Annotated in this window: 55 protein-coding genes (2 of these 55 cut by a window edge); 22 read left to right on the plus strand and 33 right to left on the minus strand. The window is 71.3% G+C overall.

From position 1 onward, the window contains the following. The 6 genes from AH6_RS13180 to AH6_RS13205 all read right to left on the minus strand — a co-directional run. Positions 1-208 carry the start of a respiratory nitrate reductase subunit gamma gene (locus AH6_RS13180; RefSeq protein WP_245679297.1) on the minus strand. Its footprint begins 320 nt before the window's first position, so 208 of the gene's 528 nt are visible here — the first part of the coding sequence; the start codon lies at positions 206-208; its stop codon lies beyond the left edge, outside the window. A gap of 161 nt (positions 209-369) precedes the next feature. Next, entirely contained in the window at positions 370-1,623 is a 1,254-nt protein-coding gene (locus AH6_RS13185) for an SGNH/GDSL hydrolase family protein (protein ID WP_067479024.1), read from the minus strand. Positions 1,624-1,768: 145 nt separating this feature from the next. Beyond that, positions 1,769-2,263 (minus strand): carboxymuconolactone decarboxylase family protein, encoded by a 495-nt coding sequence (locus AH6_RS13190; protein WP_067479026.1) that lies wholly within the window; start codon positions 2,261-2,263, stop codon positions 1,769-1,771. A gap of 168 nt (positions 2,264-2,431) precedes the next feature. Next, positions 2,432-3,319, minus strand: coding sequence for an RNA polymerase sigma factor SigJ (gene sigJ, locus AH6_RS13195; protein WP_067479028.1), 888 nt, complete (start codon positions 3,317-3,319; stop codon positions 2,432-2,434). Positions 3,320-3,623: 304 nt separating this feature from the next. Further along, positions 3,624-5,666 (minus strand): serine/threonine-protein kinase, encoded by a 2,043-nt coding sequence (locus AH6_RS46590; RefSeq protein ID WP_067479030.1) that lies wholly within the window; start codon positions 5,664-5,666, stop codon positions 3,624-3,626. A gap of 24 nt (positions 5,667-5,690) precedes the next feature. Next, on the minus strand, positions 5,691-6,167 hold the full coding sequence (locus tag AH6_RS13205; protein WP_067479032.1) for a DUF6194 family protein: 477 nt from the start codon (positions 6,165-6,167) through the stop codon (positions 5,691-5,693). Between the two features lie 63 nt (positions 6,168-6,230). Here AH6_RS13205 and AH6_RS13210 point away from each other — a divergent pair, with 63 nt between their 5' ends. Continuing rightward, complete coding sequence (locus AH6_RS13210) at positions 6,231-6,953, plus strand: MerR family transcriptional regulator (RefSeq protein WP_157431439.1); 723 nt, start codon at positions 6,231-6,233, stop codon at positions 6,951-6,953. Between the two features lie 122 nt (positions 6,954-7,075). Next, positions 7,076-7,501, plus strand: coding sequence for a hypothetical protein (locus AH6_RS13215; protein ID WP_157431440.1), 426 nt, complete (start codon positions 7,076-7,078; stop codon positions 7,499-7,501). 4 nt (positions 7,502-7,505) lie between these two features. On the opposite strand, the gene AH6_RS13220 is transcribed toward AH6_RS13215, so the two are convergent. Beyond that, positions 7,506-8,822, minus strand: coding sequence for a YcaO-like family protein (locus AH6_RS13220; RefSeq protein ID WP_083982727.1), 1,317 nt, complete (start codon positions 8,820-8,822; stop codon positions 7,506-7,508). Positions 8,823-9,432: 610 nt separating this feature from the next. Here AH6_RS13220 and AH6_RS13225 point away from each other — a divergent pair. Beyond that, entirely contained in the window at positions 9,433-9,816 is a 384-nt protein-coding gene (locus AH6_RS13225) for a hypothetical protein (protein ID WP_067479036.1), read from the plus strand. 7 nt (positions 9,817-9,823) lie between these two features. Here AH6_RS13225 and AH6_RS13230 read toward each other — a convergent pair whose 3' ends face one another. Beyond that, entirely contained in the window at positions 9,824-11,059 is a 1,236-nt protein-coding gene (locus AH6_RS13230) for an acetyl-CoA hydrolase/transferase family protein (RefSeq protein WP_067479038.1), read from the minus strand. A 108-nt stretch (positions 11,060-11,167) separates the two neighbouring features. Then, entirely contained in the window at positions 11,168-11,944 is a 777-nt protein-coding gene (locus tag AH6_RS13235; protein WP_083982729.1) for a DUF6544 family protein, read from the minus strand. Between the two features lie 194 nt (positions 11,945-12,138). Between AH6_RS13235 and AH6_RS13240 the strand changes: the two genes are divergently transcribed. Then, complete coding sequence (locus tag AH6_RS13240; protein ID WP_067479040.1) at positions 12,139-12,681, plus strand: hypothetical protein; 543 nt, start codon at positions 12,139-12,141, stop codon at positions 12,679-12,681. 82 nt (positions 12,682-12,763) lie between these two features. Here the strand turns inward: AH6_RS13240 and AH6_RS13245 are convergent, their stop codons facing one another. Next, positions 12,764-13,048: an STAS domain-containing protein gene (locus AH6_RS13245; RefSeq protein ID WP_067479042.1), complete on the minus strand. Its 285-nt coding sequence runs from the start codon at positions 13,046-13,048 to the stop codon at positions 12,764-12,766. After that, complete coding sequence (locus AH6_RS13250; protein WP_067479044.1) at positions 13,048-17,214, minus strand: SpoIIE family protein phosphatase; 4,167 nt, start codon at positions 17,212-17,214, stop codon at positions 13,048-13,050. The genes AH6_RS13245 and AH6_RS13250 overlap by 1 nt, the downstream gene beginning before the upstream one ends. Positions 17,215-17,428: 214 nt before the next feature. On the opposite strand from AH6_RS13250, the gene AH6_RS13255 reads away from it, so the two are divergent. Beyond that, entirely contained in the window at positions 17,429-18,769 is a 1,341-nt protein-coding gene (locus tag AH6_RS13255) for a PP2C family protein-serine/threonine phosphatase (protein ID WP_067479046.1), read from the plus strand. Further along, complete coding sequence (locus AH6_RS13260) at positions 18,766-19,131, plus strand: STAS domain-containing protein (RefSeq protein ID WP_067479048.1); 366 nt, start codon at positions 18,766-18,768, stop codon at positions 19,129-19,131. The genes AH6_RS13255 and AH6_RS13260 overlap by 4 nt, the downstream gene beginning before the upstream one ends. Positions 19,132-19,151: 20 nt before the next feature. Here the strand turns inward: AH6_RS13260 and AH6_RS13265 are convergent, their stop codons facing one another. Beyond that, positions 19,152-19,472 carry a hypothetical protein gene (locus AH6_RS13265; protein WP_067479050.1) on the minus strand — a complete coding sequence of 107 codons (321 nt, stop codon included), beginning with the start codon at positions 19,470-19,472 and terminating at the stop codon, positions 19,152-19,154. A gap of 231 nt (positions 19,473-19,703) precedes the next feature. Beyond that, positions 19,704-20,210 (minus strand): RICIN domain-containing protein, encoded by a 507-nt coding sequence (locus AH6_RS13270; protein ID WP_169807843.1) that lies wholly within the window; start codon positions 20,208-20,210, stop codon positions 19,704-19,706. A gap of 364 nt (positions 20,211-20,574) precedes the next feature. On the opposite strand from AH6_RS13270, the gene AH6_RS13275 reads away from it, so the two are divergent. Continuing rightward, positions 20,575-21,786, plus strand: a complete 1,212-nt coding sequence (locus AH6_RS13275; protein WP_067479053.1) for a right-handed parallel beta-helix repeat-containing protein — start codon at positions 20,575-20,577, stop codon at positions 21,784-21,786. A gap of 4 nt (positions 21,787-21,790) precedes the next feature. Here the strand turns inward: AH6_RS13275 and AH6_RS45290 are convergent, their stop codons facing one another. Beyond that, entirely contained in the window at positions 21,791-23,101 is a 1,311-nt protein-coding gene (locus tag AH6_RS45290; RefSeq protein ID WP_067479055.1) for an isochorismatase family protein, read from the minus strand. Positions 23,102-23,240: 139 nt separating this feature from the next. Continuing rightward, a complete protein-coding gene (locus tag AH6_RS13285; protein ID WP_067479057.1) occupies positions 23,241-23,828 on the minus strand; it encodes a TetR/AcrR family transcriptional regulator in 588 nt (195 codons plus the stop codon). A gap of 119 nt (positions 23,829-23,947) precedes the next feature. Here AH6_RS13285 and AH6_RS13290 point away from each other — a divergent pair, with 119 nt between their 5' ends. Together AH6_RS13290 and AH6_RS13295 are read left to right on the plus strand one after the other, a co-directional pair. Then, positions 23,948-25,384, plus strand: a complete 1,437-nt coding sequence (locus tag AH6_RS13290) for a DHA2 family efflux MFS transporter permease subunit (RefSeq protein ID WP_067479059.1) — start codon at positions 23,948-23,950, stop codon at positions 25,382-25,384. Between the two features lie 28 nt (positions 25,385-25,412). Continuing rightward, entirely contained in the window at positions 25,413-26,507 is a 1,095-nt protein-coding gene (locus tag AH6_RS13295) for a Gfo/Idh/MocA family protein (RefSeq protein WP_067479061.1), read from the plus strand. A gap of 70 nt (positions 26,508-26,577) precedes the next feature. Here the strand turns inward: AH6_RS13295 and AH6_RS13300 are convergent, their stop codons facing one another. Together AH6_RS13300 and AH6_RS13305 are read right to left on the minus strand one after the other, a co-directional pair. Further along, a complete protein-coding gene (locus tag AH6_RS13300; protein ID WP_067479063.1) occupies positions 26,578-27,681 on the minus strand; it encodes a cytochrome P450 in 1,104 nt (367 codons plus the stop codon). Further along, positions 27,674-29,095: an ABC1 kinase family protein gene (locus AH6_RS13305; RefSeq protein WP_067479065.1), complete on the minus strand. Its 1,422-nt coding sequence runs from the start codon at positions 29,093-29,095 to the stop codon at positions 27,674-27,676. Before AH6_RS13305 ends, AH6_RS13300 begins: the two co-directional genes overlap by 8 nt. A gap of 51 nt (positions 29,096-29,146) precedes the next feature. On the opposite strand from AH6_RS13305, the gene AH6_RS13310 reads away from it, so the two are divergent. Then, the gene (locus AH6_RS13310) at positions 29,147-29,758 is read left to right on the plus strand and encodes a TetR/AcrR family transcriptional regulator (RefSeq protein WP_067479066.1); all 612 of its coding nucleotides are present in this window, start codon (positions 29,147-29,149) and stop codon (positions 29,756-29,758) included. Here the strand turns inward: AH6_RS13310 and AH6_RS13315 are convergent. Beyond that, a complete protein-coding gene (locus AH6_RS13315; protein ID WP_067479068.1) occupies positions 29,741-30,355 on the minus strand; it encodes a TetR/AcrR family transcriptional regulator in 615 nt (204 codons plus the stop codon). The two genes, AH6_RS13310 and AH6_RS13315, sit on opposite strands and share 18 nt — an antisense overlap. Before the next feature lie 117 nt (positions 30,356-30,472). Here AH6_RS13315 and AH6_RS13320 point away from each other — a divergent pair, with 117 nt between their 5' ends. The 3 genes from AH6_RS13320 (at position 30,473) to AH6_RS13330 (ending at position 32,342) form a co-directional block, all read left to right on the plus strand. Continuing rightward, positions 30,473-31,120, plus strand: a complete 648-nt coding sequence (locus AH6_RS13320) for a peroxiredoxin-like family protein (protein WP_067479070.1) — start codon at positions 30,473-30,475, stop codon at positions 31,118-31,120. A gap of 74 nt (positions 31,121-31,194) precedes the next feature. Then, positions 31,195-31,725, plus strand: a complete 531-nt coding sequence (locus AH6_RS13325) for an NUDIX hydrolase (RefSeq protein ID WP_083982733.1) — start codon at positions 31,195-31,197, stop codon at positions 31,723-31,725. Positions 31,726-31,907: 182 nt separating this feature from the next. Continuing rightward, positions 31,908-32,342 carry a hypothetical protein gene (locus AH6_RS13330; RefSeq protein ID WP_067479072.1) on the plus strand — a complete coding sequence of 145 codons (435 nt, stop codon included), beginning with the start codon at positions 31,908-31,910 and terminating at the stop codon, positions 32,340-32,342. 81 nt (positions 32,343-32,423) lie between these two features. Here AH6_RS13330 and AH6_RS43685 read toward each other — a convergent pair whose 3' ends face one another. Together AH6_RS43685 and AH6_RS13335 are read right to left on the minus strand one after the other, a co-directional pair. Beyond that, positions 32,424-33,050, minus strand: coding sequence for a hypothetical protein (locus tag AH6_RS43685; RefSeq protein ID WP_157431442.1), 627 nt, complete (start codon positions 33,048-33,050; stop codon positions 32,424-32,426). A gap of 284 nt (positions 33,051-33,334) precedes the next feature. Continuing rightward, positions 33,335-33,970: an ATP-binding protein gene (locus tag AH6_RS13335; protein ID WP_067479074.1), complete on the minus strand. Its 636-nt coding sequence runs from the start codon at positions 33,968-33,970 to the stop codon at positions 33,335-33,337. Between the two features lie 1,078 nt (positions 33,971-35,048). Between AH6_RS13335 and AH6_RS13340 the strand changes: the two genes are divergently transcribed. Both AH6_RS13340 and AH6_RS13345 read left to right on the plus strand, forming a co-directional pair. Further along, positions 35,049-35,891, plus strand: coding sequence for a helix-turn-helix domain-containing protein (locus AH6_RS13340; RefSeq protein WP_067479076.1), 843 nt, complete (start codon positions 35,049-35,051; stop codon positions 35,889-35,891). Continuing rightward, entirely contained in the window at positions 35,888-36,073 is a 186-nt protein-coding gene (locus AH6_RS13345) for a DUF397 domain-containing protein (protein ID WP_067479077.1), read from the plus strand. Before AH6_RS13340 ends, AH6_RS13345 begins: the two co-directional genes overlap by 4 nt. A 139-nt stretch (positions 36,074-36,212) precedes the next feature. On the opposite strand, the gene AH6_RS13350 is transcribed toward AH6_RS13345, so the two are convergent. The 3 genes from AH6_RS13350 to AH6_RS13360 are packed head-to-tail and all read right to left on the minus strand — an operon-like array spanning position 36,213 to position 39,072. Then, on the minus strand, positions 36,213-36,929 hold the full coding sequence (locus tag AH6_RS13350; RefSeq protein ID WP_067479079.1) for a dienelactone hydrolase family protein: 717 nt from the start codon (positions 36,927-36,929) through the stop codon (positions 36,213-36,215). A 31-nt stretch (positions 36,930-36,960) separates the two neighbouring features. Next, entirely contained in the window at positions 36,961-38,061 is a 1,101-nt protein-coding gene (locus tag AH6_RS13355; protein ID WP_067479081.1) for a zinc-dependent alcohol dehydrogenase, read from the minus strand. Between the two features lie 27 nt (positions 38,062-38,088). Beyond that, on the minus strand, positions 38,089-39,072 hold the full coding sequence (locus AH6_RS13360) for a hypothetical protein (RefSeq protein ID WP_067479083.1): 984 nt from the start codon (positions 39,070-39,072) through the stop codon (positions 38,089-38,091). A 112-nt stretch (positions 39,073-39,184) separates the two neighbouring features. Between AH6_RS13360 and AH6_RS13365 the strand changes: the two genes are divergently transcribed. From AH6_RS13365 to AH6_RS13375, 3 genes are all read left to right on the plus strand, one after another. Continuing rightward, on the plus strand, positions 39,185-39,880 hold the full coding sequence (locus AH6_RS13365) for a GntR family transcriptional regulator (RefSeq protein ID WP_067479085.1): 696 nt from the start codon (positions 39,185-39,187) through the stop codon (positions 39,878-39,880). Between the two features lie 106 nt (positions 39,881-39,986). Next, positions 39,987-40,940, plus strand: coding sequence for a TAXI family TRAP transporter solute-binding subunit (locus AH6_RS13370; RefSeq protein ID WP_067479186.1), 954 nt, complete (start codon positions 39,987-39,989; stop codon positions 40,938-40,940). Next, positions 40,937-41,614 (plus strand): class II aldolase/adducin family protein, encoded by a 678-nt coding sequence (locus tag AH6_RS13375; RefSeq protein WP_218005799.1) that lies wholly within the window; start codon positions 40,937-40,939, stop codon positions 41,612-41,614. Before AH6_RS13370 ends, AH6_RS13375 begins: the two co-directional genes overlap by 4 nt. Before the next feature lies 1 nt (position 41,615). On the opposite strand, the gene AH6_RS13380 is transcribed toward AH6_RS13375, so the two are convergent. Beyond that, positions 41,616-42,329, minus strand: coding sequence for a FadR/GntR family transcriptional regulator (locus AH6_RS13380; RefSeq protein ID WP_245679298.1), 714 nt, complete (start codon positions 42,327-42,329; stop codon positions 41,616-41,618). Between the two features lie 117 nt (positions 42,330-42,446). On the opposite strand from AH6_RS13380, the gene AH6_RS13385 reads away from it, so the two are divergent. From AH6_RS13385 to AH6_RS13400, 4 genes are all read left to right on the plus strand, one after another. Further along, positions 42,447-43,292, plus strand: a complete 846-nt coding sequence (locus AH6_RS13385; protein ID WP_067479087.1) for a fumarylacetoacetate hydrolase family protein — start codon at positions 42,447-42,449, stop codon at positions 43,290-43,292. A gap of 18 nt (positions 43,293-43,310) precedes the next feature. Beyond that, complete coding sequence (locus AH6_RS13390; RefSeq protein ID WP_067479089.1) at positions 43,311-44,231, plus strand: VOC family protein; 921 nt, start codon at positions 43,311-43,313, stop codon at positions 44,229-44,231. Further along, entirely contained in the window at positions 44,228-45,742 is a 1,515-nt protein-coding gene (locus AH6_RS13395) for an FAD-dependent monooxygenase (RefSeq protein WP_067479090.1), read from the plus strand. Before AH6_RS13390 ends, AH6_RS13395 begins: the two co-directional genes overlap by 4 nt. A gap of 199 nt (positions 45,743-45,941) precedes the next feature. Then, entirely contained in the window at positions 45,942-47,162 is a 1,221-nt protein-coding gene (locus tag AH6_RS13400) for an MFS transporter (RefSeq protein ID WP_067479092.1), read from the plus strand. 57 nt (positions 47,163-47,219) lie between these two features. Here AH6_RS13400 and AH6_RS13405 read toward each other — a convergent pair whose 3' ends face one another. The 9 genes in view from AH6_RS13405 to AH6_RS13445 are tightly spaced (at most 19 nt apart) and all read right to left on the minus strand, a layout consistent with a single transcriptional unit that may run on beyond the window. Further along, a complete protein-coding gene (locus tag AH6_RS13405) occupies positions 47,220-48,320 on the minus strand; it encodes an alcohol dehydrogenase catalytic domain-containing protein (RefSeq protein ID WP_067479094.1) in 1,101 nt (366 codons plus the stop codon). A 19-nt stretch (positions 48,321-48,339) separates the two neighbouring features. After that, the gene (locus tag AH6_RS13410) at positions 48,340-49,047 is read right to left on the minus strand and encodes a dienelactone hydrolase family protein (protein ID WP_067479096.1); all 708 of its coding nucleotides are present in this window, start codon (positions 49,045-49,047) and stop codon (positions 48,340-48,342) included. Then, positions 49,044-50,015, minus strand: coding sequence for a TAXI family TRAP transporter solute-binding subunit (locus AH6_RS13415; protein WP_067479098.1), 972 nt, complete (start codon positions 50,013-50,015; stop codon positions 49,044-49,046). Before AH6_RS13415 ends, AH6_RS13410 begins: the two co-directional genes overlap by 4 nt. Next, the gene (locus tag AH6_RS13420; protein ID WP_067479101.1) at positions 50,012-51,583 is read right to left on the minus strand and encodes a bifunctional 3-(3-hydroxy-phenyl)propionate/3-hydroxycinnamic acid hydroxylase; all 1,572 of its coding nucleotides are present in this window, start codon (positions 51,581-51,583) and stop codon (positions 50,012-50,014) included. The genes AH6_RS13415 and AH6_RS13420 overlap by 4 nt, the downstream gene beginning before the upstream one ends. A gap of 1 nt (position 51,584) precedes the next feature. Beyond that, a complete protein-coding gene (locus AH6_RS13425; protein WP_067479102.1) occupies positions 51,585-52,265 on the minus strand; it encodes a class II aldolase/adducin family protein in 681 nt (226 codons plus the stop codon). Continuing rightward, a complete protein-coding gene (locus tag AH6_RS13430) occupies positions 52,262-53,338 on the minus strand; it encodes an alcohol dehydrogenase catalytic domain-containing protein (RefSeq protein WP_067479104.1) in 1,077 nt (358 codons plus the stop codon). Before AH6_RS13430 ends, AH6_RS13425 begins: the two co-directional genes overlap by 4 nt. Then, positions 53,335-54,315 (minus strand): hypothetical protein, encoded by a 981-nt coding sequence (locus AH6_RS13435; protein ID WP_067479106.1) that lies wholly within the window; start codon positions 54,313-54,315, stop codon positions 53,335-53,337. The genes AH6_RS13430 and AH6_RS13435 overlap by 4 nt, the downstream gene beginning before the upstream one ends. Next, positions 54,315-55,277: a TAXI family TRAP transporter solute-binding subunit gene (locus tag AH6_RS13440; RefSeq protein WP_067479108.1), complete on the minus strand. Its 963-nt coding sequence runs from the start codon at positions 55,275-55,277 to the stop codon at positions 54,315-54,317. The genes AH6_RS13435 and AH6_RS13440 overlap by 1 nt, the downstream gene beginning before the upstream one ends. After that, positions 55,274-55,678: the final stretch of a fumarylacetoacetate hydrolase family protein gene (locus tag AH6_RS13445; protein ID WP_067479110.1), read on the minus strand. It continues 423 nt past the right edge of the window; the window shows 405 of its 828 coding nt (coding positions 424-828); its start codon lies beyond the right edge, outside the window — the gene reads right to left on this strand; the stop codon is at positions 55,274-55,276. The genes AH6_RS13440 and AH6_RS13445 overlap by 4 nt, the downstream gene beginning before the upstream one ends.

The following is a 55,678-nucleotide window of genomic DNA, read 5'->3' on the forward strand; positions in this document are numbered from 1 at the left end:
CCAGGGTCAGCACCGCGTACATCAGCTTGTCGTTGCGGGTCGTGGCTGAGAACACCGGGCCGACCGTGCGCCGCCGGTAGATCAGGATCGCCAGCCCGACCAGCGTGCACGCCCCGGCGACGACGTGGTACGCGTGCTCGCTGACCCCGGCCGCCTCCGTCCAGCGGGCGGCAGCGTCGCCGCGACCGCCTCGATCAGCGGCGTCCACGGCGACCCCACCTCGGCGAGCGCGACCATGATCTGCGCCTCCGCCACCACCCTCGCGGAGGAAGATCAGCACCGGGTAGGGACCTTGGTCCCACGAAAGAGCGCCGTTGGACGCGGCGGACGCCGGACCTTCACCACCATGCCCCCGCTTGCGAGCCGCCTCTACCGGAGGGCGGACAGGTCGATCGCGTCGGCCATGGCCCGGTAACCGGCGGGGCCGGGGTGGAGATGGTCGCCCATGTGCAGGCCGTCGGGGATGCGGCCGGTCCCGGCGGGGTCGAGCGCGCGGTCGAAGTCGGCGACGGCGTCGTACTCGCCGCTGCCGCGGATCCACCGGTTGACCTGGCGGCGGATCCTCTCGCCGTCGGCGGTCCACCCGGCCGATCCCCGGTAGGGGGTGAGGGTGCCGCCGACGACCTCGACGTGGCGGGCGCGGGCGGCGCGGATCAGCTTGCGGTAACCGTCGATCAGCCGCCGCGCGGTGACCGGCGGGTCGGCGCGGTCGACGCCGCACATCCGGTCGTCGCGGAGCTGGATGTCGTTGACGCCGATCAGGACGATCACGGTGCCGGGGCGGGGCTGGTCCAGGACGTCCCGGGCGAACCGGGAGACGCCGGAGTCGCCGCCGCAGGCCGAGTCGGCCAGCAGCTTGTTGGAGCCGATCCCGGCGTTCAGCACCGGGTGGGGACGGCCGGCGGCCAGCAGGCGCCGGGCGAGCGCGTCGGGGTAGCGGTCGTCGCCGCCGATGCTCGCGCCGAACCCGTCGGTGATCGAATCACCGAAGGCGACGACGGCGCGGGGCTGCGGGCGTCCGCCGGAGGTCTCGACGCCCTCCAGGTAGTACCAGGAGCCGAAGCCGGGCTCGATCCTGTCGGTGTAGGCGGTGGCGGCCGGGTCGCGGCGGTGGTCCCCGGCGGCGCGGTAGGCGGTGGTCATCGACACCTGGTGGTAGGTGGCCGGGCCGGTGGCGTCGCGGAAGTACAGCGTGATCGTGAGCTGTTCGCGGGGTCGGGTGGGCAGGGCGACGGGGTCGCTGACGGTCCGTCCCCGCGCGGGGACGGTGGTGGACGGCGAGCCGTGGAAGCGCAGCGGGCGGATCGTGCCCGGCCGCACGGCCGCGCCGGTGGCGGTGCGGCCGACGCTGGCACCGGCGAGGCGCAGGGGCGTGGTGCCGTAGGCGTTGGACAGCCGGATCCGGAGCCGGGCACCCCCGGCGTTGACGCGGACGACCTGCCGGACCGACTGGTTCTCGAAGCCCTGTTCGGCCCAGGTGGCGAACCAGGGGGACCCGGACGGCCGCATGGCCGCCGCCGTCCACGCGCCGTGCCAGGTGGTGCGGGTGTCGGCGGTCGCGGGTGTCCCCGCTGTCAGGGACGCCGCGGTGGCGGCGGTCACGAGCACGGTCTTGGGAAGCATGGGCGAGTGTTCCTTCCTCGGTCAGGTGGCAGGGAGAAGGGCGGCCGGTTCGGATGCGAGATCGGTGCGGGCCGTCGGCGCGAAGTGGCGGGCCCCGGGACGGGGTTCGGAGACGGCACCCGTCCCGGGGCCCGGCTGGGCGGGGCTACTCGGCCGGGGCCGTACGCCACTGCTCGGCGGGCGAGACGCCCGGCAGCGGCCTGCCGATCAGCGCGAGCGGGATGAAGAAGTTGACCTGCCCGATCACCATGGCGAGCGTGGCCAGCGCCGTGGCGTCGTAGTGCTCGGCCGCCCGCGCGTACAGTCCGTCGGAGACGCCCGCCCCGTGCGAGAGCACGGCCTCCACCAGCTCCAGCGCCACCCGCTCGGCGGCGGTGAAGTAGGGGGCGTCCCGCCAGGACGCCACAGCGGTGATCTTCTCCTCCGGCACCCCGGCGCGGCGCAGGTTGCCGGTGTGCAGCACCGTCAGGTAGGTGTTCCCGACGAGCTGCCCGGCCCGCAGGTGGACCAGGCCGACCGTGCTCCGCGGCACCGCCCCGTTGCCAGCGATCTTGAACAGGGCGGCGCCGACGTCGCCGAGCTCGGGGACCAGCCGCTGGGGGTCGGAGAAGCGGGAGACGGGGGCGTCGAAGTCGTTCATGGAAAGTGTCCTTCCGGCGGTACGGGCCGCCTGTTCGGCCCGTTCACCGCACTGACGACCCGGACCGGACGAAGGTGACCGGCCGCCCCGAACTTCTTCGGAGAGCACACGTCGGCCCCCTTGCCGATGACCGGGGAGCCATCGGGAAGGGGGCCGGAAACAGGAGAATCAGCCTTCGGCGGAGCCGAGGTCGAGCCGGGCCAGGCGTTCGGGATCGGACAGGATGTCGATGGCGGCGATCCGGCCGTCGGCGACGGTGAAGCTCATGACCGAGAACAGCTCCCCGTCGATGGTGTTGACCAGCCCGGCCAGGCCGTTGACCAGCGCGGGGTGCGTCGCGGCGGCGGTGGCCATGCGCCGGAAGGTGGCGGCCTGCCCGGCCACGGCGGCGGCGCCGCGGACGACCCGCAGGCCCCCGGTGAGGACGCCGCCGTCCGCGCGCAGCACCACGTCCGGGTCGAGGAGGGCCAGCAACCCGTCGAAGTCGCCCCCGCGCGCGGCGGCCAGGAAGGCGTCCACCACCCGGCGCTGGCCGGCGCGGTCCGGGTCCGGCGGCGGGCTCGCGCCACGGACCCGCTGCCGCGCCCGGCTGGCCAGCTTCTTGGCCGTCGCGGGCGTGCGGTCGACGATCGGCGCGATCTCCTCGAACGGCAACCCGAACATGTCGTGCAGCACGAATGCCAGCCGCTCCGCCGGACCGAGCGACTCCAGCACCACCAGCAACGCCAATCCGACCGAGTCGGCCAGCAGCGCCTGCCGCTCGGGGTCCGCCTCGCCCTCCCGGCTGACCACCGGATCGGGCAGCCGCGCCTCCAGCGACTCCTCGCCCCGGCGCTTGCGCGCGCGGAGCATGTCCAGGCAGACGCGCCCGACGACGGTGGTCAGCCAGCCGCCGAGGTTGTCGATCCGCTGCTCCTCGGACCGGGCCAGCCGCAACCACGCTTCCTGGACGGCGTCGTCGGCCTCGGCCAGCGACCCGAGCATGCGGTAGGCGACCGCCTTGAGGTGCGGCCGGTGCTCCTCGAACCGGCCGGCCAGGAACTCGGATGGATCCATGGTCAAACACCCTTCGCAGACGACATCGCAACCATGACGCACCGACCTCCACGAAGGTGACCGCAGCCAAGATCGACCTACTCGCCACGATCGGCGGTCCGGTCGGGTCTTCGGGACCTCCATGTAGCGGAGTGGAACTGTCTCGGCGCGTTGCTCAAGGCTCACGGCGCGGATCAGGCTCTTCACCCATCACTTGCCAACGTTCGACAGACGCCACGGCTGGTCCACCACGGCGGTGGGCAGGCTGTCGCCGAGCGGTCCGGAGGCGCACCTGCCAGCGCTCATGCCGGTCTGAACGGCCCGTCTATGGCGGGGTTGGGCTCGTCAGGTACTTGATGGTGTCGAGGATGTCGGTCCTGATGCGGTCGTCGCCCCAGACGGTCTCGGCATAGCTGCCCAGGGTGCGAAGGCGGGCGTCGCGGTCCGCGAGGTCGCGCAGGGCCGGGATGGCCTCGACGGCGCGCATCTCCATCAGGACCGGGAGCGGGTCTCTGTCGCCGTGCGGTGCGGTGATGGCGGCCAGCAGCGGATCGAGGAGTTCGTCGCGGGGCACGCCGTGCAGCCAGAGGGCACGTGCGGCGCCCACGCGAGCCCACTTGTTGGAGAGCGCCGCGCGCAAGACCGGGACGAGATCGGCGCCCGACTCCGGAGCCATGTCCCCGGCCAGGCGGACGGCCGATCGGACCGGAACGTCCCCGGCGAGGAGCACGGCCTCCAGCGTGCGCAGGACGGGTTCGGTCTCGCCGCCGGCCCGCCAGATCACGCGGGCCGCCGCGACCTGGACGTCCCGCTCCGGATACGTCGGAGCCGCGTCCCCCGTCAGGTGCCGGGCGAGCAGCGGGACCAGGGGCGCCGCATCCCGGCCCGCGTCGGCGACCAGGTCCAGCTCCCGCGCGATCCGGCTCTGCGAGGAACCGGCCAGCGCCGCCCCGGCCGCGACGAGGGGCGCGGTGTCGCCGGTGAGCCGCCAGACCGCGTGTGCCGGACGAATCCCGGTCTCAGGGCGCTGAGCTGCGACCCGCCGCAGGGCCGGGACGGCGGGGAGCGCCGCCGGGCCGATCGCGGCCAGCGCTGACGGGACGGCCCGCGGTGCCGCCTCCAGGGCCGCCGTGAGCTCGGGTACCGCGGCCGCCGCGTCCGGGCCCCAGGCTCCCAGCAGGACGGCCAGGGTGATCACGGGGTTCCCGGTCGAACCCGCCGCGATCTGCGCGGTGAGGCGGTGGCGGACCGCATCGAGCAGTTCTGGAGCGAAGGGCGGGACGTATTCGGTCAGCAGCCTCGCGGGCACCGGGTCGATCCCCGCCGCCCACGCCGTCCTCACCGGTTCCTGCCAGCGCGGATCTCCCAGCCGGATCAGCGTGCTCAGCGCGGTGTCGGCCGCGCGCTGGTCGCTCCCGCGCGCGATGCGGGCGAGCCGGCCGGCGACTCCGGCCGCAGGCGCACCGGCGTGCGCGGCGGCCTCCACAGCCGCCGAGACGACGGCCGGGTCGGCGTCTTCCAGCAGGGCGCTCAGGCGGGGCAGCGACCCGACGGCCGCCGATCTGCTGTGCCGGAATCGGTCGGCCATGCCCTCGGCGGCCCGGATCCGCGCCGTGGGAGATGCGGCGGCCATCAGATCCGTCAACGCGGCGGCCGTCTCCCCGTTGACGCTTTCCAGGATCTCGCTGAGCGGGTCGGCGGACCACGGGCCCCGCCACTTCGTGTCGGCGCCGAGCGCCGCCGCCACCGGTCCGGCGCACTCCGATGGCAGGTCCGACCCCGCTCTGGCGAGGGCGAGCGCCGCGGCGGCGGCCATAGGAAAGGGCTCGGCCATTGCCCTCCGTGCCAACTGGGCGGACGTCTCGGCATCGCACAGCGCCAAGCCCATCAGCAAAGAGGCGCGGACGTCCGGAACCTCCTCCACCGACCATCGCCGCGTCAGCGCCTTTGCGGCGCCGGGCCCGCACCGGGCCACCGCGTAGGCGGCGTACTCGCGTACCTCGGGATCGGGGTCGTCCAGGAGCGCCACCAGCGTGTCACGGTGCCCGGTGACCGCCGCTGCCACGGCTGGCTGCTCGCGGCCGTCGCTGCGCTCGGGGTCGCAGAGATCCCCGAGCGCCTGCAACAGGATCTCCCGCCGATGCGTCCGCGGATCGGCGGCCAGCCGGACGACGAACGGCACGGCGACCACGGTCACCGTATACACCGTCCCCTGGTGCCATACCGAGGAGAAGAACTCGTCCAGTCCCTCGTCGGCCACTTCGAGATCGTCCGATGCCATGGCCCGCAGAATGTCCGGAACCTCCTCGGCGGCTCCGTACGCCCCCTGATAGGCAGTCCAGTCGATCTCGTCCAGTCCGTCCAGCATCGCGCCAGCCTAGAGGCCGGAGGCTCAGCTCGGCGTCGTCTCGGCGCGTCGTTCGTGGCGCGAGCGTGCGAGGCCGTAGGCCGTGGTGAGCAGATCCCGGACCGCCGTCTCCGTGCGCGGGCCCGGGTTCACCACGGCGAGCCAGCCCAGGGTGCCGTAGACGGGGTGTGCGATGACGGTGTCCGCCGTGCTCGGGTCGGTGTCGCCGGTGGCGGGTTCGCGTGGCTCGTGGCCGGTCCAGTTGAGGAAGGCGTCCTTTCCGGCGGCGATGTTCACGCGGAAGGTCTTGGGCCGGTCCAGCCGTGATTCCTCGTCGCCGGGATAGTTCTTGGTCACGATCGTCGCGAAGGGCTGGCCCGTCGTCGGGACGACGCCGTCGGGCGCGTAGTAGAAGAACGTGTCGCCCCAGCTCAGCTCCGGTGAACCGTCCCCGGGGCCGGGGGTGACGATCAGGATGCCGTCGCGGCCGTCGAGGAGGGCGGTGATCTCTTCGATGTTCATGTGTTCTAGCGTTTCATTCATGTGCTTGTGGAGACTTCAGCCCGGATACTTAGGGGTCGCGGCGTGAAAAGTCGCAAGTCACCTGCCCTGCGAACGGTCGACGTCGCCCGCCGGACCGGCTATTCGGTCCAGCAGGTGCGCAACCTCGAACACGACGGCGTGCTTCCCCCGGCCGAGCGCACACCCTCGGGTTACCGGGTCTACGCCGAACCGCACGTGCTCTCCGCCCTGGCCTACCGCGCCCTCGCGGCGGCCACCGGCCCCGTCGAAGCCAAAAGGATCATGCGTGCGGCGCATGGCCCGACCCCGGACCTGCTCGCCCTCCTGGACGCCGCGCACGCCCAGCTCGACGCTGAACGCCGGGAACTCGCGCTGGCCAAGCAGGCCGCGCAGGCGATCGCCGCCGAGCCGATCGAGGACGTCCGCCCGTCGGACTCCATGGGCATCTCCGAACTCGCCGACGCCCTCGACGTGCGGACCTCCACCCTGCGCCACTGGGACGCCGAAGGGCTCGTCGTGCCCGGCCGAGCCTCGACGGGCGGAACGCGCAGGTACTCGCCCGACGACGTCCGCGACGCCCGGATCGTCCACCAGCTACGCCTGGCCGGTTACCGCATCCCCTCGCTCCATGCCCTGATGCCGGAGTTGCGCCGCGCACGCCGTTGGGACGAGCTGACGACCGCCCTGGCCGCCCGCGACGCGAGCGTCAACGCCCGCTCCCTGGCCCTCCTCGAAGGCGCCGCCGCCCTCAGCGCCCTGCTCGCGGCGACGGCACCCCCGGCTTGAGACCTGCGACGTCGATGGTTCGTTCTTCAAGCAGTGGCTGCTTCACGCCATGCGCTTGAGGGCTCGCCGACCGTGACGAAGGTTGGGATCTCAGACACTCCGTCTCTGGAAAGGACGACATCGTGTCTTCGACATCTCATCCGTCCGCGCGCGGTCCCGCCTCCCGTACGCAGCAGGCCGTCCGCGTCGCCGGGGTGCTCGGTGCGGCGGCGCTCCTTCATCTGTCGGCCTTCCAGCCCGTGGCCACCGCCGACGCGTCCTCGGCCCGGCCCGCGAAAGGCACCACCTACTGGACCGTGCCCTACGGGCGGCTCTCGGCAGGTGTCTGGGAGGACAAGGTCACCATCACCTTCACCAAGATCAGCGGACCGGCGCTGCACGTCGCCGTCGGCTACCTCGACAAGTCCGGTGACCGCCGGTCGCCCGTCTTCCCCGCCGGCTCGGGCCCCTACGACTATTCCTGGGGCCGCCGCTGGGACGAGACCGGCTGCGTCACCGCGTACCTGGTGCTCCCCACAGAACGCATCGAGCACGAGGCGTGCCCGTAGCGGTTCAGCGGGCCGCGAGGCGTCGCGCTCGTGGCCCGGGGATGACCGCGTTGCCGCTCGTGATGCCGAAGAAACGGTCCAGCCCCGGCACGGCCACGGCGATGGTGCTCACGCCGTTGGAAGCGGTGTGCAGCGCGTGGACGTAAGGGGTGTGCCCCTGCTCGGCGAGCACCGAGACGAGATGCCGGGCGTGCTGCTCGGGAGTGGCAGGCGCGGAAGTCGCGACGAAGGCGGTGGTGGTCGCGCCGGGCAGGTGGTCGGTGAGATCGACGGTGGCGGCGGCCAGCAGGCGGGGATGGCCGTGCAGATGCGACAGGTCGCGAGGCACCGGCCGCAGCTGGTCATCCAGCGCGGTGGCCTGCAGGAGCTCGGCCAACGCGCGACGGGCGGCGTGGTGTGACGATAGGGAAGCGCCCATGCCCAGCAGGGACAGAACGTCCTTCGGCGCGCGGCCGTCCAGGGCCCGGCGGTGCCAAGGAGCAGCCGTGGTCCGGGCCAGGTAGGCCGGAACGCCCAGGTCGGTGGTCATGTCGATCAGGTGCACCGGCCCGGCCAAGCGCTCCCGGGCGTACCGGTGGAGCGCGGCCAGGTCGTCCGGCAGCGTGGCGGGATCGACCAGCCTCAACGGCGGTGGCGCGGCGGTCAGGAAGGTGGCGGCCAGCAGGACTGACAGCGCGTCCCGTTCGACGGCCTCGGCCAGCGCGTGGACGAGGGCCTCGGCGCGGGTGGCTCCAATGGCGGTCCCGTTATTGGAGCTGTAACGGGCGGCCGACGTGTAGTCGCAGGTGTCGCCGACCTGGCGGCGCAGCTCGGCCAGGTCGGGATCCAAGTAGCCGGGGCATTGCAGGTACACCGGGACGTCCAGCGTGCCAGGGCCGGTCACCGCCGTGTGCACGCGGCAGGCGACCTCGCCACCGGGCTCCAGCGCCGCCAGGGCCGGGTCACCGGCCAGCGGGCCGTCCAAGAGGTCGGCCACGCGCCGCAGCACGAGGTGGTCGCCGTCCAGCCGGGCGGCACCGGAATGATGGTGTTCCAGCGCCTCGAAGAGCGCGCCGACCCGGGCGTCGGCGGCGGGCCCCTTGCCGTTGCCTCCTCCGTCCGGCGCGGGACGGCCGTCGGCGCCGTACAACATGCAGCGCCACACGTCGCCCAGATCGGTGAGCCGAGCGGTCAGCCCCGCCTCGGCGACGGCCTGCCCGCCGAGTTCCCACGCCATGGCGAGGCTGAACTCGCGTTCTCCCGCCTGCGGACGTGCCGCCGCGCCGGACGGGGTTCCGCTCGGTGCCATGGTGCCGCCGGGAATCGGATCCGAATCTGTCATCGCTGCGCCTCCAGCCCCGGAGAGGGCCCTAGCGTTAAGGGGCGGCGACCGGGTGAGGAGCGGAGGGGGCTCCTCACCCGGTCATGAACGCGTCGCGGGGCGGATCAGTCGTCCCGCTGCTGCTCGCCGGTGTCCTCCAGCCGGTCGAGCAGGACCTCCTCGGCCGGTGTCACCCCCGCGTCGGTGGGGGACTGCACCTGAGCGCCGATCATGTATCCCATGCTCGTCTCCTCCCTCTCCCGCCCGGACGGGCGGTCAGTCGTCCTGCCGGCCGTCGCCGGTCTCGGGCCGGTCGAGTCGTGCTTCGACGGCCTCGGCCGGCGACGGTGTCTCGTCGCTGGGCCAGACGACCATATGTCCGGTCCATCCCATGGTGACCTTCCTTTCGGGTTGCTGACCTGCGGAAAGGCGTCCGGTGGCACGGCCGCCACCTCCACGCTCGGCCACCGGAGGGAACGCGGCAAGCCCGTGGCGCGCAGGTGCCAGTGCTTGAAACCCGGACCACGATGCCTCCCCAGGTAGGGACAAAGGTCCCTGGTGTCCCGGGCGCCGGTCGGGCAGGGTGGGACGCCCTGGCTGCCGACGACCGGTGGGAACGATGAGGATCTTGGTGACCGAGAAGACGCCCGGTGACGCGCACACCCTGGGGGCGATCCTGGCCACCGAGGGCCACGACGTGGACTTCTGCCATCCGCCAGGCGACGCGTCCTGGCCGTGCGCCGGGCTGACCGCCCGAAACCGGTGCCCGCTGCTGGCGAGCAAGGTGGACGTCGTGGTGGACGTGCGCATCGACGGCGGCGCGTTCACCACCCAGGAGATGGGCGCGATCTGCGCCATGCACCACGGGACGCCGCTGCTCGTCGCCGGTCCGGTCCCGCCCGGCTCCCCGCTGGCCGACGGGGCGCTGTTCGCGTGCCGTCCCGACTCCGTGACGGCGGCCTGCGCCGGGATGGCGTCCGCGAGCGACGGCAGATCACCCGCCGACGCGCGCTAGACGAAGTTCAGCGCAAAGGAAAACCGAGCAGGCGGCCCTGCTCGCGCAGCTCGTCCCGCGCGTCCGGATGCGCCACCCCGTCCACGATCTGCTGCGCCTGGTCGGCGGCGTCGCGCCCCCAGATCGCGGCGGTGCCCTGCTCGCTGACGATGAAGCTGTGCTGGAAGGACGTCACCGGACCGGCCAGCCGGGGGATCACGGTCGACACGTCGGCCCGGGGGTGCCACGACGGCAACGCGATGATCGCCCGGCCGCCGGGGGAGTGCAGCGCCCCGACGACGAAGTCGGTCTGCCCGCCGAACCCCGAGTAGATCCCGCCCCGCACCCGGCTGGCGTTGGCCTGCGCGAACAGGTCCACCTGGAGCGCGGAGTTCACCGACACCAGGCGGGGACGGCGGGCGATGAGGCCCGGGTCGTTGGTCTTCTCGGTGCGCAACATGCGGACCCGCTCGTTGCGGTCGGCCCAGTCGTAGAGCTCCTGGCCGCCGAAGGCGAACGAGGCGGTGACCGGGACGTCCGGGGCGAGCGCGCCCGCCTTCTCCAGCCCCAGCACCCCGTCGCTGAACATCTCCGACCACACCGCCAGGCCGCGCCGGTCCTGGAGCGAGGCCAGCACCGCGTCGGGCACCCCGCCGATCCCCAGTTGCAGCGTCGCCTGCTCGGGCACCAGGTCCGCCACCCGGCGACCGATCTCGTGGGAGACCGCCGTGGGCTCGCGCGGCGCCGGGACGGGCAGCGGCTCGTCGTGCTCGATGGCGTGGTCGATGTCCTCCACCGCCATCACCGCGTCGCCGTAGGTGTAGGGCATGTGCCGGTTGAACTGGGCGATCACCAGCCCGCCGCGCGCCCGCACCGCCTCGATCGCGGCGGGCAGGATGTTGACCTCGATGCCCAGCGAGACCGTGCCGTCCACCGGCCGCGAGGTCTGCACCACCACCACGTCCGGCGGCAGCGCGTCCTTCAGCAGCAGCGGTACCAGCGACAGCCGCGACGGGAAGTACCGCAGGTTCCCGTGCCCGCGCATGGCGGGCCCGACGAACGGTGTCTCCAGCACCACGCCGGGCCGGTCGGGAAGCTCGCCCTGGGCGTTCAGCATGAACAGCCGGTACTCGGCGAGCGCGGCGTCCAGGATCTCCAGGGCCCGCCGGGGCGTGGCGAAGTTCCCTCCCGCCACCACCCTCGGGCAGCCGGGCAGCCCGGCCAGCACGGCGGACAGGCGGGACTCGGAAGTGATGCGCGGCAAGGTCGCTCCGGGAAGATCGTGATCGTCTGATCGGACGATACCCCTCCCCTCGGAAAGCACGCCGTCCCCGATCGAGAACCCGGTCACAGGGCCGGACGGGACGACGCGTCAGCGGTAGGCGACCTCGTCGAGGGCGAAGCGGATGAACTCCCCGTCCTTCCACCGATCCATCCCGTACCACCAGCCCGCAGCGGCCTCCGCAGGGATGGTGAAACCCCCGAACGTGGCCTCGCGCCGCACCCGCATCCCGAAGACGTGCTCACCGAAGCCGCCCTTGCCCGGCGCGCCCCAACGAGGCAGCGTCACCGATTCGAGGGCCCCGTCGGCGGCCACCGTCAAGGTGACGGCGTAGACCCGGCCGCCGACCGTCACCCGCGCCAGCGCCCGCGCGTCGTCGATCGCCTCCCACGCCACCTGCGGGGACAGCGCGAACGCGGGCACCATCACGAACTCGGCGGCCATCCGGCCCGCCGCGCTGAACGTGATGTCGGGACCGCCCCCGGACATCACCGGGACGCCGCCGAGCAGCCGCCACCGCATCTCGCCCCGCCCGTCCTGGTAGCGGTCGAACCCGCTGACCGGCAGGCCGAACGGATGCGCCGTCGCGGCCCAGACGAACCCCGTGGACGGCTTCAGCAGCTGCGTCGCCCGGAAGTCCCACCACGCGCCCAGCCGGATACGGCCGTGCATCGCCAGGTGCACCGAGGTCAGCAGGGGAGTGCCCGGCCGGACGGCGTGCAGGAGCCAGCGGCGCGCCGGTGCGGGAAGGTGCGCCGCCATGGCGGGCGTGAAGAGGCGGACGGGTCCGCTGAGCGCGTCCAGCCGGGTCCGGTCCTGGGCGGCCGGGCCGGTCAGGTGCGGTGTCGCGTACGCGGTCGGTGCCATCGGAACGCTCCCTGGAATCGGCGGGGACACGCCTCCAGTCGATCACCCGGACGGCGTCCGGTCCCGGGCCGGGCGTCCCTGGGCTTGCGGACCAAGGTCCCCCGGACCCGCCGCCCTTCGTACCTACAGCGCCCGCCTCCGTGGCGGTTGAGTCATAGGTGTCAGCCCCGAACGGCACACCGAGGTGAACCCCCATGGCCGTCACCACCCGCCGCAACCGCACCCCCGCCGAGCAGCCCACCGGTACGTCGGCCACCGCCGCCGCCCACGTGTGGGCGGTCGCCCGCATCGCCCTGGCGTGGATCTTCCTGTGGGCGTTCCTGGACAAGACCTTCGGGCTGGGCCACGAGACCCCCGCCGCCAAGGCGTGGACCGACGGCGGCAGCCCCACGATGGGCTTCCTGAAGAACAGCCCCGAAGGCCCCTTCGCCGGGCTCTACCATGACCTGGCCGGCCAGACCTGGGCCGACTGGCTGTTCATGATCGGCCTGGCGGGCATCGGCGCCGCCCTGCTGCTGGGCGTCGCCATGCGCGCCGCCGCCGTCGCCGGTGGCCTGCTGCTGGTCCTGATGTGGACCGCCGTCCTGCCGCCCGCCAACAACCCCTTCCTGGACGACCACCTCGTCTACACCATCGTCCTGGTGGGCCTGGCCCTGGTCGGCGCGGGCGACACCCTGGGCCTGGGCCGCTGGTGGGGCAACACCGCCCTGGTCCGCAAGCTGCCCATCCTGAAGTGAACCCGACGCGACGGTGACCCCGACGCGACGAGGGGCGTCCCACCTGGGACGCCCCTCGTCGCGTCCACTCGGACCACGCGGACTACTCGTGGACGGTGGCGAGTTCGGCGAGACCTGAGATGGTCAGCACGGGCATCAGCAGGGGGCCCGCGATGAGCTCCAGGCGCTCGGCGTGCGGGAACAGCACGCTCAGGCCCGCGCTGTCGAGGTACTCGACGCCGGTGAGGTCGAGGACGAGGGGACCGGGCGTGCCGTCGAGCGCGGCGGCCAGGTCGCCGGTGTTGCTCATGTCGATCTCGCCGACCGCGGTCAGCAGGGCCGTGCCGTCCGGCCGCCGGCCAGGCGTGAGGGTCAGGGGCGTGGTCATCAGGCGATCCTCGTGTGCATGTCGACGGTGGTGCCGGACGGGCCGGGGGTGACGGTGACCTGCTGCATCAGGGCGCGCATCAGACCCATGCCGCGGCCGCGGTGGGTGTTGAGTTCGGGTTGCGGGGTCTTCCAGCGCCCGGAGTCGACGATCCGCACGTGCAGGTTGTCGACGAAGGCCTCGGCGCGGAAGTAGACGGCGTCGCCGGGGGCGTCGCGGTGGCCGTGCTCGATCGCGTTGGCGCAGGCCTCGCCCGCCGCGACCAGGATGTTCTGGACGGTGCCCGGCGGCAGGTCGCACTGGTCGAGCCAGCCGCGCAGGGCCTTGCGGACGGGCGCGAGCTGCGCCGACTCGGCCGGGAACGACATCTCCAGCGGGGCCGGGTGGCGGTACAGCAGCAGGGCGACGTCGTCGTCATAGCCGTCGGCGGGCGCGAGCCGCGCCATCACGTCGGTGGCGAGGTCGTCGACCGCCGTGTTCCGGCCGTGCTGCAGGGCCTCGCCCGCCTGGTCGATGCCCGCGCTGAGCGGGCGGCGGCGGCGTTCCACGAGCCCGTCGGTGTACAGCAGCAGGGTGGAGCGGGCCGGGATGGTGCAGGTGCCCTCGGGGCGCGGCCTGCCGGGGCGGACGGCCAGGGGCAGGGAGCGTCCCTCGTCCAGCAGGCGGGTGCTGCCTTCGGGGTGGACGAGGATGCCGGGCGGGTGACCGGCGCTGGAGTAGGTCAGCTCCCCGGTCTCGGGGTTGAGGACGCCGCAGAAGACGGTGGTGCAGGCCGCGCCGGGGACCCCGGCGGCGAACTGGTCCAAGGCCATCAGCGCCTGGGCGGGGCTGGCGTCCTGGAGCAGCAGGGCCCGGCAGGCGCTGCGGAGTTGCCCCATGACGCTGGCGGCTTCGAGGCCGCGGCCGACGCAGTCGCCGACGACGATCCCGATCCGGCCGTCGGGCAGGGTGACGGTGTCGTACCAGTCGCCGCCGACCTCCAACGGCTGGGTCGCGGGCTCGTACCGGACGGCGAACCCCTCGGGCAGGTGGGAGGGACCGAGGATGGCGCGCTGGAGGGCGATGGCGGTCTCGCGCTGCTGGTCGATCTGGTGGGCGCGGGCCAGCCCCTGGGCGAGGTGGCCGCCCAGCAGGGACAGCAACAACTGGTCCTCGCCGCTGAAGGGACGCCGCTCGCCCAGGTCGATCCACAGCGCGAGCGGGCCCTCGGGGTGCTCCAGCAGGACACCGGCCCCGTCCGGTGCGGCGACGGGGGTGAGCGCGGGCTGCCCGCGCAGACCCTCCAGCGTCTCGCGGTGCCCGGCGGGCAGGTCCCGCCAGGTGAGCGGCGCGTCGGTGGCGGTGACGGCGGGTTCGTCGCCGTGGCCGAAGACGGCGGCCCTGACGCCCCTGGCCCGCCACAACTTCTTCAGCTCGGCCAGCGCGCCGTCCAGCGCCTCGGGCAGGCTGGCGGCCCGGGACAGGCACGCGCCCAGGGCGGCGAGCGCGCTCTCGCGCTGGATGGCGTAGTGCTCGGACGTCACGTCGCGGAAGGTGCCGACGATCACGGTGCGGCCGGTGTCGGGGTCCCGCACCTGGTTGAAGGTGGCGCTGATCCACAACCGGTGCCCGTCCCGGTGGGTGACGGGGATGGTGTAGCTGCCCCGGCTCCGGTCGAGCAGTCCGGAGAAGGCGTCGGCGAACTGGCGGTGGGCGTCGGGATCGGCGGCGGCGTCCGGCCACCAGGGGTGGACCGGCTGGTAGGGCAGGTCCTCCGGGCCGTAGCCGAGGATGGTGGTGAACGCCGCGTTGATCTCGATGACCGCGCCGCCCTCGTCGCAGACGAAGAACCCCTCCTGGAGGGAGTCGACCAGCGCGGTGCGCCAGCGGGCGTGGTGACCGCGCAGCCGCGCCAGCTCGATGTTCGCGCGCACGCGCGCGAGGAGTTCGGCCGCCGCGAACGGCTTGACGAGGTAGTCGTCGGCACCGGCCTGGAGGCCCTCGATGGACGCCTCCTGCCCGGCTCGGGCGGACAGCAGCAGCACCGGCACCGCCGCGGTCCGGGGGTCGGTCCGCAGCGCGCTCACCAGGGCCAGCCCGTCCAGGCCGGGCATCATGACGTCGCTGACCACCAGGTCGGGCGAGTCGGCGCGGACGGCGTCGAGGGCCTGCTGCCCGTCGTTGACCGTCTGGACCTGGTAGCCCGCGCTGCGCAGCAGGCGGGCGAGGTAGTCGCGCATGTCGGCGTTGTCGTCGGCGACGAGCACCCGCGCCGAGAGGCCGGGGGAGGGCGCCAGGCCGTCGGGAGCCGGGTCCGCGCCCGCCCCGATCCCGGCGGGCGCAGGGTCGGCCTGCTCGCCCGGCAACCAGCGCAAAGCCTCCTGCACGAAGGGGTCGGCGGTGGCGGGCGACACGTCCGCAGCCGGTTCCGCGCGGACGGCGTCGGCGGGCAGGTGGGCGGAGCCGAACGGCAGGCGGACGGTGAAGCGGGTGCCCTCGCCCTCGGCGGAGGTGGCGGTGATGGTGCCGCCGTGCAGGCCGACCAGCTCCTTCACCAGGGCCAGGCCGATGCCGCTGCCCTCGTTGGAGCGGGAGCGGGCGTTCTCGATGCGGTGGAACCGCTCGAACAGCCGGGGCATCTCCTCGGCGGCGACGCCGATGCCGGTGTCCTCGACCGTCACCACGGCCTCGCCGCCCTCGGCGCGCGTGGTGACGCGGATCGAACCCTCGAAGGTGAACTTCAGGGCGTTGCTGAGGAGGTTGAGCAGCACCTTCTCCCACATGCCCCGGTCGATGTGGACCGGTTCGGGCAGCGGCGCGCAGTCGACCTGGAAGTCCAGGCCCGCCTTGTCCATGGCGGAGCGGAAGACGCTGGCCAGCTCGCCGGTGACGGCGGCGAGGTCGACCGGCTCGTAACCGGCCTGCATCCGGCCCGCCTCGATGCGGGAGAAGTCCAGCAGGGTGTTGACCAGCTTGCCCAGCCGCAGCCCGTTGCGGTGGATGACCTCCAGTTCCTCGCGCACGCGCGGGTCGGCGTCGGCGAGCCGGCTCCGCAGCTCCTGCACCGGCCCCATGATGAGGGTGAGCGGGGTGCGGAACTCGTGGCTGACGTTGGAGAAGAACGTCGTCTTCGCCCGGTCCAGCTCCGCCAGCTCCTCGGCCCGGCGCTGCTGCGCCTCGTAGCTGCGCGCGCTGGCGATGCCGGTGGCCACGTGCCCGGCGACCAGCTCCACGAAGCCGCGGTAACCCTCGTCCAGGGCGCGATAGCGGTTCAGGCCGACCGCCATGAACCCGTACGGGACGCCGCCCTTCTGGAGCAGCGGCACCACCAGCGCCTGCACGGGCGGCTGCTGCCACGCGCCCGTCGGCAGATCCGCGAACGGCGGGCCGTCCAGCGGGATCAGCACGGACTCCTCGCGGGCGGGGACCGCCATCGGCCACGGCTGCTCGGAACCGGCCGGGAGACTCTCCGGCGCGGCCGGACCGGCGAGGGCACCGGTGGCGGCGGCGAGGCGCGCGCCACCGTCGTCCTGGAACAGGTAGGTCAGGGTGAACGGCAGGTCGTGCGGGTTGTGGCCGAGCTGCTCGTTGCTGAAGTCGAGCATCTCCTGCTCGGTGCGCACCACGCTGGGGTCGGAGCCGAGGTCGCGCAGGGTCGCCATCCGGCGCTCGCCGATGACCCGCTCGGTGTCCTCGCTGACCACGCACAACATGCCGACCACGTGCCCGTCGTCGTCGCGCAGGGGGCTGTAGGAGAAGGTGTGGTAACTCTCCTCGGGATAGCCCGAACGCTCCAGGAACAGCAGCAGGGCCTCGTCCCAGGTGGCCTGCCCCGTGGACAGCACGGCGTCGATGCGGGGGCCGATGTCGCCCCAGATCTCCGCCCACACCTCGCTGGCGGGCCGTCCCAGCGCCCACGGGTACTTCTGGCCCAGGGTGTCGCGGCGGTAGGCGTCGTTGCAGAAGAACGTCAGCTCCGGGCCCCAGGCCATCCACATCGAGAACTTCGACGACAGCAGGATGCTCACGGCCGTCTGGAGGCTCTGCGGCCAGGTCCCGGGCGCGCCGAGCGGGGTCGCCGCCCAGTCCACGCGGGCCAGGTCCGCGCCGACCGTCGCGTCGGCGGTGAACACGTCGGCTCCGGTGGCCGGTGGCAGGGCGGGCCCGCCATCCTCCGAACGCGTCACTGGACACCCCTTCGTTCACCTCGGACCCACCGTGGAGCGCCGCCTGCCCGGCCACTCCGCGATGCCGCCCGGCGGCACGCGCGGTGGACCGCCCGACCGGGCGCGGCGCGGGGCCGCCCCGAGGTCGCAACAGGGATCATCGGCGCATTCCGTAGGATAATCCAGCCAGACCCCCGGGCTGGCGGCACGGCAGGTGAAGGTGGGCGGGAGAGACATGACGGTGGCCGAGCGTCCCTTTCACCGGGACGCGGAACCGGCGGCGACGGCCGAGGAGCGGCGGCTCGCCGCGGTGCGCCGCTACCAGCTCCTGGACACCCCGCCCGACGGCACCTTCGACAGGATCGCGTCGCTGGCCGCCCGCATCCTCGGCGCGCCCATGGCCACGGTGTCGATCGTCGACGGCGACCGCGTGTGGTTCAAGGCCGCCCACGGGCTGCCGGGCGTCGAGCAGACCGGCCGCGAGCCGGGCCTGTGCGCCACCGCCGCCCTCCAGGACGAGCCGTACGTCGTCACCGACGCCCGCGCCGACCCGCGCGCCGCCGGCCACCCCTTCGTCCACGGCGACCCGGGCGTGCGCTTCTACGCCGCCGCGCCCATCACCACCGCCGACGGGCACGGCCTGGGCACCGTCAACGTCCTCGACACCCGCCCCCGCCGCCGCCCCACCGACGACCAGCTCCAGGCGCTGCGGGACCTGGCCGCGCTCGTCATGGACGAACTCGAAGCGCGCCTGTCCGCCCTGCGCGCCGTGGCCGCCGAACGCCGGCGGCGCGCCGACGCCGAACGCCTGGCCCGCACCCTGCAACGGACCCTGCTGCCCCCGGCCCTGCCCAGCGTGCCCGGCCTGCAAGCGGCAGCCGCCTACCACACCGCCTCCTCCGACGAGGTCGGCGGCGACTTCTACGACCTGTTCCCCCTCGACGACGGCCGCTGGGCGTTCTTCCTCGGCGACGTGTGCGGCAAGGGCGCCGACGCCGCCGCCCTGACCTCCCTGACCCGTTACACTCTGCGTGCCGCCGCCATCTACGATCCGGACCCCCGCGCCGCCTTGACCAATCTCGACGCCGTTCTCAAAGGCGAACACCAGGGCAACGCCCCCCGGTTCTGCACCGCCGTGTTCGGCGTCCTCGACGCCGCCGCGGACGGCTCCTTCGGCATCGCCCTGGCCGGCGGCGGCCACCCTCCGGCGCTGGCGCTGCGGGCGGACGGCTCCGTGGAGGCCATCGCCACCACCGGCGGCCAGCTCATCGGCCTGCTGCCCGCCCCCCACTTCGTCGAGACCACCACCCGCCTCGCCCCCGGGGACGCGCTGCTGCTGTACACCGACGGCCTCACCGAGGCCCGCACCGCCGCCGGCGACATGCTCGGCGAGGACGGGCTGGCCCGCTACCTGGCCGACCGCGCCGCCGACGCCACGCGGGGAGCCGACGGCCTGCTCGCCACCGTGCACGAACTCTTCGACGACCTGAGCAGCGGCATCAGCGACGACACCGCGCTGCTCGCCCTTTCCGTCCCGACGGCCAGCGTTCCCCGCCCCGCGAAGGAGACAAGGTGACCGACCGCACCCTGACCGCCATCCCGCGCCCGCACCCCTCGAGCGCCACCGTGCTGGCCGTGAGCGGTGAACTCGACCACCACACCGCTCCCGAACTCACCGAGGCGATCCGCGAGACGTCCTTCAGCCCCGAAACGCCGGTGGTCATCGACCTGAGCGACCTCTCCTACTGCGACTCCACCGGCATCACCGTGCTGGTCAGCGCCTACAAGCGCGCCCAGCAGCACGACGCCCGCCTGATCCTGGTCGGCCTGAACCCCGACCTGACGCGCGTCTTCCACATCGTCGGCCTGAACCAGATCTTCACGTTCCGGACCACCGTGGACGAGGCCATCGACGCGCTGTCCGCCGCCGAATCCTGACCGGCGCGCCGCCGACGCGATCAGTCGTCCGGCTGGGTGCGTGGCCGGTCCGCCTGAGCGACATCGGCCGGGCCCAGGCGCAGCCGCCGGCCGAGGACCTGCCCGGCGACCTCCTCCACCGGGACGCCCGACGCGGCGGCCCGCGCGAACAACACCCGGTAGGCGTCGGCGAGCGAAGCCGCCAGCTGCACCGACATCATCCCCGCCGCCTGATGCACCGTGACGGGCAGGGCCTCGAAGCCGGCCGGCCCGTCGCCGTTCCCGGCGGCCCCGAAACCATCGGGCCCGCCGTCCTTACGAGCGGGCTCGTGCCCGTCCTCGACCTGACCATGAGCGCTCACCGCAACGCCCTCCCACAGCCGATCACATGCTTGTCCTTCAACAACCACTGTGCGGGAGGGAACGCGCCACGACCACCGGAATCCCCTTTTTCGCCGCGTTGATAACCAGCCCGATCACCCGACCGCAACACCGCACGCGACCGCGTCGAGCCGGGAGCGCGCACGTCCGCTCCCAGGATCCCCCGCGCGCATCGCCGGTCGCGGCGAACCCTGGGGTGTGCTTCGGCCGGATCAGACCCAGCGCTGGCCGGTGCTCCCGGTGTAGGCCCACTGGACGGCGTGCGCCCCGTTTTCGGTGCTGCTCGCGCCGATCGCCAGGTACTTGCCGGTCCCCACATTCCGGATGTGACCGGCCTCGCTGATCTCCCAACGCTGGGAGTTGGAGTCGAGGCAGTCCCACTGGACGGCGTGGGCCCCGTTCTCGGTGCTGCCGTTCCCGATGGCGAGGCATTTCCGGCTGTTGGCGTTGATGATTTTCCGGTCGGCGTTGATGTACCAGAGCTGGCCGTCGCTGCCGGTGTACTCCCACTGCACGGCGTGCGCCCCGTTGTCGGTGCTGCTCGCGCCGATGGCCAGGTATTTGTCGCTGCCGAAGTTGCGGATCCGGTAGTAGCCGGGCGCCGGGTTCGCGGTGAGTTCCCGGACGCCGGTGACCGCCGTGGCGGGCGTGCTGAGCAGCGGAACGACGGCGCCGACCACGCCCGCGACCGTCATGGAGGCAACGAAGGAACGAGTCATGTCCGCCAATCCACCGGTTTTCCCATGCGTGCTCGTGGCGGGTCCCGACGCTGCCACGGGAATGATCACTTCGTCAAGGGCCTCCCTTTCCCGTGCTCCGGGCCGCGGGAGTGAATGCGGGTGCATTTCGTGACGCTGGGTCACTCCGGCCAGTCAGATGACACTTGGCGGCGAATCGGCGGCCGGCCGCCGGTGAAATCGCTGGCCGGGACAGGCCAAAAAGGGTTCGCATCGGCCACGTACCCGCGCCTTGACCAAACGATCTTGGGCGTGTTTCAATCCGGAAACCGCGCACCGGCCGCTCGCGAAATGGCACGTGCAATATTTTGCGGCGGGCTTCGGCGGCGGGTTCCGTGTGCCATTCGTGATCGGAGAAACCATCGTGGAGTTGGGTCGCCGGGACGCCGTCAGAGTCGGGATCGCCGCAGGCGCCGCGCTGCTGGGCGGCGGTCTCGTCCCGTCGGCCCGCGCCGCGTCCGCGACCCGGCGGGCGGCCGGGACCGTCAACCCCTATCCCGCCGGCGAGGACGGCACCGTCGTCGCGCTGCGCCACGCGCTCGACGACGCCGCGAACGGCATCGCCGGGCTGGCCGGGCGCGACGACAAGGGCCGGATCATCGTCCGCGCCAAGGCGGCGCACCGCCACGTCCTGCGGGCCAACCTGATCGTCCCGGGCAACACCCACCTCGACGCGACCGACGCCCGGTTCGTCGCCGACTTCGTCTCGTCGGGCACCGCCAAGACGATGGTGCTCAACCACGTTCCCGGCGCGACGACCGGCGGGTACAACGCCCCGGGCAACATCAGGATCACCGGCGGCTCCTGGGATCCCGTCTGGCAGTACCTCCAGAACGGCACCACGGCCCCGGCGATGAACGGCATCACGATGGAGCACACCTCCAACGTCGAACTGGTCGGCGTCACGATGTACAACGTCAAGTGGTGGCACGCCATCGAGCTCAACGCCGTGCGGAACGCCACCGTCCAGGAGTGCAAGCTGTTCGGCTGGATCGTGGATCCGCAGTACGTGGACAAGCTCTGGCACGGCGAGGCCGTCCAGCTCGACCTGGCGGGCAGCGCCAACACCTGGGCGGGGGCGAAGGACAACACGCCCTGCACCGACATCCGCATCATCGGGAACGAGTGCGCCCAGTCGGGGTCGCAGGGAGCGTGGGGCGCCCTGACCGGTTCGCACACGGCGGTGCCCAACGTCCGGCACTCGCGCGTCCGGATCGAGGACAACACGGTGACCGGCAGCCTCTGGGACGCGATCACGCCGTTCAACACCGAAGCCCTGGCCATCACGGGGAACCGGATCACCGACTGCCACGGCGGCGTCTACGTCCGCGGCGCCAACTCCGGCGTCAACCCGCTGACCACCGTGGACATCACCGGCAACACCGTCGGCCCGCTCCGCCCGAACGCGCAGGGCAAGGTCAGGACGGGGATCGGGATCGCCGCGTACACCGCGGACGCCCCGATCCGCGACATCCTCGTCACCGGCAACACGGCTCCGTCCTTCTCCTACTACGACCAGCGGTGGATGACCTTCCGCCAGCCGCCGCAGACGAAGTGAGGGATCACTCCAGCGCGCGGCCGATGGCGTCGGCGTGCTCCTTCAACCAGACGATCTCCTGGTCCAGCCACGAGCCGGGAGCGATGACGCGTCCGGCGCGCTCGTGGAAGTCGCGCTCGGCCTCGACGCGGGCGACGATCTGCCGCCCGAAGTCCCGGCGGTGCTCGTCGGCGAGCCCGTACGCGTCGAGGAAGGTGCGCAGGAGGGCCACCTGATGGCCGAACGGGTTGACGATCTCGACGCCGAACAGCCACAACCAGGCGGCGTAGGCAACGTCACGCGCGCGCGGGCCGGGGGCGGCCTGGTCGAAGTCGAAGGCACGGGCGGGCAGGCCGTCGACGAAGGTGACGTTGAGCGGGGAGAAGTCGTTGTGGCACACCGTCTCCTCGCCGGACGTGATCGGCGTGCCCGCGGTCGCGTCGTGCAGCCGACGCAACAACCGGGCCGCAGCGGTGATCTGGGCGGGAGACCAGTCGCGGGGCCGGAAGTCGCTCGTGGTCTCACCGGGCTGGAAGCCGAGGATCTCGCGGCCCTTGCCGTCGATCCCGAGCAGCCTCGGCGCGGCGTCGCACCCCACGTCCTCCAGGTGCCGGAGCAGCCGGTGCACGAACGGCGAGTGCGGCCCGACCGGCCGGCGCACCGTGTCCCCGACGCGGACGACCCCTTCCGTGATCTTGCCACCAGTCAAGGGGATCTCGGTCTCCTGTTCTGACGACTCGGAGCCGCCCACGCGCAGCAACTCGCGCAGTTCAGTGCCGTCAATGACGTGGGCCAGACGAGGGAAGACGCCGGTCACCAGAGCCCGGTGAACCTCCGGGTCCGGATCGGTGACGCCGTCGGACAGCAGGTAGAGCCGGTAGTCGCGGTCGGCGGCGTCGGTGACGGTGGACAGCACAGCGCCGCTGGTGCTGACGCCCGCGATGACCAGCGTCGTGATCCCGCGATCCCGGAGCCGCCGGTCGAGGTCCGTCGTGGACAGCGCGCCGAAGCGCGTCTTGCGGACGGTGATGTCGTCCGGCCCGGGAACGAGCCGGTCGTGGAAGTCCGTGGCGGGGTCGGCGTAGTGCAGAAGGCGCTGCTGGCCGATGAGCGAGAACATCTTGTTGGCGGACGGGACCGACGCCCAGTCGTCCTCAGTGAAGCCGACGCGCGCGTGCGCGATGACGGCACCGTGCGCACGCATGTCGGCAACGGTTTCGGTCAACCGTGACAGCAAGGCGTCAGCCTCAGGCAGCGAGCCCAGAACCGCCTGCTGGCAGTCCAGGAGGAGCAGCGCGGACGTCCGAGGATCCAGCGCAGGGGTCGTAACGGTCATGGCTCTCCTTGAGTGATGAGACCGGAGCCCGTGGCACGGTTCATCAGACCGGAGCCCGCCGTGCGGTGTCGAACAACCGACGCCGACGTCAGACAACCAAGCGTTGTGGGTGGAGCCGGAACCGCCTGCGGCCCCTGGTTCACTCGGCGGGCGGCGCGAACACGGCGAGGGTGCGCTCGATCACCATGCGGATGCGCTCGGGGGAGTACGGCTCCAGGTGGAGCAGCAGCCGGTAGTAGAGCGGCCCGTACAGCAGGTCGATGATCAGGTCCACGTCCGCGTCGGCGGCCAGCTGGCCCTGCTCGCGCGCCCGGCGCAACCGCTCGCGCGCGGCCTCGATCCGCGGACCGACCATCGCCGACAGCGCGCCGACGAGCTCCCGGTCGTGGTGGCTCTCGGCGATGACCCCGGCGTAGACGGCCGAGCGCGGGCCGGTCATCATGTGGTCGAGGACGGCCGTCAGCTGGGTCGTCAGGTCGGCGACGATGTCGCCGGTGTCGAGGAACGGCGTCACCTCGCCGACCAGCTCGGCGATCCCCTCCAGGACGACGGCGCCCTTGGACGGCCACCACCGGTAGATCGTCTTCTTGCTGACGCCGGCCTGCGCCGCGATGGCCTCCATGGTCACCTGGCCGTAGCCGCGCTCGACGCACAGGTCCAGCGCCGCCGTCACGATCGCCCGGTGACTCTTCTCGTTGCGCCTGCGCGGGTCGGGAGCCGTCGTCATGGCCGCAGTCTAACAGGAAACGACACGTGTCGTGTTGACAGGAGGCACGCCCACCCCTGACAATCCCTTCCAGTTCAACGACACGACACGTGTCGTGTTTTCACGAGAAGGGAAACCCGATGAACCGGACCAGGTCCCGAGGGGCCGCGCTCCTGGTGCTCTGCGCCATGCAGTTGATGATCATCCTGGACGGCACGATCGTCACCGTCGCCCTGCCCACGATCCAGGGCGACCTGGGCTTCTCCCAGAGCGGCCTGTCCTGGGTGGTGAACTCCTACCTGATCGCGTTCGCCGGTCTCCTGCTGCTGGCGGGACGGCTCGGCGACCTGATCGGCGCCAGGCGGGTGTTCCTCGCCGGCCTGGCCGTCTTCACCCTCGCCTCCCTGCTGTGCGGTCTGGCCGCCGGACCCGAGATGCTGATCGCCGGCCGGTTCCTGCAGGGCGTCGGGGCCGCGCTGGCCTCCGCGGTGATCCTCGGCATGATCACCGACCTGTTCCCCGAGCCCGGCGAGCAGGCCAGGGCCATGGGCGTCTACGGCTTCGTCTCGGCCGGCGGCGCCTCGGCGGGACTGATCGCCGGCGGCGCCATCGCCGAAACGCTCGGCTGGCACTGGGCGTTCCTCGTCAACCTGCCGGTCGGCGCGCTGGCCTTCGCCGCCGGCGTCGGACTGCTCGCCGGCCGGGAACCGGTCGACCTGCGGGCCGGGATCGACGTGCTCGGCGCCGTGCTGGTCACCGCGGGCCTCTCGCTCGGCGTTTTCACCATCTCGCAGATCGCCGAGGACGGGCGGAGCGCCGGGGAGCTGGCTGCCTGGGGCGCGGTCGCGGTCGTCCTGCTGGCGGCGTTCGTGCTGCGGCAGGCCAGGACGGCGCGGCCGCTGCTGGCGCTGCGGATCTTCCGCAGCCGGGAGATCTCGGGCGCCAACATCGTGGTGGTCCTGGTCTTCGCCGCCGGCTTCGGCTTCCAGTTCCTCAACGCCCTGTACCTCCAGCGGGTCCTCGGCTTCGACGCGATGCGGACCGGGCTGGCCTTCCTGCCCGCCCCACTGGTGATCGGCGTGGTGTCCCTGTTCCTGTCGGCCCGGCTCACCGCGCGGTTCGGCACCCGCCGCGTGCTGCTCGCGGGGCTGCTCGCGCTCGGTCTGGGCCTGCTGCTGCTCAGCCGGGCGCCGGTGGACGGGGCCTACTGGACCGACGTCGCCCCCGCCCTGCTCGTCCAGGGGCTCGGCATGGGCTTCGCCGTCCCGGCGATGATCATGCGGGCCATGTCGGGCGCCGCGCCCGCCGACGCCGGGCTGGCCTCCGGCCTGAACACCACCGCCCAGCAGGCGGGGGCCGCCGTCGGCCTCGCCGTCCTGGCGACGGTGGCCACGGCGCGCAGCGACGCCCTGACGGACCGGGGCGTGCAGGCCGTCACGGCGTTGCGGGACGGCTACAGCACGGCCTTCCTGGTCGCGGCCGGCCTGGTGTTCCTCGCCTGGGCCGTGGCCTGGCACGTCCTCAGGGACGCCCCGCAGGCCGTCGCGACGCCCGCCCCGGTCGCCACCGTTCACTGAACCCACACCCTGGCAGAGAGGAAACGACATGGCGGACAGAATCCGGGTCGGAGTGGTCGGCGCGAGCGCCGAGCGGGGCTGGGGACGGGCCGTCCACCTGCCCGCGCTCTCGGCGCGGCCGGACTACGAGATCACCGCGGTCGCGGGGACGGGCATGGAGTCGGCGCGCGCCGCGGCCCGGGTCTGGGGAGCGCGGCACGCCTTCGACGACCCGCACGCGCTCATGGCCTGCCCCGACGTCGACCTGGTGGTCATCGCGGTCCAGCTGACCAGGCGCGACGGTCTCGTGGAGGCGGCCATCGCGGCGGGCAAGCACGTCTACTGCGAATGGCCGCTCGCGCTGTCGGCCGCCTCCGCCGAACGTTTCCGGGCGAGCGCGGAGGAGGCGGGCGTCCGGCACGCGGTCGGCCTGCAGAGCAGGCACCATCCCGCGATCCGCCGGCTCCGCGAACTGCTCGCGGACGGGACGATCGGCGACGTGCTGTCCGCGTCGCTCACCTACTCGCTGGCGGCGCCCGAGGCGTGGCCGCAGCGGTACAGCGCCCTGTTCGACCGCACCAAGGGCGTCAACCACCTCGCCGTGGTGGGCGGCCACTCCCTCGACATGTTCTGCTCGGCGGTGGGCGGCTTCACCGAACTGTCGGCGACGCTGGCCACCCGCATCACCCGCGTCACGGTGGAGGAGACCGGCGAGCCGATCGAGGTGACCTCTCCCGACCAGATCGTGCTCGGCGGTTCCCTGGAGTCCGGCGCGGCCGCCTCCGCGCACTTCATGACCGGCGGCCCGGCCGGGCAGGGCTTCCGGATCGAGGTCCACGGACGGACGGGACGCCTGGTGCTGCGCGCGTCGGACGACTCACTGGTCGGCCCCGAGTTCACGCTCCACCACCACACGGGCTCCGAACCGCCCGCCGTGCTGCCCGTGCCGGACCGCCATCGCCCGATCCTTCCCGGCGCGCCGGTCGCCGTCGGCAACGTCCACCAGGTCTACACCGACCTGGCCCGCGCCATCCGCACGGGAGAGCCGATCGAACCCGACTTCAGCACTGCGGTCCGCACCCACCGGCTGCTCGACGCCGTGAAGAAGGCCGCCGAGACCGGAGAGCGGCAGCGGCTCGCCTGACCCGGCCATCGTGATGCTCCGAGCACGCCGTCGCGCTCTGCGCGTCGACGTGCTCGGCCATGACGCGGCGTCAGTACAGAGAGACGGGCAGGGAGCGCAGGCGATGGAACGTCGAGGAGTCGAGTGGCTGCACCGCCCCAGCGAGACGCAACGCCGGGAAGCGGGTGAACAGACGCACCAGCGTCTCGGTGGTCTCGACAAGGGCCAGCGCGTGGCCAAGGCAGAAGTGGGCACCCGCGCCGAAGGCCAGACTCTGCCCCGGGTCGCGTCCCAGATCACGGCGCTGCGGATCGGCGCGTAGCCGAGGGTCGCGGGCGATCTCGTCGAGCCGCAGCAGCACGAACTCACCGGCCGCGACCCGATGCCCGTCGAGCAGGTGGTCGGCGGTGGCGGTCCGGCCGATCAGCTTGACCGACCCCTCCAACCGGACGATCTCAGCCACAGCACGGTCCGGGTCGGCGAGCAGCGCCGCGCGCCCGCCGGGCGTGGTCAGCACAGCGTGGGTCCCGTTGGCGATGAGATTGGCCGTCGTCTCGTGCCCGGCGGTGAGCAGCAGCAGGCAGGTGGCGTAGACCTCGGCGATGGACGGGCCGTCCGGCACGGCGAGCATGGCGCTGATCAGGTCCGGACCAGGCATGGCGACGCGCTCAGCGATCAACGGGGTGAGGAAGAGCGACAGTTCGGTGGCGGCTTCGGTCGCCCGGCGCAGGTCCTCGGCCGAGGCGCCGATCTCCAGGAACCGGAACAGGTCGGGCGTGCAGCGCAGGAAGAGCTCCGCGCCGTCGGTCCCGGCGTCGAGCAGTTCGGCGATGACGGCGAGGGGCACGATCTGCCCGACGTCGGCGAGCACGTCGGCGTCCGGGCCGTCCAGACCGTCCAATACAGCCTCGACGATGGTGGCGATGCGCGGCCGCAGCCCCTCGATCGCGCGCGGCGTGAACGCGGGGCTGAGGAAGCCGCGCAGCCGGGTGTGCTCGGGCGCGTTCATGAACAGCAGCAGGCCGGGCGGGGCGTCGCGCAGCTCGGGCGGTGCGAGCGGGTTGTCGCGCGGATCGCTGCTCCACCCGTCGCCGCGCAGCACGGCCAGCGCCTCCTCGTGGCCGGTGACCACGTGCGCCTGCGCCTCCGCGTCCCACCGGACGTACGGCTCGGCCGTCACGACGGGATCAGACATGGTCGGCCTCCGGCTTCAGGACGAGCCCGCGTTCGGCGACGAAGTCGGCGTGCGCCCGCCCGTAGTGCCCGGCGGGCGGACCGACCTTGAAGATCTCGTCGAACAGGGCGCGCCAGTCCCCACCGGAGCGCAACTCGCCGAGGACGCCGGTCATGCCGGTGTCGATGCGGCTGAGCATGGCCATCTCCGGGCTGAGGGAGATCCAGCGCAACGTCGGCGCGTGCGGGCCGACCGGGTTGAACTCCTCGCGGGCGATCCGGGCGGCGACCTCGGGCGTGTAGGTGAACGGCTGGGGCGAGACGATCGGGGTGAGGAAGCCGCGCGTCCAGGCCAACAAAGCCTGCGGGTCCAACTGGTCGGTGGGCCGGTCCCCGGTCAGGCCGGAGGCGTAGGCGTCGAAGGCGGTGGCCGCGTCACCGGCGACCGAGGCGGTGAGCCAGGTCCGGATCGTGCGGGCCAGCTCGTCGGGGAACCGCTTCACGCAGCCGAAGTCCAGCGCGGTGATGGTGCCGTCCTCGTGGAAGAGGAAGTTGCCAGGATGGGGATCGGCGTTGAACAGCCCGAACTCGTGCAGGCTGCCCAGCGAGAACCGGTAGATCGCCTCGCCCCACCGGTCCCGGAGCTCCTGCGGGGCCCGGACGGCGTCGGCGAAGCGCAGGCCGGTGGCGAGGTCGGTGGTGAGCACCCGCCGGGTGGTCAGCTCGGAGACGACCTCGGGGACGTGGACGAACGGGTGCCCCCGGTAGATGTCGGCGAAGTCCCGCTGGTTGGCGGCCTCGTTGAGGTAGTCGACCTCCTCGCCGATCCGGTCGCCGATCTCGCGGGCCATGCCGCGCACGTCGAGGTGGCGGGTCTGCGCGATGGGGACGGTGGCCTGGCCGAGCCGGACGAAGGTGGCCAGCAGCTCGGCGTTGGCGAGGTCGGCCCGGATCGCGTCGGCGACGCCGGGATACTGGACCTTGACGGCGACGGGACGGCCGTCGTGGAGCCGGGCTCGGTGCACCTGCCCGATGGACGCGGCGGCGAAGGCCACGGGGTCGAACTCGGCATAAGCCTCAGACATTGAACGGCCGAGCCCGGCCTCCAACGTCTCCAACGCCAGCTCCGGCGGCATGGGCTCCACACTGTCCTGCAACCGTGCGAGCGCCGCCTGATACGGCGAACCCTCCCCACCACCCGGACCGAACGACACAACCGACATGAGCTGCCCGGCCTTCATCAGCACACCCCTGGATCGGCCCAACCGATCGGTGTACCGCTCGGCGGCGCGGCGGTGGAACTCGGCCTTGGCGTCACCGCCGCGCAGCGCCGCGACGACGGCCTCGCCCGCCGTGCGTCCGGCCAGCGCGACCAGCGGGGCGGTGCGGCTGATGCGGCCGCTCCGGACCTTTCTTTCCCGGGGTTCTTCGGTCATCCGAGCCTCCGAAAGTGGTCTCTTGCCTCAATTCAGTGTTTACTTAGGAGCATGCAGCCGTCAAGCTCCGCCGTCCCGACGCGGGACCGCATCCTGGATGTCGCCATGGAGCTGTTCAGCACCCGGGGCTTCCGGGGCACGAGCATCACCCAGATAGAGAAGGCGGCCGGGCTGACCCCCGGCGCGGGCGGCATCTACCACCACTTCCGCACGAAGGAAGACCTGCTCAAAGCCGGGATCGCACGCCAGCTCGCCCGCCTGGACGCCGTCCGCACGATCAAGGACGCGCTGGGACCGCTGGGCGACATCCGGGCCGAGCTGACCGTCTTCGCGCGCTACACGCTGGCCGAACTGGACCGGGAACGGGAACTCATCCAGATCATGGCGGCCGAGAGCCGCAACCACCCCGGCCTGCTGGGGGAGGCATGCAACGCGATCTTCGGCACCGCACTGCAACAGTTCGCGGACCTGCTACGACGAGCCGGCCTGCCCGAGGAACGCGCACCGCTGATCGCGTCGATCGGCTTCGGCGCGCTGACATCCAGGAAGACGCTGCACATAGCGTTCGGCCCCGAAGCGGTCTCACCATTCCCGGAGATCGACGACGACAGCTACATCGACGCGTGGATAGACATGATGGAAACGCTACTGGCCACGCCCTGAGGAGCGGTTCGCACCAGTAACCGCGTCGATAGCCGCCGCAACGGTCGCCCGCAACTGCCCCGCATCGGCCCCGGCCCGCGAACGCAGATTGACCCCATGCGCCAACAGGGCCAGAACATCAGCAGCGGATTCCGGATCAACTCCACCTGCAAGCTGCCCTCGCCCACGACCGACCAGAAGCGCCGAACGCAGAGCATCACGCAACCACTGATGCTGCCGATCCAAGAGCACCCGCACGTCAGGATCGCTGTTCTCAGTTCCCGCATGAGCGTTAGAGACCATGCACCCCCACCCAGCGTGCTCACCCGTGCAACGCGCCTCGATCAACGCCGCGAAGAAGTCGGTAACAGCAGGCAGCCCACGCTCATCATCAGCAAGCCGTTCCAGAGCGGGCCGCGAACGCTGCTGGACGTAACGCTCCAGCGCGGCGCGGTAGAGCTCCTGCTTGCCGCCGAAGGTGGAGTACAGGCTGGAGCGGTTGAGGCCGGTCGCGTTCACGATGTCCTGGACGCCGGTCGTGGCAACGCCCTGCCGCCAGAACAGCCGCACGACCGTCTCCAGGGTCGTGTCCGGATCGAAGTGCTTGATGTCCGGCACGGTGCACTCCCATCTTGAAACGGAAATTCCAAGATACTCCGCCCCAGGTCTGGCGCGCAGCGCTCGCAGCCGTCTATCTTGAACCAACCGTTCCAAGATCCACGTGGAGGAAGACCCATGAGCGTCAACGCCGAACTGCGCGCCTTCTACGAGAGCCGCCAGAAGCAGATTCCCGCCGAGGTCCGAGCCGTGATGCAGCGAGCGGCCCGCGAACAAGCCGAGTCCAACCAGACCGAAAGCGCCGCGACGGTAGGTGCCAAGGCCCCGACCTTCACCCTCCCCTCAGCCACCGGGCAGAACGTCGCCCTGAACGACCTACTCGCCGAAGGCCCGGTAGTCCTGACCTTCTACCGCGGCGCATGGTGCCCGTACTGCAACATCGCCCTCCGCTCCCTGCAGCAGCACCACGCCGAGATCACCGCCCGAGGAGCGCGCCTGGTCGCCGTCTCCCCACAAATCCCCGACGAGTCCCTGTCCCTGGCCGAGAAGCACGAACTGGCCTTCGACGTGCTGAGCGACCTGGGCTGCGACACCGCCAAGCAGTACGGCCTGGCCTTCGACCTCCCCGACGACCTGGCGACCGTCTACAAGAAGCTCGGCATAGACCTGCACCACTCCAACGCCGGCCACGCACGCACACTGCCCCTACCGGCGACCTACGTCATCGACCGAGAAGGCACGATCCGCTGGGCCTTCATCACCACCGACTACACCACCCGAGCCGAACCGACCGACATCCTCAAGGCCCTAGACACCCTCAACTAACCACCGCCCAGCCCCACGGTTTTGACTGCCCCATCACCCACCGCACCACTACCGGAAGGGGTTGAATCATCACCATGGCCGAACCCAAGCACGCCGATTCGTCGTTGGCCGAGCTGGCGGCCGGAGGCTGGTACGCCTCCTGGATCGCCCCGCACATGCTGCTGTTCCGCGACGACGAGGCGGTGCTGCTGATCCGCCGCTCCGGAACCGGATACCGCGACGGCTGGCTGGCACCTCCGGCCGGACGGATCGAGCCGGGCGAGGACGTGCTGACGGCGGCACTGCGCGAGACCCGCGAAGAAGTCGGCGTCGACGTCGAGCCCGGCGACGCACGATTCGTCCACGTGATGCACCGCTACTCCGAAAGCCTGCCCGGCCCGTGCCGCGCGGTGAGCGACTTCTACTTCGCCGCCTCCCGCTGGACAGGCACGCCATACATCGCCGAACGAGACAAGTGCTCAGAACTGCTCTGGGCACACCCCACCGAGCTACCTCCCCAAGTGATCCCACACGTGGAGCAAGCGCTGGCAGCGGTCATGGAGGGAGAACCATTCAGTACCCGCAACTGGCCCCCGGCCTCACGGCCAACCCCCGCACACCGGTAGGGAGGTGAATGCACGTCCTTGACCGCCACCCACAGATCGACCCCGACACCTCGGCCACTCTCGTCTGGGCGGTGTCGTAGGCCGGCTTAGGGAAGGAGGTCGGCGACAGCGTGACTACCCCCTTGCGCACTCAGGCCTTGTCCGGCCGACCATGAGCGTCGGTGGTCAGGCATGATGCCCGGGTGAGCATCATCGTCAAGTTCTTCGTGGCGTCTGACGACGCATCAGCGGCTCTGACTCTCCCCGCTGGCCCAGAACGGGCCTTCGAGTCACTCTCCTTGGGCAACTTCGATCCTGAGGAGGCCGTGGTCGAGTGGGAATGCCTGCTTGCGGGCGGTAGCTTCGAGGAACTCATCGGCGCTGGCGAGCCGCGTATCGTCGCCGGTGAGGAGAATGACGGCAGCGTCGTCTTCGCGATCTCGCCGCGCCTGTTCATTGCACTCGCGGAAGCCGAGCACTCCAGGTTGCGTGACCTCGCGGCTGCATGGATCCGAGCGCGCGCCGAAGACGGCGAGACCATCGCCCCAGAGATCGCCGAAGAGATCCTAGGGGATCTCTCTGCTCTCACCATCACCGCCCGACGCCAGGGCCAGAGCGTCTACTGCTGGGTCGCGTAGGGGTTCACGTCCGGAACCCGGATGTTGTGCGAGAAGTTTGTGGATCCCGTTCTAATGTCACACAAACTTTCGCTATGTCGCCTACTTTTGCCAATTCACTTCAGTAATTATTTCGAGGTGAGCAAGGTGGCTGAATTTCGATGCAGACACCTCTACGTTCCAGCCTGAGCCGGAGTCAGCCTTGACTATCTCCGCGAGCGTGGCGCTCCCTAGGAAGATCCGCTCATCTGGCGTTGGCCACTTCCAGGAGCTGCACGCAAATTCTTCCATGGGGGCGAGGATTTTAGTCAGTGTCTCTTCAGGGACGGCAAGAGCCTTGACTTTGGCGGTGGCGCCGTAGACAACTTCTCTTACGGTATTATATATGAGAAATTCAGTAAGCTGCTCCGGGTTCCTGTCCCAGGTTTCATAACGCTCGGCATTGAAAACAGCGTCCGGGTCATGGGGATCGATGCACCAACACCAGTCACCCGTAGCGTCCGCCATGAAGATGGCTTTGCCATCCTCGGCGATTTTGATTCTTTCGGGTGGGATCATTGACGTTGTGAACATGAGTCGCTTCTCCCATTGCGAAGTCAGCGTATGCCATTCCTTTAGTGGATCGGGAAGCCAGCCGCAGGAGTCGGGAAGTGGTGTTGCGCTTCTGCTGGGAGCGCCGTACCAGGCAACTAGGAAGTCAGGAAGATCGATGTTCTTGGGATCAATCACTCAATCATTCTCTCATTCGAGCGGCTTGGGGCTGTCTTCCTGAGGGGGCTGCACCCATCGGCCACGGTGGCCTGTGCAACGTCTAGTGTGTGGCGCTGCGTACGCAACGCCGAGTACCCCATCAACTGCGTCCGGTGAGACACGTGAGGTCTCTGACAGCAGTAGTTGACGGCAACATCAGCGGACGATGGCTCCGCACAACGGCTCATCGTTGTCCTGTTCCGCCTTGGGGTGCCTCGAGCGGCCTCTCCCTTCCAGCCAGGCCGCCCGAGGCCGATCGGTGATCAGTTGGGTGTTGGCCAGCCGATGCGTTCCAGCGTCTCGACCACGCGTTCGCTGGCCTCTTGCAAATCGATGAGCGGATGGCGGTGATCGGTTCCGGCGGCGCTCCACAGGAACGCGTCCGGGCACACCATGACCTGCACGGATGCGGCGGTCACCAGCGAGAGACCGGTGTTGGTGCTCAGGCGGCGGGCGGGGATGCCGCGTGCCGCCAGGTTGGCGGCCAGCCGCTGCGCTGCGACCGCTGGGAAGATCGGGTCGATCGGCGTCGGCCAAGAGGCGGGAAGCGGGAGCGCCATCCAGACCGCTTTGCCGCGCTGCGGGTGAGGCAGGAGCCGGGAGCGGCTGGGGTGTGCGCCCCATCCGGTGGTGACTGCTTCGACGATCTCCATGCCGCGCCCGCTCTCCGCCAGGAGATCCTGGTCTCCGGAACGGGGCAGGGCGCGGCGATCGAGATCGAACACCGAAACCATCAGCTGGGGGCGGGGTACCAGGCGGGCCCACGCCGCCAGTTCGGCGGCCGCCGGTGGGTGCCGGGGGTCTGGGGCGTGGGCGTGCCGGAACGCGTTGGTGGCCAACTCGCTGACCGCCAGCCGCGCGTTGTCGATGCTGATCTCCGGGAAGCCCAAGGTCAGCATGAGCGTCCCGAGTTCGGAACGCGCGATGGAGGCGCAACTCCTGTCGGATGGGAGGGGCCATGCGCAGAAGCCCCCGCAGGGAAGGTCTGTCGGTTTGTGGGCAGCCATCAAACCCTCCCGCATGCTGCCGGTGAAACTGGGGCTGCTGAACGTGAAGCGGAGCGATCGGGCTGTCCTCCCAGTGCCAGCCTGAGCAGGCGCAGGAGGAATCCCTTGCGCTCGGTGCGATGCCGTCCTCTGCTGGGAGAAGGCGGTGGCACCGCCTCGATCCGCGAGGGAACGGCCGAGCGCGCGTCCGTCACCGCACGGTGCTGAGAGCGGGTGGGGCGGACGGCTTCGCTGTGAAGCGGGACGGCCACCTGGGCGGCGGTTGCTGCCCTGGGAACCGGCCAAGTGGCGGGTGCGATAGGAATGCGGCCCAGTTCGCGGGCCAGAACCTCGGGATCGCGCGCTTCCCAGAGCCTGTCTCGGCCGATCCTGCGGCGGTTGATGGCCCAGTATTCACCAGTGTGTTCCCCGAACCAGAAGCGATAGGAGGGGAACCGCCGGTGAAGGCCGGTCAGCACAACATCCGGGTCGAGTTCGGCGGTGTTCCATGGCGTGGGAGGGGGTGCTGAGGGTGAACCCTCGCCCACCGGAGCGAAAAGGGGGATCTGCGGCTCGCCCCGAGCAGGACGAGAGTTCGTAGGGTGGTGCACGGGCTGGACCTCCTAGCAGTCCGGTCCCGGGCCCCGAAGCCGGTCTTTGCCCACGGGCTTCGGGGCCGCCTTGGCTTGTCGTCAGCGAGCTGGATGCTCCTTCCGTGCATGGCCGATCGGCCTGGATGGCTGCCGAGGTCAGGTCGGCTGCCGAGGATGTCGCCGGCGATCTCGCTTGCCTGCCGTGAACGCGTGAGGAACACCCGTCCGCTTCAGTCCGTCTTCGTGAGCGCCACGGCATTCCGCGATCACTTGCTGACCCACGGCTATGATCTCTTGACGCAGTGTAAAACTGCGGTCCGCAGTTTTCTAGTGAGATACGCAAAACTAGTGTGCCTTCTTCGCAGAGAGTCTGCGGATGCTGGTGGGATACTGCGCTCATGGGCACCATGAGGCAGCGACGGCTTGGCCGGGAACTTCGCGAGCTTCGCGAGGGGGCGGGGCTGGCGCACACCCAGGCGATCGAGCAACTCGGCTGGAGCCGGGCGAAGCTCGACCGGATCGAGAGCGGGGCCACCACGCCGAAGGAATCCGACCTCAAGGCGGCCCTCGACCTCTACGGAGCCGGTTCGGACCAGCGGGCCAGGCTCGTCGAGTTACGCCAGGAGGCCAGGCAGCGCGGGTGGTGGACCGCTTATGGAGACGTCTTCAGTGGCTCCTACGTCGCCTGGGAGCATGACGCCCAGCGCATCCGTGACTGGCAGCCGCAGGTGATACCCGGTCTGCTGCAGGTCGAGGACTACGCCCGTGCCGTGATCGCTGGTGCGCGGCCGACCGACGCCCCGGAGGCCATCGAACGGCGGGTGCAGGCGCGCATGGCGCGCCGCACGCTGCTTGGCAGGCACGACGCCCCCGAACTGCACGCGATCATCGATGAGAGCGTGCTGCTGCGGCAGATCGGCGGAACGGAGGTCCTCGGGCGGCAGCTCCGCTATCTCCGCGACTGCCTGCAGCGGCCGAATATCACCGTCCAGGTGCTGCCGCTGGCGGCCGGGGGTCATCCAGGGGTGGACGGGGCTTTCATCATCCTGTCCTATACGGACCCTTTCATCCCGGATGTACCCTACTCGGAAGGCCCCTTCGGCGATCTTTACCCGGAGAGCGCGACCGAGGTGGCCCGCATCAATTCCGCCTGGGAACACCTGGCGGCCAAGGCTCTTTCGGCAGAGGCGAGTGCGAACCTCATCACCGGACTCGCCGACAGGAGTGAAGCGGACCGATGATCGACCTTGCGAACGCCCGGTGGCGCAAGTCCAGCCACAGCGGCGGCGGTAACACCTGCGTCGAGGTTGCCTCGTTTTCGGCGAGAATCGCGGTGCGCGACAGCACGCATCCGACCGGTCCGGTACTGATCGTGGACCGCCGCGACTGGGACGCACTGGTGAGGCGAGTCAAGCTGGCGTGACCTTTTGGGATCTCCGCGCAGCGCATGGCCGTCGCCGCCATGAAGTGACGGCGACGGCTGGCTTGTTCGCTTCCAGGCCCAGCTCGGCTAGCCGTAGCACTCGTCGGTCAAGCGTGAGTGGGTTGTTGCGGCTGGCTTCTCAGGGCCTTGCGGGTAGGTGGCGGGCTAGGAAGGTGTGGGTGCGTTGCCATGCCTTGGCGGCTGCTTCGGGGTGGTGCATGTTGGGGCGGGCGTCGCAGGCGAAGGCGTGGCCTGCGTTGGGGTAGATGTGTTGCTCGAAATCGGCGTTGCTGGTTCGTAGGGCGTTGTCTATGGCTTGTACCTGGTCGGTGGGGATGGTCGGGTCTTCTGCGCCTACGTGTAGCAGGATTGGGGCGTTGATTGACTTTGCTCGGTCTAGGACGGCGTGGGGGCCGGTGGCGATTCCGGGGCCGTAGAAGACCACTGTTGCGGCGAGGTTCGGGATGGTTGTGGCGGCGGTGAAGGTGGCGCGGCCGCCGAAGCAGAAGCCGGTGATCGCGGTTCGGTTGGTTGGGGTGGCTTCCGTTGTGGTGAGGTGCGTTAGGGCGGCTTGGATGTCGGTGGTGATCTCGTTTGGGCCGAGCGCGCTTATTAGGCGCATGGCCTCGGGGTGTTGGTTGTAGTCGAAGGTTGCTGGGCCGGTGCGGTGGAACAGGTCGGGGGCCAGGGCCAGGTAACCGCGGGCGGCGAAGCGTTCGGCGATGTCCTGGATGTGGGCGTTGACGCCGAACGCCTCCTGCAACACGATGACGGCGCGGTTTGGCGGGGCTTCGGGGCGTGCGGTGTAGGCGCGCATTGGGCCGTCGGTGGTCTCTATGGTGGTCCAGTCCGGCATGGGGCAGGCTCCTGTGGTTGAGGGTGGGCTTTCAGGGGCGGACTACGCCCATCCACATGGGGGTGCGGCGTTCGGCTACGGCGGTGAGGGCGGTGTTCACGTCGTCCAGCGCGAAGCGGTGGGTGATGAGCTGCTCGGCCTGCACCTTGCCGGAGGCCAGGAGGTTGAGGGCGGTCGTTGTGTCGTTGCGGGTGCAGGCTCGGGTGCCCACGTAGCGCCAGCAGCCGAGCATCATTTCTCGCATCGGGATCGTGATCGCTGCGGCGTTGCCGCCCATGTGCACGAAGACGCCTCCGTTGGCCAGAGAGCGGAGGGTTTGTTCGGCGCCGGGGCCTGCGGGGAGGTAGTCCAGGACTGCTTCGGGGCCAGCGGGTACGAGTTCGCGGATGCGGGTGGTGAGGGCTGCTGTTGCTTCCCAGTCGGTGGGCAGCTCTTCCAGCGCGATGATGTCGGCGCGCAGGTGCGGGATGAGTGCGCGTGCTGCCTGGAGGCGTTCTGCGGAGCGGCCGACGAGGATGAGTCTGTTGATGCCGAAGTGCTCGGCCAGCAGGATGGATGCGGTGCCCATGGTGCCGGTGGCGGCGGTGATCACTGCTGTTGCGGTGGTCAGGGGGCCTGCGCATTTGAGGGCGCGGACGGCGTTGCCCAGGTCGTGCACCTTGGCGGCCAGATCGAAGCTCACGTTGTCGGGGATCTCGTCGATCAGCCAGTGCGGTGCCCGGACGAATTCTGCGAGGCCACCGTCGTGGTAGCGGGCGTACAGTTCCAGCGTCCCGGTGCCGAAGGCGCCCTGGCCGATCATCGCGGCTTCGGCGCACATCTGCTCGCGGTCGCTGCCGCAGTACACGCAGTCGCCGCACGACAACATGGGGTGGACCCGGACGCGTTTGCCCAGCAGGGTCGGGTCGACGCCGGAGCCGACCTGTTCCACCGTTCCCGCCGCTTCGTGGCCGGGGACGGTGGGCAGGTGCAGGAACGCGCCCTTGGCCAGCAGTTTCATGGTGCTGGGTGCCAGTCCTGCGGAGGCTACGCGGATCAGGACGTCGCCCTCGTTCAGGGTGGGAATCGGGACCTGCTCTAGTTGTAGGACGTCGGAGCCTCGGTAGGCGCGTGCGGCTTTCATCTCGGGCATGTGTGGGCTTTCTGTGCGGGAGGTTGGCTAGTTCGGGGGGCGCAGGCGGTCTAGGTCGGCGATGGTGAGTTTTTCGCCGGTCTTCGTTGCCTCGGCTACCTGCGGCACGGTCAGCGCGGACAGCACGGTCAGGTGCGTGCTCGGTTCGGTGACGATGCTCGTGAAGGCGACGCCTACGGGGATGCGCACGAAGTCGCCCGGCTCTAGGCGCATGGTGCCTAGCTGGGTCACCAGGACGCGGTGGCCGCTGATTTGGTACTGGACTTCGTCTGCGTCGCGGTGGGTGCGGTACAGCCGTCCGTCGGAGTTGTTGATCGTTGTGTGGCCGATCCGGACGTGCGAGGAGCGGTACAGCCAGTCGGTGGAGTTGGGGGACGGGCGGAGCACGTTGATGCGTTCCGGTTCGGCCTTGGCCTGGTCGAGCAGCAACTGTTCGTCAACGGGCGTCATCACGATGTCGTGCTCGGGGCCGCCCAGGCACTCGGTCGTCATCAGGTTGCGAACCTCGGGCTCCCAGCCCGCGAACGGTGGGATTGTGAGCTCGGAGGTGCGGACGGCGGGGTGTAGTTCCGCGACGGGTGCCGGGACGTAGAACAGGATGTGGATGTCGTCGTGGGCGTGGTTGTCGTGCGCCACCGTCACCGGGATGCGCGAGAAGTCCCCGGCCACCAGGTCGACGCTGCCCAGCTCCGTCATCAGCGTCCGCGTGCCGTACACCTGGTAGGACAGCTCGTCCACGTCGCAGTTGCGGTGGTAGAAGGGCTGCCGGAACCCCGCCATCGTCTGCCGCTCGATCCGCAGGAAGTCGCTCTCGTAGATGCCCTTGGGCGGCTCGAACCGCTGGGGCACGAAGTGCGGCGGGAAGTGCACGGCCTCGATTGGGCGGTAGGCGCGCGGCGGTCGTTTGGGGGAGGGCAGCGGCTCGGCGAGCAGTAGCTCTTCCTGGCGCGCGACCTGTCGTACGGGTTCTGCGGCGTCGAAGCCGTCGATGACTTCGTGTACGAGTCCCACGGGGAGAACTCCTCGTCTTTGGAGGGTGAGGCAAATCCTCATAATGAATATGCTCGTTGTAGGATGGGCGGCTTCGCGTGCTGGCGTCAAGGATTGAGCATGATTAATTACGATGGAGGTGCCTGTGGCTTCGGAGTCGACTTCGCGGGAGCGGCCGGTCGGTCGTGCGCAGGAGGCGGCGGTGCATGTCGCCCGGCTGCTCGCGGCCGTGGAGCCCGGTGGCAGATTGGGCACCAAGGAGCAGGTCCGGGCTATGTGCGGGGTGTCGGTCGGCACGTTCAACGTGACCTTGCGGTTGTTGCAGGAGCGCGGGCAGGTGACGGTTCGGCCGGGGCCTGGTGGTGGGCTGTTCGCTCCTGAGGTTGCCGTGCCTGGGGGTGTTGAGGCGGAGGGTGATCCGCAGGTCGAGCTGGCTGACGCCTTCCGGGTGCGTGAGGCGATTGAGCCACTCATCGTTGAGGACGCGTTGTGGCATGGTTCGCCGGCGGACTTCGCCGACCTGCGCGAACATCTGCGGGTGATGGGTGAGGCCGCTGACCGTAAGGATGGCACCGCTTACGTGCATGCCGCTTGGCGCTTCCACGCCCGCCTCGCCGCCATCGGCCCCGGGACCCTGCTGCGGGAGTTCTACCTGCGTTCCCAGGAGGTGATCGAGCGCCGGACCTTGTCGATACTGCCTGGTGGAGAGCCAGAGGAGGGCTTCCTGCGGCGGCGCCATGAGCTGCACGTCGCCTTGGTGGACGCGCTCGATCGTCGGGATCGTGATGCGGTCTTGGGGCTGCTGCGCGAGCACAATGCTGCTGGATGATGTTTGATATTGATTATTATCATTTGGTGTGGTTGGGTCAGCGCACTGCCGTCCCGGCTCCTTGAGGCGGGCGAGCACGATCGTCCCTGCTTCCCTGGGAGTGAGCATGCGTCCACCCGAACCGGCCCTCGATCGGTCGGTCACCCTCCACCTGCAAGGGGACTGGGGCACCGCCAACCTCCACCGCGTCTGCGGCTGGATCGCTCAGGAGCTCACCGACCGGGCCGGGCCCCACACTCGGATTGGCATCTGGACTGGTCGTGGGGGTGCCGACGCCGCTCGTGCGGTTGGCCGTGGTGAGGTGCACGTTGCGCTGACCACGCCTGCCGCGTTCGCCGCCGCTGCTTTGGCCGGTCAGGGTCCGTTCGCTGCCGAACCCGTCCCCGACCTGCGCGCGCTTGGCGCCCTGCCTCAGCGTGACCGTTTGGTCGTGGGCGTTGATAAGGCCCTCGGTATCACGTCCTTCGCTGAATTGCGCGCCGCCAAGCTCAGGCTGCGGCTGGCCACCGCGCCGCATGATGGCGGCAATCTTGTTGGGTGGGCCGCTCACGAAGTTCTGACCCGTTCGCATGTCGATGTGGCTGGTTGGGGCGGGCAGCTTCTGACCGACGAGCGGCCGCGCCAGACCTTCGAACGCGTCATCAGCGGCGAGGCCGACGCCATCGTCCACGAGGCGTACATGTTGCCGCCCTGGCAGCAGTTCGGCGACCGCCTCGCGTTCCTGCCGATCGAGCGGCATGTCCTCGACGGCCTGGCCGCCGACTACTCCTGGCCGTCCGCCATCGTTGAGGAAGGGCATTTCCCCGGCTGCCCGCGCTTCGAGACCCTGGATTTCTCCGACTTCCTCGTGCTCACCCGCTCCGACCTGCCCGACGACCTCGCCCACCTGATCGCCTGGATCCTCGGCGAGACCCGCGCGACCATCGAGCAGCAGTACCGGCATCTCCCGCCCGAACGCAGTCCCCTTACTTATCCGCTCGATCCGGTGGCGATGGGCTGCACCCCCATCCCGCTGCACCCTGGGGCCGCCCGCTACTACCGGTCTCTGGACGCGGCGTGAAACGGGACGTGATCCAGGCCGGTCGTGTTCTGGCTGCGGTCGGGCATGGCGACATGGTGTGGGGGCACGTCGCCGTTCGTGCTGTTGGGGACCGGGGGATCTGGATCAAAGCGCCGGGGCGGGGACTGGAGGAGTGTGAGGAGCAGGATCTCCAGCTCGTGTCGTTTGGCGGTGAGGTGCTGGAGGGCACCGGCACTCCGCACATCGAGGCCCACATTCATCTGGAGATCATGCGGCGGAACTCGTCAGTGACCTGCACGGTGCACTCCCATGCTCAGGCGGCCGTCGCGTTCGCCGCGCTCGGTACGCCGCTGCTGCCTCTTTCGCATGACGGCGCGCTGTTCGGCGGTGATGACGTGCCCCGCTTTACCGACACTGGTGCTCTGGTGTCCACCTCGGCTTTGGGGGTGGCGCTGGCGGAAACCCTCGGCGACGCCCCGGCGGCGTTGCTGCCCAAGCACGGGTTAGTTGCGGCGGGGGACAGTGTTCATGCCGCCGTCATGCACGCCGTCCTGCTCGAACGTGCCTGCCGCGCTCAGTTGACGGCGATGGCCGCTGGTCCGGTCCGTGTTTTCTCCGATCGCGCGGAGGCGCAGTTCAAACGCCAGCAGTGCTGGTCGGACGGCCAGCTCAGAGCCGGTTGGGAGTACCTCGTCCGCAGCGCGGAACGGTGAGCTAGCGGGCCGCCTCGCGGGTGACGGTGGTGTGCTCGCGGATCAGGCGCATCGCGGCGTCGCGGTCGCGGGCGGCGATCGCGTCTACGAGGTCGGCGTGCAGGCGGTGCCGTTCCAGCAGGTAGGGCGCGAGTGGGCGCTCCCCGTCGGGCTGCACCGACAGGGTGTGCGACTCGATCAGGTCCAGCAGGCTCGCGTAGAGGGAGCGCAGCAGCAGGTGTGGGCTGGTCGCGGCGATGCGGGTGTGCAACCGCCAGTTGGCGTGCACGAATGTCGTCGCGTCGCCCGCCTCGGCCGAGCGGCCCATCTCGTCCACGATCTCGCGCATCTCGGCGATGTCGGCGGGGGAGGCGTGCCACAGCGCGTCCTCGACGAGCAGCGGGTCGAGGGCGTCGCGGATGCGGATGGCCTCGGCGACGGTGGTCTGCTCGGCGTCCAGCGCGAGCACCGAGTTGCCGAGCCGGACGATGGGGGACTGCTCGGCCGCGAACAGCCCACCGCCGGGACCGGGCCGCACGTTGACGAGCCCGCGCGCCTGGAGCAGCCGCAACGCCTCGTTGAAGGTGCTGACCGAGACGCCGCACAGGGCCCGCAAGTCGTTCTTGGTGCCCAGCCGGGCGCCGGGCTCGGCGTCGCGGACCAGGGCCGCGATGCGCTCGGCGGCCTGCCCTGCGCGACCGCCCGTGGTGGGGGCGTCGCGGTGTCGCAGGCTCAACGGCCCTCCTGGATGCTCCGGCGAATTCATCATGCACATTATCAGGCGCAGCTCTTGACGTCCGACCAGCAAGGTGAGCATTATCACCCTAATCATCATGCTGAATAGGAGTTCGGGATGCGCGTAGCCAACCTCGCCGGTCGTCTTGTCCTGGTCAGGGACGGGAGGGCCGTGGACGTGGAGCAGGCCAGCGGTGGCCGCTTCGGTGCCGATCCGCAGGCCGTCTACGCCGAATGGGACGCCTTCACGGCGTGGGCGGCCGACGCCGACCTGCCGCCGGGGGAGGAGTTCGACCAGGCGCGGCTCGGCGCGCCGGTGCCCGCGCCGCGCCAGCTCGTCGCCGTCGGCCTGAACTACCGCGACCACGCGGCGGAGTCGGGGTTCGCGGTGCCCGAGGGCCTGCCGCCGGTGTTCACCAAGTTCGTGTCGGCGCTGTCCGGGCCGGTCACCGAGGTCGTGCTGCCGGAGGGCGGCCACACCGACTGGGAGGTCGAGCTGGTCGCGGTGATCGGGAGGACGGCCCGGAACGTCGCCGAGGCCGACGCCTGGGACCATGTCGCCGGGCTGACCGTCGGGCAGGACCTCAGCGAGCGCGTCGCGCAGCTCGCCGGGCCCGCCCCGCAGTTCAGCCTCGGCAAGTCGTTGCCGGGCTTCGCGCCGACCGGGCCGTGGGTCGTCACCCCCGACGAGTTCGCCGACCGCGACGACCTGGAGCTCGGCGCCGCGATCAACGGCGAGGAGGTGCAGAAGGGCCGCACCCGCGACCTCGTCTTCCCGGTCCCCACACTGATCGCCCGGCTGTCGAAGGTCATCACGCTGCTGCCCGGCGACCTGCTGTTCACCGGCACCCCGGCCGGCGTCGGTCTCGGCCGCGACCCGCAGCGCTGGCTTGCCCCCGGCGACGAGCTCGTCAGCCACGTCGAGGGCATCGGCGAGCTCCGCCAGTCGTTCGTCTCGGCCTGACCGGAAGGAAGGACCGCCATGGGACTGCACCGCCTCGGCTCCGTCACCATCGGGGTGCCGAACGTCGCGGAGACGGCCGCCTACTACGCCGACTTCGGCCTGACCACCCGCGCGGACGGCTGGTTCGCCACCCGCGACGGCGGCGATCAGCTCCGCCTCGTCGCCGCGCCCACCCGGCGGTTGGTCGAGCTGCGCGTCGGCGTGGACGACCCCGACGATCTGGGTCGCGTCGCCGCGAACCTGCGACGCCTCGGCGTCCCCGTCGAGGCGGACGCCCGGACGCTCACGGCCTACGAGCAGACGACCGGAGTCCGGGCCGTCCTCCAGGTGGAGCCGCGCGTCGCCCAGCCGGAGGTCCCGCCCACCCCCTACAACGGCCCCGGCCGGATCGAACGCGCCGGGACGCGCGCCCCCGGCATCCTGCGCGCCGACCCGGTCCGGCCGCGCAAGCTCGGCCACGCCGTCCTCGGCACCACCGACTTCGCGGCGACCACGGCGTTCTTCCGCGACGGCCTCGGCTTCCGCACCAGCGACCTGATCGGCGACGTCGGGATCTTCCTGCGCTGTTCCACCGACCACCACAACCTGCTGGTGCTCGCCGCGCCCGTCGCGTTCCTGCACCACACCTCCTGGCAGGTGGACGACGTGGACGACGTCGGGCGCGGCGCGTCCGCGATGCTGGACGGTCACCCCGAGCGGCACGTGTGGGGCCTCGGCCGCCACCACGCCGGGTCCAACTTCTTCTGGTACCTCAAGGACCCGGCGGGCAACTTCGCCGAGTACTACTCCGACATGGACGCAGTCCCCGACGACCAGCTCTGGACGCCCGAAACGCTGGAGGGCGCCAAGGGCCTGTTCAACTGGGGCCCGCCCCCGCCGCCGTCGTTCCTGCACCCCGACGACCTGGCCGCGCTGATGACCGGGGCGCACAGCCGATGACCGTACTGATCGCCGGTGGCGGGCCGGTCGGCCTGGCGACCGCGCTGGAACTCGCCCACCACGGCGTCGCCTCGCTGGTCGTCGAGCCGCGTGCCGAGGTGTCATGGCTGCGGCCGCGCGCCAAGACGACCTCGGCCCGCACCATGGAGCTGTTCCGCCGCTGGGGCGTCGCGGACCGGGTTCGGGAGCGGGCGGCGCTGCCCGTCTCCTGGTCCGATCAGGCCGTGTTCACCACCGGGCTGCTCGGCCGAGAGGTCACCCGCTTCCACGGCTGCTTCGGCCTCGACCTGACCGGCGACGACCGGGCCGCCGAACCGGGGCAGCAGATCGGGCAGCCCGCGATCGAGCAGGTCCTGCGCGAGGCGGTCGCCGCGTCACCGCACGCGCGGCTGGAGACGGGGTGGACGCTCATTGGCTTGGTCGAGGACGGCGACGGCGTCACCGCGACGCTGTCCGGCCTTGACGGTGCGACGCGCGAGGTCCGCGCCGACTACCTCGTCGGGGCCGACGGTGCCTGGAGCAAGGTGCGCGAGGCCATCGGCGTCGTGTACGAGGGCAGCGCCGACGAGCGGCCCAACTTCAACATCGTCTTCCGCGCGCCCGGCCTGGCGGAGCGTGTCCCGCACGGCCCGGCGATCCACTACTGGGTGCTCGACCCGGAGCAGCCAGGGCTCGTTGGCCGCATGGACCTGGACGATCTGTGGTGGTGCATCGCCCAGGGCGTCACCCAGGAGGTCGGTGAGGCGGATCCGTTGCGCCTCGTCCGCGCCCTGGTGGGTGACGCCATTGACGCCGAGATCGTCGCGACCGACCCGTGGAAGGCGAAGCTGCTGCTGGCCGAGCGGTACGGGACGCGCCGCGTCTTCCTCGCCGGGGATGCCGCGCACCTGAACCCGCCGTGGGGCGGGCACGGCTTCAACACCGGCATCGGTGACGCGGTCAACCTCGGCTGGAAGCTCGCCGCCGTCCTGTCCGGCTGGGCCCCCGCGACCCTGCTGGACAGCTACGAGGCCGAGCGCCGCCCGATCGCCGCGCGGACGATCGAGGAGGCCGCCCGCAACATGGCGACCCTGGCGCCCGAACTGTCCGATCCGCGGCTGACCGGCGACGACGCGGAGTTCGCCGCCGCGCGCCCTGCCGTCGCCCGCGCCGTCCAGGAGTCCAAGGACGGCGAGTTCCACAGCTTGGATCTTGTCCTCGGCTACAGCTACCGGGGCTCGTCCTTGGTTACGGGGGATGTGGGTGGGCGGCTTGACCACCGCTGGCTCGCGCCCGGCGACTCTCTGTATGACCACCTCGGCCGCGGCTTCACGCTGGTCGGTGACCTGGACCGGCCCGAGACGGAGGAGTTCGTCAAGGCGGCTGCTGAGGAGGGCGTTCCGCTGGAGACCTTCCATCATCGGCTTGGCGGCCTCGCGCTCGTGCGGCCTGACCAGCACGTCGCCTGGACGGCGGGTACGCCCGGCTCTGCAAAGGAGGTTCTGCGGCGCGCCATCGGTCACCCCCGCTGACCGCGCCATCCCACCTCTCGCTCCGGCTGACCGCACCAACCCACCGGCCGCTCCCGCAGACCGCACCATCCCTCGCGGCTGCTCCCGCTGACCACGCCTCCGCCTCCGCTGACCGCGCCCCCCACCCCACCCGGTCCCGCTTCTCCCGTCCCCGTCCCCCGAGGCCGGGAAGCGGGGCCTTCGCGTAAGGAGAACCCCCGTGACCGCCACCCTCGCCCCACCGGCGACCCGCGCCCGCACCGGCGCGCTCGCCCTGGCGTGCCTGATCCTCTTCATCGACGGCTACGACCTGTTCACCCTCGGCACCATCGGGCCGAGCCTGATGCACGACCGGTCGTGGGGCGCGACGTCGTCCACCATGGGCACGCTCGGCGGTCTCACCGCCCTCGGCATGCCGTTCGGGTCCATCCTCGCGGGCTGGTCCGCCGACCGGTGGGGCAGGCGCGCCCCGATGGTCGCCTCCGTCGCGTGGATCTCGGCGGCGATGCTGGCGGCGGCGCTCGCGGGCGACCTCGGCCAGCTGGGCGCGGCGCGGTTCTGCACCGGCATCGGCATCGGCGCGCTGGCCCCGCTGGTGTCGGCGTTCGTCGTCGACCACGCGCCGGAGGGACGCCGCACCCTGCACCTGGCGATCTCGCTCGGCGCGATCGGGGTCGGCGGCACCGCCTCGGCCCTGCTCGGCCGGGTCCTGTTCCCCGAGCACCACTTCCAGACGTTGTTCTGGATCGGCGTCCTGCCCGTCGTGCTCGTCCCGCTGATCTGGCGCATGATCCCGGCCGGTCCCGTGCACCGGCCGCAGGCGGCGCAGCCTACGGACGGCCGGCGCGCCCGCGTCGCCGAGCTGTTCGCCCCCGCGACGCGCCGCAACACCGTCCTGCTCTGGATCGCGACGTTCATGAGCATGGCGCTGGTCTACAGCACGACCGCCTGGCTGCCGACGATCATGATGAAGAACGGCTACCACTTGAGCTCGTCGCTGGAGTTCCTCATCGCCTTCACCATCGGGGCGAGCCTCGGCGGGCCGCTGGTGTCGCTGCTCGCCGACCGGGGCCACCTCAAGGCCGTCACCGTCGCGACGTTCGTGCTCGCCGCCCTCGCCCTGCTCACGCTGAGCTCCAACCAGCCGCGGGCACTGCTGCTGGTGGTGTCGGCGCTGGCCGGGCTCGGCTCGCTGGGCTGCCAGAACATGGTCATCGCTTGCCTGTCGTCGACCTACCGGCCCCACCTGCGCGGCACGGCGCTCGGCGTCGGGCTCGGCGTCGGGCGGCTGGGCGCGATCGCCGGGCCGGTCTACGTGTCGGCGGCGACGGCGCTGGTCGCCTCGCCGCGCGCCGGGTTCGTCGCGTTCATGATCCCCGCGGTGCTCGGCGCGGCCGTGGTCTCGCTGCTGCCTCGGGTGCTCGCCCCGTCGCAGGAGTAGGGGAACGGCGAAAGCCCCCGGCGACCACGCTCATGGTCGCCGGGGGCTTTTCGCGGGTCAGGGGTTGACGACCGCCATCCAGATCGGCTCTTCCCGGCTCTGCATCGCCGCGACCGCCTTCTCGGCCTCGGCCAGCGGGAACCGGTGCGTGATCAGTTCGTCGGCGGACAACACGCCCCGGCCGAGCAGGTCCAGGACCTCCAGCGCGTCGGTCCGGGTGCACGAGCGCGTCCCGATCAAGCGCTTGCAGGCGACCATCAGATCGGCCAGTGTGAACGGCAGCGGGGCCCGGTTGGCGCCCATGTGGACGAGCGTCCCGCCCGTCGCCAGCGCCGCCATCGCCTGCGCCGACACGGGCCCGACCGGCATGTAGTCCAGCACCGCCGCCGGACCGCCGGGCACCAGATCGTGCAGCGCGCCCGTCAGGCCCCCGGCGGTCTCCCAGCCGTCCGGCAGGTCCTCCAGCGCGACGGCCTCGGCCGGGATGCCGCCCGCCAGCGGACGCACCGCCGCCAGCCGCTCCGCGCTCCGCCCCACCAGGACAAGCCGACCGGCACCGAAATGCCCGGCCAGCTTGACCGACGCCGTGCCCATCGTCCCGGTCGCCGCCGTGATGACGACGGTCGCACCGAGCGGCACCTCGGCGCATTTCAGCGCGCGCACCGCATTGGCCAGGTCGTGGACCTTCGCGCCGACGTCGAAGCTCACGGCGTCGGGCAGCGGGTCGATCAGCCAGGCCGGGACGCGCACGTACTCGGCGAGCCCGCCATCGTGGTACGCGTCGTAGAGCGGCATCGGGACCGGGCTGAACGCCGCGTGCCCGATCATCGCCTGCTGGGCGCACATCATCTCCCGGTCGGTCCGGCAGTAGACGCAGTTCCGGCAGGTCAGGTTCGGGTGCACGCGGACCCGGTCGCCGACGGCGAGGCCGGTGACCTCGCTACCCAGCGCCGCGACCGTCCCGGCGGCCTCGTGGCCGAGCGTCGTCGGCAGGTGCTTGAACGCGCCGAGCGCGAGCAGCGTCATCATGCCGGGCGCGAGCCCGGCGGCGGCGACCTTCACCAGCACGTCGCCGGGCCCCGGTTCCGGGACGGGGATCTTGGCGAGGCGCAGGTCGGCGGAGCCGCGGTCGGCCCGGACGGCGAGCATGGTGGTCATGAGGCGGTCTCCTCGCGGGTCAGGCCGGGAGGTGGCGGTCGAGGAAGGTGTGCGTGCGCTCCCACGCGAGCGCGGCCGGCTCGTCGCGGTACATGTGCGGGCGGGCGTCGCAGGCGAAGGCGTGGCCCGCGCCGGTGTAGACGTGCTGGGCGAACTCGACGCCCGCGCCGCTCAGCGCGTCCTCGATCGCCGCGACCTGCTCGGCGGGGATCGTCGGGTCCTCGGCCCCCACGTGCAGCAGCAGCGGGGCGTCGATGGACTTCGCGCGGTCCAGGACGGCGTGCGGCCCGGCGGCGATGCCGGGCCCGTAGAACACGACGGTCGCGGCCAGGCCCGGGATCGCGGTGGCGGCGGTGAAGGCGGCACGGCCGCCGAAGCAGAACCCGACGACGGCCGTCCGGCCCGCCGCGACGCCCTTGCCGTCCAGGTGGGCGAGGGCGGCGCGGACGTCGGTGACGATCTGGTCGGCGTCGATCGCGCCGATCAGCGGCATCGCCTCGGCGTGCTGGTCGTAGCCGAGCGTCCCGACGCCGTTGCGGTGGAACAGATCGGGCGCGACGGCCAGGAATCCGCGCTCGGCGAACCGGCGGGCGATGTCCTGGATGTGATCGTTGACGCCGAACGCCTCCTGGAGGACGACGACGGCGCGCGTCGCGGGGCCGTCCGGGCGGGCGACGTACAGGCGCATCGGCCCGTCGGCGGTCTCGACGGTGGTCCACTCGGTCATGCTGAGGTCTCCTCGTTCTCGGGAAGAGCGTCGTAGTAGGCGGCGGCGCCGGGGTGCAGGGGCACGGGGGAGCGGCCCATCGTGGCCGGGTCGAGCGGGTAGGTGACGGGGCTGCGGTCGGGCGGCAGGTGCCGGTACTGGCGCTCGATGACGTCGCGGGTCTCGCCGAGCACCCAGGCGATGGCGTAGGCGACGTCGTCGGGCAGGTCGGCGCGGGCCAGCACGAGGAAGTCGGAGAAGTCCAGGGTGCGGAACCGGGGGCAGCCGGGGAACTGGCCTTCTTCGATCGTCGCGGCGGGCCAGGAGTAGTCGGCGGCCAGGCCGTCCAGGACGTCGGGCTCGACCTCCAGGAAGTGCAGGTCGCCGCCGAACTCCTGCCACGCCGGGAGCATGATGGCCTCGTGAATGACGGCGTCGGCGCGTCCGGCCAGCACGTGGGCGAACGTCTCCCACGGCCGCTCGTCCTCCAGGAAGCTGCCGCCCCAGCCGAGCACGTCGATGCCGGACCGTTCCAGGAGTTGGTGGGCGGCGATGCCAACGTGGTTGGTGCCGTCGTCGCCCGAGGTCGCCAGCGTGAGCGCGGGCTTGCGTTCCCGTAGCTCGGCGAAGCTCGTGACGCCGAGCGAGCGCCGCACGCCCATGACGAGCCGGTCGCGCTGCGGGACGACGCCGAGCGCGCGCAGGTCGGGGAACGGCTCACCGGTGAACAGGCCCCGCCCGTCCAGCGCGGCGGTGGCGAACGCGGCGGGCGTCGTCAACGCGACGTGGACCTCGCCGCGTCCGACGGCACGGACGGCGTCGGCGTAGCCGCGGCTGTTCCAGATCGCCACGCGGGTGTGCGGCCCGGCGCGGTCGGTGAACTCCTGGGAGATCCAGCCGCACACGCGGTGCAGGTTGGCCGCGCCCCAGTCGCCGCGCAGGTGCAGGGTCAGGGAGCGATCGATCTTCGGTTCGGGTGGGCGGGTCATGGCGTCCTCTCGAAGTAGGGGGCGAACACCGTGCGCAGCGCGGCGATGCGGGCGGCGGGGACCACGGCGGCGATGTAGCGGTCCGGCTTGACCAGGACGAACCGGCCCCGGGCCGCGCCGAGCGCGGCTTCCAGGCGGCCGTCCGCGTCGGCGATGGCCTGCCGCCCGTCCTGGGGAGAGGGGAGCCGGTCGCCGAGGACGATGTCGATGCGCGTGCCGGGTACGGAAGGGACGCGTGCCCAGTCGTCAGGGGTGACATCGACGCCGAGGAGGGCGAACCCCTGGCCAAGCACATCGTCCAGGAGTTGGGGACGCAGGCTCGGCGGTACCAGGACCCTGGGCTGCGGAAGCTGGGTGCCGGTGAGCGGGTGTTCGCCTTTGACGAGACCGGCGGTGTGCACGGCGCGCGGCCGGAACCGCATCTCGGCCAGGTAGCGATGGCCTGGGCGGCTGAGCAGCAGGGTCCGGACGACGGTGTCGCGCAGCAGGGCGCGGCGGCGGCTGGTGGTCATGACGACCTCGCCGAGCCGCTCGGAGAACCGCACCATGGCGGCGGCGTGCGGGCGGCGCTCGGGCTCGTAGGTGTCGAGCAGCGCGGGGCGGGCCCGGCCGTGCCAGACCTCGGCGATCTTCCAGACGAGGTTGGCGGCGTCGCGGACCCCGGAGTTGAGGCCCTGGCCCGCGAACGGCGGCATCATGTGCGCGGCGTCGCCGAGCAGGAAGCAGCGGCCGTCGCGCCAGCGGTCGGCGACGACCGCGTTGAAGGTGTAGTTGGTGGCGCGTTCCACCTGCTCGGGGGTGATCTCGCGGTAGGGCGCGACGAGCCGCCGGATCGTGGCGAAGTCGGGCCGGGTGCCGCCCTCGCCCTCGGCCGGGTCGAGCCGGAACTCGTAGCGGCAGCGCCGGTCGCGCCCGGCGACGATGACGGTCGGGCGGCCGGGACGCCCGAGGTGCATGCCGTAGCGCTCGTCGTGATGGTCGCCGAGGGTGTCGGCGACCAGCCACACCTCCCGGTGGCTCGTGCCGGTCATGCCGATGCGCAGCAGCTCGCGGACGGTGCTGCGGCCGCCGTCGCAGCCCAGGACCCAGCTCGCGGCCAGCTCGGTGACGTCGTCGCCGGAACGCAGGTGCGCGACGACCTCGGTGCCCCGGTCGTCGATCGCCACCAGCTCGGTGTCGAACCGGACCTCGGCGGTGGTGTCCTTCAACGCCTCCACCAGCGCTCGTTCCAGCTCGGGCTGCGCGAACTGGTTCTTGAAGGTGTAGCCGAGCCGGTAGGGCTCGGGGCCACGGGCCTGGAACAGCGGGCGGCCCTTGCGGTCGTAGTAGCGGGTGCCGGTGCCCGGCACGACGATGCCGAGGATCGTGTCGGCGAGGCCCGCGGCCTGGAAGGTGCGCAACGACTCGTCGTCCAGGCTGATCGCCTTGGCCTCGTCGCTGGTCGCGGCGTTGCGCTCGATCACGACGGCCGGGACGCCGCGCGCCGCCAGCAGGTTCGCCGCCGTCAGCCCGACCGGCCCGGCGCCGACGATGAGGACGGGGAGGCGTCCGGGCGTGTCATCGGCCATGTCAGGCGTCCTTTCGGAGGAGGTACCGCCAGCCCGCGTCGAGCTGCGCGGCGGGCCAGCACTCGGCGCGCTTGGCGGCGGCCTCCGCGGCGTCGGAGTGCACGCGGACGGGTCCGGCGGCCATGGCGGTGAGCTGGACGCGGCAGGCGCGGTCGAGCAGGACGGCGTGCATGACGGCCGCGCCCGCCGTCGGCCCGGCCGCGACGAGCCCGTGCTTGGGCATGAGCGCGGCGGGCGCGTCCCCGAGCGTCTCGGCCAGGGCGGATCCGAGCGCGGGGTCGGTGACGAGGCCGCCGGTCAGCGTGAAGCGCGGGACGTCGGCACCGCCGAACAGCGCGCCGTCGTGGGACAGCGGGAGCAGGGGGACGCCGAGCGCGGCGAACGCGACGGCCGCCTCGGCGTGGGTGTGCACCGAGCAGTGCAGGTCCGGGTGCCGCCGGAGGATCTCCAGGTGGATGTGGACCTCCTTGTGCGGGGTGCCCTCGCCGCGCAGCACCTCGCCGTCGAAGGAGACGAGTTGCATCCGCTCCTCGTCCACCTCCTCGAAGCCCCAGCCGGGGGCCTTGATCCAGACGCCGTCGCCGGACGGGTCGCGGACGGCGGCGTGGCCCCACACCAGGTCGGACTGCCCGGCGGCGGCCAGGGCGTGGTGCGCGCGGATCGCGGTGCTCCGGGCGTTCACGGGTGGATCACCGCCATCCAGATCGGTTCCTCGCGGCCGTGCAGCAGGTCCAGGGCGTCGTTGACGTCAGGTAGCCGGAAGCGGTGGGTGATGAGTTCGTCGGCGGTCAGCTCGCCGGAGCCGAGCAGGTCGAGAACGCGGCGGGTGTCGGCGCGGGTGCAGCCTCGGGTGCCGACGATGCGCTGGCAGCGGTGCTGGAGGTCACGCGCGGAGCCGGGCAGCGGCGCGGTGTTGCCGCCCATGTGCACCAGGGTTCCGCCGGTGGCGAGGGCGGCGAGGGCCTGGCCGGTCCCCGGGCCTTCGGGCAGGAAGTCGATCACCGCGTCGATGCCGTCGGGGGCCGCCGCGCGCAGCCGGGCCGTCAGGTCGTCGGGCGAGGAGTCGTTGAGGGGGACGGTCGCGACGGGCAACGTGCTGAGCGCGGCGACTGGCGCGAGGCGCTGCTCCGACCGTGCGACCAGCACCAGCCGCGCGGCCCCGAAGAACGGCGCGAGCTTGATCGTCGCGGTGCCCATGGTGCCGGTCGCGGCGGTGACGGCCAGCGTGCCGCCGGTCGGCAGGTCCGCGCAGGCCAGCGCGCGGGCGGCGTTGCCGAGGTCGTGCAGCTTGGCGCCCAGGTCGAAGCCGACGCCGTCGGGGAGCGGATCGACCAGCCGGGCCGGAACCCGCACGTACTCGGCGAACCCGCCGTCGTGGTAGCGCTCGTACAGCGGCATGGGCCCGTGGCCGTGCGCGCCGTGCCCGATCATCGCGGCGGACGGGCACATCTGCTCGCGGCCGGACCGGCAGTACGCGCAGGCACCGCAGGACAGGACCGGATGCACCCGGACGCGCGCGCCGACCAGGCCCGCGTCGACGTCGGTCCCGGCGGCCTCGACGGTGCCCGCGATCTCGTGGCCGGGCGTGCTCGGCAGGTGCTTGAAGGAGCCGCGCGCCAGGAGCTTGCGCAGGCTGGGCGCGAGCCCCGCGGCGGCGACCCTGACCAGGACGTCGTCCGGGCCGGGCTCGGGCACCGCGACCTTCTCCACGACCAGCGGCCCGGTGGTGCCGTGGGCGCGGGCGGCGAGCATCATCGCAGTTCCTCGATCCGCGCGGCGGGCAGCCGCTCGGCGACCTTGGTGGCCTCCGCGACGCGCGGCAGCTCCCGCGCGGAGTCGAGCACGATGTGCGCGCTCGGCTCCGCGTGGACGCTGGTGAACGCCACGCCCACCGGAATCTGCACGAAGTCGCCAGGCACCAAGCGGACCGTGCCGCGCTGGGTGACCAGGGTCCGCTCGCCGGAAAGCTGGTACTGGATCTCCACGGCGTTGCGGATGCGCCGGTAGACACGCCCGTCGGACGCCTCATTCCAGACGCGGCCGATCAGGACGTCGGCGCTGCGGTACAGCCAGGTGGTGCCGGGAGTGTCGGCGGGCCGCAGGATCTGGAGCCGCTCGGTCTCGGTCTTCGCGTGCTCCAGCAGGGTCAGCTCGTCCATGGGCGCCATGACGATGTCGTGGCCGGTGCCGCCGAGGCATTCGGTGATCAGCTCGTTGGTGACCACGGGCTCCCAGCCGTCGAACGGCGGGATCAGCACCTCCGAGACCCGGTCGGCGGGGTGGGCCTCGCTGACGGGCGCGGGCACGTAGAACAGCACGTGGATGTCCTCGCGGCCGTAGTTGTCGTGCGCGACGCCGACGGGCAGCCGGGAGAAGTCGCCGGGGACGAGATCGACGCTGCCGAGGTCGGTCATCAGCGACCGCACGCCCGCCACCTGGTAGGACATCTCGTCCACGTCGCAGTTGCGGTGGTAGAAGGGCTGGCGGTTGTTCATCGTCTGCCATTCCAGCCGCAGGTGGGCGCTCTCGTAGACGCCGCGCGGGTGGGCGAACGGCTGCTCGACGTACTCGGGGGGAAAGTGCACGACCTCGATCGGGGGATGGTCGCGCCACCGCTTGCGGCCGTCGGCGGCGGCCAGCGGACCGGCGAGCAACAACTCCTCCTCGCGGAGGAAGACGCGCGGCGCGGCGGTGAACGGGAAGGTCTCGAAATGTTCGTGGACGGCGCTCATCAGTCCTCCAGGTATCCGTGGTCGCGGTAGTAGGTCTCGGCTCCCGGGTGCAGCGGGACGGGCAGGTCCCGGCAGACCTCGCGCATGTCGACGGGGCTGGTCAGCGGCCTGGTGGGGCCGGTGAAGCGGGCCGAGACCGTGTCCTTCTGCTCGTCCAGGGCGCGGACGGCGAGGCCGACCAGCTCGTCGGGGGTGTCGGCGGCGGTGTAGAGCACCCAGCCGGAGAAGTCGATGGTCGGGACGTCCTGATCGACGCCGCGCAACCGGCCCCGCTCGATGACGCCCGCGGGCATCCCCATCGCGACGGCGCGGCGCAACACGTCGTCGTCCAGCGGCAGGAAGGTCAGGTCGTACAGGGTGGTGAGCTTCTGCCAGCGCACCGTCATGATCGCCTCGTCGAAGACGGCGTCGAAGGACGGGTCGGCGGGCACGGCGTCCGGGGAGTTCTGCGAGCGGGGCCGGTCGTTGAGCAGCTCGCCGCCCCAGGTTTCGAGGTCCTCCTGCGAGAACCCGTACCAGCCGAGGATCTCGTCCATGACCCAGCGGGCGGGGTGGCCCATCTCCCGGCCCGGCATGGAGATCTTCAGCGCGCGCCGCTCGTCGCGGAGCTGTCCCAGGCTGGTGATGCCGGTTTCCGTTCGCACGGCGAGCGCGAGACGGTCGTCGTGCGCGAAACCGGCGACGGCTTTGAGGGGGAGCGGCTCGGCGTAGGGGCCCTTGCCCTCGCACGCCATGCGCAGTGCCCAGGTGGGGGTGGTGATGGCGAACTGGTAGCGGCCCTCGGCCACCAGCCGGGGGCCGTCCATGCCGAGCCGGGCGGGCGGGGTGCCGGTGACGGCCGCGATGGTCGAGCCGTCGGGCAGCGGACTGCGGTAGCCGCCCATGCCGTTGGCGAGCAGGCTGCCGATGTTCATCCAGTTCTGGCCCGGACAGAGGATCCGGACGTCAACGGCGTCCTTCATGCTCGCGCCTCGGCGCGGACGGTGTTGCGCAGCGTGCCGATCTCGCTGATCTCGACCTCCACCACGTCGCCGTCGGTGAGGAACACCTGCGGGTCGCGGCGGAAGCCGACGCCGCCGGGCGTGCCGGTCAGGATGACGTCGCCCGGTTCGAGCCGGGTGAACTGCGACGTCACCGCGACCAGCTCGGGCACGTCGAAGATCATGCGATCGGTGCTGGACGCCTGCATCTGCGCGCCGTTGAGGCGGAGCGTGATGTCGAGCTTGCCGGGGTCGATCTCGTCGGCGGTGACCAGGGCGGGGCCGAGGGGCGTCGAGCCGTCCCACGCCTTGCCCTGCATCCACTGGTGGGTCTTGTACTGGAAGTCGCGCATCGTGACGTCGTTGCAGACGGTGTAGCCGAG

Source organism: Actinomadura hibisca NBRC 15177 (assembly GCF_001552635.1).
Lineage (GTDB): Bacteria > Actinomycetota > Actinomycetes > Streptosporangiales > Streptosporangiaceae > Spirillospora > Spirillospora hibisca.

Excerpts from the sequence above, each read along its gene's own strand:
- AH6_RS13185 (WP_067479024.1), bottom strand. The coding sequence starts at position 1,623 with ATGCTTCCCAAGACCGTGCTCGTGACCGCCGCCACCGCGGCGTCCCTG.
- AH6_RS13190 (WP_067479026.1), bottom strand. The coding sequence starts at position 2,263 with ATGAACGACTTCGACGCCCCCGTCTCCCGCTTCTCCGACCCCCAGCGG.
- sigJ (WP_067479028.1), bottom strand. The coding sequence starts at position 3,319 with ATGGATCCATCCGAGTTCCTGGCCGGCCGGTTCGAGGAGCACCGGCCG.
- AH6_RS46590 (WP_067479030.1), bottom strand. The coding sequence starts at position 5,666 with ATGCTGGACGGACTGGACGAGATCGACTGGACTGCCTATCAGGGGGCG.
- AH6_RS13205 (WP_067479032.1), bottom strand. The coding sequence starts at position 6,167 with ATGAACATCGAAGAGATCACCGCCCTCCTCGACGGCCGCGACGGCATC.
- AH6_RS13220 (WP_083982727.1), bottom strand. The coding sequence starts at position 8,822 with ATGACAGATTCGGATCCGATTCCCGGCGGCACCATGGCACCGAGCGGA.
- AH6_RS13235 (WP_083982729.1), bottom strand. The coding sequence starts at position 11,944 with ATGGCACCGACCGCGTACGCGACACCGCACCTGACCGGCCCGGCCGCC.
- AH6_RS13240 (WP_067479040.1), top strand. The coding sequence starts at position 12,139 with ATGGCCGTCACCACCCGCCGCAACCGCACCCCCGCCGAGCAGCCCACC.
- AH6_RS13245 (WP_067479042.1), bottom strand. The coding sequence starts at position 13,048 with ATGACCACGCCCCTGACCCTCACGCCTGGCCGGCGGCCGGACGGCACG.
- AH6_RS13255 (WP_067479046.1), top strand. The coding sequence starts at position 17,429 with ATGACGGTGGCCGAGCGTCCCTTTCACCGGGACGCGGAACCGGCGGCG.
- AH6_RS13270 (WP_169807843.1), bottom strand. The coding sequence starts at position 20,210 with ATGACTCGTTCCTTCGTTGCCTCCATGACGGTCGCGGGCGTGGTCGGC.
- AH6_RS45290 (WP_067479055.1), bottom strand. The coding sequence starts at position 23,101 with ATGACCGTTACGACCCCTGCGCTGGATCCTCGGACGTCCGCGCTGCTC.
- AH6_RS13285 (WP_067479057.1), bottom strand. The coding sequence starts at position 23,828 with ATGACGACGGCTCCCGACCCGCGCAGGCGCAACGAGAAGAGTCACCGG.
- AH6_RS13290 (WP_067479059.1), top strand. The coding sequence starts at position 23,948 with ATGAACCGGACCAGGTCCCGAGGGGCCGCGCTCCTGGTGCTCTGCGCC.
- AH6_RS13295 (WP_067479061.1), top strand. The coding sequence starts at position 25,413 with ATGGCGGACAGAATCCGGGTCGGAGTGGTCGGCGCGAGCGCCGAGCGG.
- AH6_RS13300 (WP_067479063.1), bottom strand. The coding sequence starts at position 27,681 with ATGTCTGATCCCGTCGTGACGGCCGAGCCGTACGTCCGGTGGGACGCG.
- AH6_RS13305 (WP_067479065.1), bottom strand. The coding sequence starts at position 29,095 with ATGACCGAAGAACCCCGGGAAAGAAAGGTCCGGAGCGGCCGCATCAGC.
- AH6_RS13310 (WP_067479066.1), top strand. The coding sequence starts at position 29,147 with ATGCAGCCGTCAAGCTCCGCCGTCCCGACGCGGGACCGCATCCTGGAT.
- AH6_RS13320 (WP_067479070.1), top strand. The coding sequence starts at position 30,473 with ATGAGCGTCAACGCCGAACTGCGCGCCTTCTACGAGAGCCGCCAGAAG.
- AH6_RS13325 (WP_083982733.1), top strand. The coding sequence starts at position 31,195 with ATGGCCGAACCCAAGCACGCCGATTCGTCGTTGGCCGAGCTGGCGGCC.
- AH6_RS13335 (WP_067479074.1), bottom strand. The coding sequence starts at position 33,970 with ATGCTGACCTTGGGCTTCCCGGAGATCAGCATCGACAACGCGCGGCTG.
- AH6_RS13340 (WP_067479076.1), top strand. The coding sequence starts at position 35,049 with ATGGGCACCATGAGGCAGCGACGGCTTGGCCGGGAACTTCGCGAGCTT.
- AH6_RS13345 (WP_067479077.1), top strand. The coding sequence starts at position 35,888 with ATGATCGACCTTGCGAACGCCCGGTGGCGCAAGTCCAGCCACAGCGGC.
- AH6_RS13350 (WP_067479079.1), bottom strand. The coding sequence starts at position 36,929 with ATGCCGGACTGGACCACCATAGAGACCACCGACGGCCCAATGCGCGCC.
- AH6_RS13355 (WP_067479081.1), bottom strand. The coding sequence starts at position 38,061 with ATGCCCGAGATGAAAGCCGCACGCGCCTACCGAGGCTCCGACGTCCTA.
- AH6_RS13365 (WP_067479085.1), top strand. The coding sequence starts at position 39,185 with ATGGAGGTGCCTGTGGCTTCGGAGTCGACTTCGCGGGAGCGGCCGGTC.
- AH6_RS13370 (WP_067479186.1), top strand. The coding sequence starts at position 39,987 with ATGCGTCCACCCGAACCGGCCCTCGATCGGTCGGTCACCCTCCACCTG.
- AH6_RS13385 (WP_067479087.1), top strand. The coding sequence starts at position 42,447 with ATGCGCGTAGCCAACCTCGCCGGTCGTCTTGTCCTGGTCAGGGACGGG.
- AH6_RS13390 (WP_067479089.1), top strand. The coding sequence starts at position 43,311 with ATGGGACTGCACCGCCTCGGCTCCGTCACCATCGGGGTGCCGAACGTC.
- AH6_RS13395 (WP_067479090.1), top strand. The coding sequence starts at position 44,228 with ATGACCGTACTGATCGCCGGTGGCGGGCCGGTCGGCCTGGCGACCGCG.
- AH6_RS13405 (WP_067479094.1), bottom strand. The coding sequence starts at position 48,320 with ATGACCACCATGCTCGCCGTCCGGGCCGACCGCGGCTCCGCCGACCTG.
- AH6_RS13410 (WP_067479096.1), bottom strand. The coding sequence starts at position 49,047 with ATGACCGAGTGGACCACCGTCGAGACCGCCGACGGGCCGATGCGCCTG.
- AH6_RS13415 (WP_067479098.1), bottom strand. The coding sequence starts at position 50,015 with ATGACCCGCCCACCCGAACCGAAGATCGATCGCTCCCTGACCCTGCAC.
- AH6_RS13420 (WP_067479101.1), bottom strand. The coding sequence starts at position 51,583 with ATGGCCGATGACACGCCCGGACGCCTCCCCGTCCTCATCGTCGGCGCC.
- AH6_RS13430 (WP_067479104.1), bottom strand. The coding sequence starts at position 53,338 with ATGATGCTCGCCGCCCGCGCCCACGGCACCACCGGGCCGCTGGTCGTG.
- AH6_RS13435 (WP_067479106.1), bottom strand. The coding sequence starts at position 54,315 with ATGAGCGCCGTCCACGAACATTTCGAGACCTTCCCGTTCACCGCCGCG.
- AH6_RS13440 (WP_067479108.1), bottom strand. The coding sequence starts at position 55,277 with ATGAAGGACGCCGTTGACGTCCGGATCCTCTGTCCGGGCCAGAACTGG.